The 56,613-nt window shown below is 72.9% G+C and carries 54 protein-coding genes, 1 tRNA gene and 1 pseudogene (1 of these 56 only partly in view); 37 read left to right on the top strand and 19 right to left on the bottom strand.

Translation table 11 applies throughout. From position 1 onward, the window contains the following. Positions 1–301 (top strand): annotated as a pseudogene (locus tag HA073_RS28505) (NDP-hexose 4-ketoreductase); the annotation flags it as partial. Between the two features lie 236 nt (positions 302–537). Here the strand turns inward: HA073_RS28505 and HA073_RS28510 are convergent. Next, on the bottom strand, positions 538–1,437 hold the full coding sequence (locus tag HA073_RS28510; protein WP_166457717.1) for an A/G-specific adenine glycosylase: 900 nt from the start codon (positions 1,435–1,437) through the stop codon (positions 538–540). 96 nt (positions 1,438–1,533) lie between these two features. Between HA073_RS28510 and HA073_RS28515 the strand changes: the two genes are divergently transcribed. From HA073_RS28515 to HA073_RS28525, 3 genes are all read left to right on the top strand, one after another. Beyond that, on the top strand, positions 1,534–2,046 hold the full coding sequence (locus tag HA073_RS28515; protein ID WP_013288949.1) for a glycine cleavage system protein R: 513 nt from the start codon (positions 1,534–1,536) through the stop codon (positions 2,044–2,046). Beyond that, entirely contained in the window at positions 2,043–2,606 is a 564-nt protein-coding gene (locus HA073_RS28520; protein WP_043327917.1) for a peptide deformylase, read from the top strand. The genes HA073_RS28515 and HA073_RS28520 overlap by 4 nt, the downstream gene beginning before the upstream one ends. 105 nt (positions 2,607–2,711) lie before the next feature. Next, the gene (locus tag HA073_RS28525) at positions 2,712–3,476 is read left to right on the top strand and encodes a hypothetical protein (RefSeq protein WP_166457718.1); all 765 of its coding nucleotides are present in this window, start codon (positions 2,712–2,714) and stop codon (positions 3,474–3,476) included. Between the two features lie 8 nt (positions 3,477–3,484). On the opposite strand, the gene disA is transcribed toward HA073_RS28525, so the two are convergent. The 4 genes from disA to HA073_RS28545 form a co-directional block, all read right to left on the bottom strand. Further along, entirely contained in the window at positions 3,485–4,675 is a 1,191-nt protein-coding gene (gene disA, locus HA073_RS28530) for a DNA integrity scanning diadenylate cyclase DisA (protein ID WP_030502855.1), read from the bottom strand. Between the two features lie 129 nt (positions 4,676–4,804). Continuing rightward, positions 4,805–6,250: a DNA repair protein RadA gene (gene radA / locus HA073_RS28535; RefSeq protein ID WP_064446858.1), complete on the bottom strand. Its 1,446-nt coding sequence runs from the start codon at positions 6,248–6,250 to the stop codon at positions 4,805–4,807. 104 nt (positions 6,251–6,354) lie between these two features. Next, positions 6,355–7,104, bottom strand: a complete 750-nt coding sequence (locus tag HA073_RS28540; protein ID WP_043330867.1) for a hypothetical protein — start codon at positions 7,102–7,104, stop codon at positions 6,355–6,357. A 142-nt stretch (positions 7,105–7,246) separates the two neighbouring features. Beyond that, the gene (locus HA073_RS28545; protein ID WP_166457719.1) at positions 7,247–8,077 is read right to left on the bottom strand and encodes a UbiA family prenyltransferase; all 831 of its coding nucleotides are present in this window, start codon (positions 8,075–8,077) and stop codon (positions 7,247–7,249) included. Positions 8,078–8,122: 45 nt separating this feature from the next. Here HA073_RS28545 and HA073_RS28550 point away from each other — a divergent pair, with 45 nt between their 5' ends. From HA073_RS28550 to HA073_RS28565, 4 genes are read left to right on the top strand one after another with little or no spacing between them, the layout of a single operon-like run. Then, positions 8,123–8,878, top strand: a complete 756-nt coding sequence (locus HA073_RS28550) for a methyltransferase domain-containing protein (RefSeq protein ID WP_166457720.1) — start codon at positions 8,123–8,125, stop codon at positions 8,876–8,878. 42 nt (positions 8,879–8,920) lie between these two features. Further along, positions 8,921–10,087, top strand: a complete 1,167-nt coding sequence (locus tag HA073_RS28555; protein ID WP_043327919.1) for an acyl-CoA dehydrogenase family protein — start codon at positions 8,921–8,923, stop codon at positions 10,085–10,087. Between the two features lie 44 nt (positions 10,088–10,131). Continuing rightward, positions 10,132–11,178, top strand: coding sequence for a type III polyketide synthase (locus tag HA073_RS28560; RefSeq protein WP_205798899.1), 1,047 nt, complete (start codon positions 10,132–10,134; stop codon positions 11,176–11,178). 39 nt (positions 11,179–11,217) lie between these two features. Further along, positions 11,218–11,817: a hypothetical protein gene (locus tag HA073_RS28565; protein ID WP_166457721.1), complete on the top strand. Its 600-nt coding sequence runs from the start codon at positions 11,218–11,220 to the stop codon at positions 11,815–11,817. A 7-nt stretch (positions 11,818–11,824) separates the two neighbouring features. On the opposite strand, the gene HA073_RS28570 is transcribed toward HA073_RS28565, so the two are convergent. Continuing rightward, on the bottom strand, positions 11,825–12,520 hold the full coding sequence (locus HA073_RS28570; RefSeq protein WP_043327922.1) for a hypothetical protein: 696 nt from the start codon (positions 12,518–12,520) through the stop codon (positions 11,825–11,827). 328 nt (positions 12,521–12,848) lie between these two features. On the opposite strand from HA073_RS28570, the gene HA073_RS28575 reads away from it, so the two are divergent. Continuing rightward, positions 12,849–13,334: a CarD family transcriptional regulator gene (locus HA073_RS28575; protein ID WP_007073334.1), complete on the top strand. Its 486-nt coding sequence runs from the start codon at positions 12,849–12,851 to the stop codon at positions 13,332–13,334. 53 nt (positions 13,335–13,387) lie between these two features. After that, complete coding sequence (gene ispD / locus HA073_RS28580; protein WP_069089192.1) at positions 13,388–14,083, top strand: 2-C-methyl-D-erythritol 4-phosphate cytidylyltransferase; 696 nt, start codon at positions 13,388–13,390, stop codon at positions 14,081–14,083. A gap of 8 nt (positions 14,084–14,091) precedes the next feature. Here ispD and HA073_RS28585 read toward each other — a convergent pair whose 3' ends face one another. Further along, on the bottom strand, positions 14,092–15,198 hold the full coding sequence (locus HA073_RS28585) for a hypothetical protein (RefSeq protein WP_197494894.1): 1,107 nt from the start codon (positions 15,196–15,198) through the stop codon (positions 14,092–14,094). Between the two features lie 163 nt (positions 15,199–15,361). Between HA073_RS28585 and ispF the strand changes: the two genes are divergently transcribed. Continuing rightward, a complete protein-coding gene (ispF, locus tag HA073_RS28590) occupies positions 15,362–15,844 on the top strand; it encodes a 2-C-methyl-D-erythritol 2,4-cyclodiphosphate synthase (protein WP_043327925.1) in 483 nt (160 codons plus the stop codon). A 37-nt stretch (positions 15,845–15,881) separates the two neighbouring features. Here the strand turns inward: ispF and HA073_RS28595 are convergent, their stop codons facing one another. Then, positions 15,882–16,412 (bottom strand): hypothetical protein, encoded by a 531-nt coding sequence (locus HA073_RS28595; RefSeq protein WP_043327926.1) that lies wholly within the window; start codon positions 16,410–16,412, stop codon positions 15,882–15,884. A gap of 176 nt (positions 16,413–16,588) precedes the next feature. Here HA073_RS28595 and HA073_RS28600 point away from each other — a divergent pair, with 176 nt between their 5' ends. From HA073_RS28600 to HA073_RS28610, 3 genes are read left to right on the top strand one after another with little or no spacing between them, the layout of a single operon-like run. After that, the gene (locus HA073_RS28600; RefSeq protein WP_166457722.1) at positions 16,589–17,941 is read left to right on the top strand and encodes a BTAD domain-containing putative transcriptional regulator; all 1,353 of its coding nucleotides are present in this window, start codon (positions 16,589–16,591) and stop codon (positions 17,939–17,941) included. Positions 17,942–17,991: 50 nt separating this feature from the next. Continuing rightward, a complete protein-coding gene (locus HA073_RS28605; RefSeq protein ID WP_166457723.1) occupies positions 17,992–19,080 on the top strand; it encodes a lipopolysaccharide assembly protein LapB in 1,089 nt (362 codons plus the stop codon). Positions 19,081–19,126: 46 nt separating this feature from the next. Then, positions 19,127–20,167 carry an NAD(P)-dependent alcohol dehydrogenase gene (locus tag HA073_RS28610; RefSeq protein WP_166457724.1) on the top strand — a complete coding sequence of 347 codons (1,041 nt, stop codon included), beginning with the start codon at positions 19,127–19,129 and terminating at the stop codon, positions 20,165–20,167. 55 nt (positions 20,168–20,222) lie between these two features. Here HA073_RS28610 and HA073_RS28615 read toward each other — a convergent pair whose 3' ends face one another. Beyond that, the gene (locus tag HA073_RS28615; protein ID WP_166457725.1) at positions 20,223–21,389 is read right to left on the bottom strand and encodes a homogentisate 1,2-dioxygenase; all 1,167 of its coding nucleotides are present in this window, start codon (positions 21,387–21,389) and stop codon (positions 20,223–20,225) included. 94 nt (positions 21,390–21,483) lie between these two features. Between HA073_RS28615 and HA073_RS28620 the strand changes: the two genes are divergently transcribed. From HA073_RS28620 to HA073_RS28640, 5 genes are all read left to right on the top strand, one after another. Further along, positions 21,484–22,350 (top strand): hypothetical protein, encoded by an 867-nt coding sequence (locus HA073_RS28620; protein ID WP_166457726.1) that lies wholly within the window; start codon positions 21,484–21,486, stop codon positions 22,348–22,350. 88 nt (positions 22,351–22,438) lie between these two features. Further along, positions 22,439–23,638 (top strand): fumarylacetoacetase, encoded by a 1,200-nt coding sequence (gene fahA / locus HA073_RS28625; RefSeq protein WP_166457727.1) that lies wholly within the window; start codon positions 22,439–22,441, stop codon positions 23,636–23,638. Between the two features lie 174 nt (positions 23,639–23,812). Next, positions 23,813–24,022, top strand: coding sequence for a DUF397 domain-containing protein (locus HA073_RS28630; protein WP_043327931.1), 210 nt, complete (start codon positions 23,813–23,815; stop codon positions 24,020–24,022). Between the two features lie 114 nt (positions 24,023–24,136). Further along, complete coding sequence (locus HA073_RS28635) at positions 24,137–24,619, top strand: SRPBCC family protein (protein ID WP_166457728.1); 483 nt, start codon at positions 24,137–24,139, stop codon at positions 24,617–24,619. A 67-nt stretch (positions 24,620–24,686) separates the two neighbouring features. Further along, positions 24,687–25,937: a PQQ-binding-like beta-propeller repeat protein gene (locus HA073_RS28640; RefSeq protein ID WP_166457729.1), complete on the top strand. Its 1,251-nt coding sequence runs from the start codon at positions 24,687–24,689 to the stop codon at positions 25,935–25,937. A 106-nt stretch (positions 25,938–26,043) separates the two neighbouring features. Here HA073_RS28640 and hisC read toward each other — a convergent pair whose 3' ends face one another. The 4 genes from hisC to hppD are packed head-to-tail and all read right to left on the bottom strand — an operon-like array spanning position 26,044 to position 30,139. Next, positions 26,044–27,147: a histidinol-phosphate transaminase gene (hisC, locus tag HA073_RS28645; RefSeq protein ID WP_166457730.1), complete on the bottom strand. Its 1,104-nt coding sequence runs from the start codon at positions 27,145–27,147 to the stop codon at positions 26,044–26,046. Beyond that, positions 27,144–28,163 carry an RDD family protein gene (locus HA073_RS28650; protein WP_064446757.1) on the bottom strand — a complete coding sequence of 340 codons (1,020 nt, stop codon included), beginning with the start codon at positions 28,161–28,163 and terminating at the stop codon, positions 27,144–27,146. Before HA073_RS28650 ends, hisC begins: the two co-directional genes overlap by 4 nt. A 55-nt stretch (positions 28,164–28,218) precedes the next feature. Further along, positions 28,219–28,923: an RDD family protein gene (locus tag HA073_RS28655; protein ID WP_064446756.1), complete on the bottom strand. Its 705-nt coding sequence runs from the start codon at positions 28,921–28,923 to the stop codon at positions 28,219–28,221. A gap of 10 nt (positions 28,924–28,933) precedes the next feature. After that, positions 28,934–30,139, bottom strand: coding sequence for a 4-hydroxyphenylpyruvate dioxygenase (hppD, locus tag HA073_RS28660; RefSeq protein WP_043327937.1), 1,206 nt, complete (start codon positions 30,137–30,139; stop codon positions 28,934–28,936). 140 nt (positions 30,140–30,279) lie between these two features. On the opposite strand from hppD, the gene HA073_RS28665 reads away from it, so the two are divergent. From HA073_RS28665 to HA073_RS28690, 6 genes are all read left to right on the top strand, one after another. After that, entirely contained in the window at positions 30,280–30,768 is a 489-nt protein-coding gene (locus tag HA073_RS28665; protein WP_013288920.1) for an Lrp/AsnC family transcriptional regulator, read from the top strand. 155 nt (positions 30,769–30,923) lie between these two features. Beyond that, positions 30,924–32,324 (top strand): PQQ-binding-like beta-propeller repeat protein, encoded by a 1,401-nt coding sequence (locus HA073_RS28670; RefSeq protein WP_043327938.1) that lies wholly within the window; start codon positions 30,924–30,926, stop codon positions 32,322–32,324. Positions 32,325–32,400: 76 nt separating this feature from the next. Further along, positions 32,401–34,068, top strand: coding sequence for a fumarate hydratase (locus HA073_RS28675; RefSeq protein ID WP_030502831.1), 1,668 nt, complete (start codon positions 32,401–32,403; stop codon positions 34,066–34,068). A gap of 196 nt (positions 34,069–34,264) precedes the next feature. Then, positions 34,265–37,243 carry an AfsR/SARP family transcriptional regulator gene (locus HA073_RS28680; protein WP_166457731.1) on the top strand — a complete coding sequence of 993 codons (2,979 nt, stop codon included), beginning with the start codon at positions 34,265–34,267 and terminating at the stop codon, positions 37,241–37,243. A gap of 44 nt (positions 37,244–37,287) precedes the next feature. Next, positions 37,288–38,697 carry a class II fumarate hydratase gene (locus HA073_RS28685; protein WP_176722885.1) on the top strand — a complete coding sequence of 470 codons (1,410 nt, stop codon included), beginning with the start codon at positions 37,288–37,290 and terminating at the stop codon, positions 38,695–38,697. Positions 38,698–38,752: 55 nt separating this feature from the next. After that, positions 38,753–39,349 (top strand): GNAT family N-acetyltransferase, encoded by a 597-nt coding sequence (locus tag HA073_RS28690; RefSeq protein ID WP_166457732.1) that lies wholly within the window; start codon positions 38,753–38,755, stop codon positions 39,347–39,349. Here the strand turns inward: HA073_RS28690 and HA073_RS28695 are convergent. Then, on the bottom strand, positions 39,316–39,861 hold the full coding sequence (locus HA073_RS28695) for a CGNR zinc finger domain-containing protein (protein ID WP_069089593.1): 546 nt from the start codon (positions 39,859–39,861) through the stop codon (positions 39,316–39,318). The two genes, HA073_RS28690 and HA073_RS28695, sit on opposite strands and share 34 nt — an antisense overlap. A gap of 72 nt (positions 39,862–39,933) precedes the next feature. On the opposite strand from HA073_RS28695, the gene HA073_RS28700 reads away from it, so the two are divergent. From HA073_RS28700 to HA073_RS28710, 3 genes are all read left to right on the top strand, one after another. Beyond that, the gene (locus HA073_RS28700; protein ID WP_166457733.1) at positions 39,934–40,890 is read left to right on the top strand and encodes a DMT family transporter; all 957 of its coding nucleotides are present in this window, start codon (positions 39,934–39,936) and stop codon (positions 40,888–40,890) included. Then, on the top strand, positions 40,887–41,585 hold the full coding sequence (locus HA073_RS28705) for an HAD family hydrolase (protein WP_166457734.1): 699 nt from the start codon (positions 40,887–40,889) through the stop codon (positions 41,583–41,585). Before HA073_RS28700 ends, HA073_RS28705 begins: the two co-directional genes overlap by 4 nt. A gap of 88 nt (positions 41,586–41,673) precedes the next feature. Continuing rightward, positions 41,674–43,362 carry a S8 family serine peptidase gene (locus HA073_RS28710; protein ID WP_166457735.1) on the top strand — a complete coding sequence of 563 codons (1,689 nt, stop codon included), beginning with the start codon at positions 41,674–41,676 and terminating at the stop codon, positions 43,360–43,362. A 68-nt stretch (positions 43,363–43,430) separates the two neighbouring features. Here the strand turns inward: HA073_RS28710 and HA073_RS28715 are convergent, their stop codons facing one another. Beyond that, the gene (locus tag HA073_RS28715; RefSeq protein ID WP_240926012.1) at positions 43,431–44,600 is read right to left on the bottom strand and encodes a hypothetical protein; all 1,170 of its coding nucleotides are present in this window, start codon (positions 44,598–44,600) and stop codon (positions 43,431–43,433) included. A 216-nt stretch (positions 44,601–44,816) separates the two neighbouring features. Next, positions 44,817–45,464, bottom strand: coding sequence for an IclR family transcriptional regulator (locus HA073_RS28720; RefSeq protein WP_166457736.1), 648 nt, complete (start codon positions 45,462–45,464; stop codon positions 44,817–44,819). 63 nt (positions 45,465–45,527) lie between these two features. On the opposite strand from HA073_RS28720, the gene cysS reads away from it, so the two are divergent. Then, on the top strand, positions 45,528–46,943 hold the full coding sequence (gene cysS, locus HA073_RS28725; protein WP_043327948.1) for a cysteine--tRNA ligase: 1,416 nt from the start codon (positions 45,528–45,530) through the stop codon (positions 46,941–46,943). Next, positions 46,943–48,061 carry a 23S rRNA (guanosine(2251)-2'-O)-methyltransferase RlmB gene (gene rlmB, locus HA073_RS28730; RefSeq protein WP_043327949.1) on the top strand — a complete coding sequence of 373 codons (1,119 nt, stop codon included), beginning with the start codon at positions 46,943–46,945 and terminating at the stop codon, positions 48,059–48,061. Before cysS ends, rlmB begins: the two co-directional genes overlap by 1 nt. Before the next feature lie 58 nt (positions 48,062–48,119). Here the strand turns inward: rlmB and HA073_RS28735 are convergent, their stop codons facing one another. Further along, entirely contained in the window at positions 48,120–49,211 is a 1,092-nt protein-coding gene (locus HA073_RS28735; protein ID WP_166457737.1) for an ABC transporter ATP-binding protein, read from the bottom strand. 364 nt (positions 49,212–49,575) lie between these two features. On the opposite strand from HA073_RS28735, the gene HA073_RS28740 reads away from it, so the two are divergent. The 6 genes from HA073_RS28740 (at position 49,576) to HA073_RS28765 (ending at position 53,164) form a co-directional block, all read left to right on the top strand. Further along, positions 49,576–49,652: transfer RNA gene (locus HA073_RS28740), tRNA-Thr, on the top strand. Between the two features lie 97 nt (positions 49,653–49,749). After that, positions 49,750–50,577: a hypothetical protein gene (locus HA073_RS28745; RefSeq protein WP_166457738.1), complete on the top strand. Its 828-nt coding sequence runs from the start codon at positions 49,750–49,752 to the stop codon at positions 50,575–50,577. A gap of 282 nt (positions 50,578–50,859) precedes the next feature. Next, complete coding sequence (locus tag HA073_RS28750; RefSeq protein WP_113973556.1) at positions 50,860–51,531, top strand: HNH endonuclease family protein; 672 nt, start codon at positions 50,860–50,862, stop codon at positions 51,529–51,531. 115 nt (positions 51,532–51,646) lie between these two features. Next, complete coding sequence (locus HA073_RS28755; RefSeq protein ID WP_187693841.1) at positions 51,647–52,048, top strand: helix-turn-helix domain-containing protein; 402 nt, start codon at positions 51,647–51,649, stop codon at positions 52,046–52,048. 35 nt (positions 52,049–52,083) lie between these two features. Continuing rightward, positions 52,084–52,503, top strand: coding sequence for a VOC family protein (locus HA073_RS28760; RefSeq protein ID WP_043327953.1), 420 nt, complete (start codon positions 52,084–52,086; stop codon positions 52,501–52,503). Positions 52,504–52,552: 49 nt separating this feature from the next. Next, a complete protein-coding gene (locus tag HA073_RS28765) occupies positions 52,553–53,164 on the top strand; it encodes a histidine phosphatase family protein (protein ID WP_166457739.1) in 612 nt (203 codons plus the stop codon). A gap of 8 nt (positions 53,165–53,172) precedes the next feature. Here HA073_RS28765 and HA073_RS28770 read toward each other — a convergent pair whose 3' ends face one another. Continuing rightward, positions 53,173–53,829, bottom strand: coding sequence for a type 1 glutamine amidotransferase domain-containing protein (locus tag HA073_RS28770; RefSeq protein ID WP_233514730.1), 657 nt, complete (start codon positions 53,827–53,829; stop codon positions 53,173–53,175). Between the two features lie 80 nt (positions 53,830–53,909). After that, positions 53,910–54,359 (bottom strand): protealysin inhibitor emfourin, encoded by a 450-nt coding sequence (locus HA073_RS28775; RefSeq protein WP_140946391.1) that lies wholly within the window; start codon positions 54,357–54,359, stop codon positions 53,910–53,912. Positions 54,360–54,530: 171 nt separating this feature from the next. On the opposite strand from HA073_RS28775, the gene HA073_RS28780 reads away from it, so the two are divergent. Continuing rightward, on the top strand, positions 54,531–56,613 hold the 5' portion of the coding sequence (locus HA073_RS28780; protein WP_043327955.1) for a M4 family metallopeptidase. It continues 317 nt past the right edge of the window; 2,083 of the gene's 2,400 nt are visible here — the first part of the coding sequence; the start codon lies at positions 54,531–54,533; the stop codon falls past the right edge of the window.

Below are 56,613 nucleotides of genomic sequence, written 5' to 3' on the forward strand. Positions count from 1 at the left end.
TCTGGAGCTGACCGACAACGCGAAGAAGTACCTCGCGAAGAAGGGCTTCGACCCGGTGCTGGGCGCGCGGCCGCTGCGTCGCACGATCCAGCGCGACATCGAGGACAACCTGTCCGAGCGGATCCTGTTCAACGAGCTGACCCCGGGTCAGATCGTGGTCGTGGACTGCGAGGGCGACCCGGAGGACATCGACAAGTCCAAGCTCGTCTTCCGGGGCGCGGACCGGCCGGACGCCGTGCCGGACGCGGTCCCGGCGGACCTCGGCGGCACCGCCGCCACCGGCGCGGACGACGCCGCGTAAGGTTCGCACAGTTCGAGGGCGACGGCCCCGGTAGGCGAAAGCCACCGGGGCCGTCGCCTTTCCGTGCCCACCCACCACGCCCTCCTCGCCCCAGCCCTGCCGTGGTCGATCATGAGGTTGACCGCACTTGGCGCCCGATTTGTCGCTGCTAACTTCATGATCAACGGGGCGAGCCGAGGGCGGGCGGAGGCGGAGGCGGGGTCGGGGTCGGGGTGGGAGGGGTGGGGTGGGGGCGGTCAGGGGAGGGGGACGGCGGGGCCGTCGCCGGCCAGGCGGAACGACTCCTCGCCCACCGGTTCCACCAGGCCGTCCGTGACCAGGCCGGCCAGCGCTCGCGCCCGCTGCACGTCGTCGTGCCAGACCTGGTCCAGCCGCTGATGCGGCACCGGCCCGGTGGACTCCCGCAGCACGGCGAGCAGCAGCCCGCGTACCTGCCGGTCGGTGCCGGCGTAGCGCTGCGGGCGGCGCGTCGGTCCCGTGGGGGCCGCCTGGCCGGACGCCCGCCAGGCGCAGCTCGACTCGACGGGGCAGATCGCGCAGCGCGGGGCGCGGGCGGTGCAGACGACCGCCCCGAGTTCCATGAACGCGGCGCTCGCCAGCGCGGCGGCGGCCGGCTCGATCGGCAGCAGCTCCTCGGTGGCGACCAGGTCGGCCGGGCGGGTCGTCGGACCGGCGTCGGGTTCACCGGCGATCGCCCGGCACACAACCCGCCGGACATTCGTGTCCACCACGGGGTGCCGCTGCCCGTACGCGAAAGCGGCGACCGCGCGAGCCGTGTACGTGCCGACGCCGGGCAGCGCCAGCAGATGATCGAGCCGGTCGGGTACCACGCCGCCGTGCCGCTCCACGACGGCCACCGCGCATTCGCGCAGGCGTACCGCCCGGCGGGGGTAGCCGAGCCGTCCCCACATCCGGATCGCCTCGGCCGGGGTGTCCTCGGCGAGCGCGCACGGATCCGGCCAGCGGGCCAGCCACGCCTCCCAGGCGGGCACCACCCGGACCACCGGCGTCTGCTGGAGCATGACCTCGCTGACCAGGATCGCCCAGGCGCCGATGCCCGGCTTGCGCCAGGGCAGGTCGCGGGCGTTGCGCTCGTACCACCGGCTGACCTGGGTGGCGAATGTGGGCTCGGACATCGCGCCGCCGATCATGTCACGGCTGTCTTTCCCGCAGGTTGGGCGGGGCGGGTGGCCGGGCGCGATCGATCATGGGCGACGGGGCAGAATGTCCGAATGAACGAGCTCGCGATCACCGTCATCGGCCGGGACCGGCCGGGCATCGTGGCCGACGTCGCGGAGGTCCTCGCCCGGCTCGGCGCGAACCTCACCGACTCGACTATGACCCGGCTGCGTGGACACTTCGCGATGACCCTGATCTGCGTGGGCCCGGCCGCCGCCGACGTCGAGGCCGCGCTGGCCCCGCTCGCCGCCGACGGGCATCTGCTGGCCACCGTACGCGCGGTCACGCCGGACGGCGGCAGTGAGCCCACCGGGGAGCCGTACGTGCTGGCGGTGCACGGCGCCGACCGGATGGGCATCGTGGCGGCTATGACCCGGGTGCTCACCGACGCGGGCGGGAACGTGACCGACCTGAGCACGCGGTTGACCGGTTCGCTCTACGTGGTGGTCGCCGAGGTCGAGCTGCCGCCGGGCGTCTCCGACGAGGTGGCCGGCCGGCTCACCCGCGTCGCGGCGGAGCTGGGTGTCGGGGTCAGCCTCCGCCCGGCGGACACGGATCTGCTGTGACCGGGCCGGAGTACGCGGGCCTGGGCGGCTGGACCCCGGAGAAGCTCGGCGTCCCCGGCGAGGTACGTCCGGTGGTCACCGCCCCGGAGCCGGTGCTGAGCCAACCCGGCCCGGAGGTCGACCCGACGTCTGCCGAGGTGGTACGCCTCGCCGCTGACCTGGTGGCCACGATGCGGGTCTCGCCCGGCTGTGTGGGTCTGGCGGCGCCGCAGGTGGGGGTGAGCGCGCAGGTGTTCGCGGTGGACGTCACCGGGCACCCGAAGGCGGTCACCGTGCACGGCACGTTCGTGCTCTGCAACGCGCGGGTGGTGGAGGCGAGCCGGTGGAAGGCCGGCCGGGAGGGCTGCATGTCGGTGCCGGACCTGACCGGCGACGTGAAGCGGGCCAGCCGGCTGGTGGTCGAGGGCGTGCTGCCGGGCACCGGGGAGCCGGTCCGGCTGGTGACCGACGGTTTCGAGGCGCGCGCGCTCCAGCACGAGATCGACCACTGTGCCGGGTTGCTCTTCCTCGACCGGGTGGCCGGCGCGCACGCGATCTACCAGCGCAAGGTCTACCTCTGACGGTGGTGGCGGCTATCCGGTGTGGACGGAGGCGGCCGTACGGCGGCGGGTTCCCGGCGCGTCGGACCGGCGAGCCGTGCGCCGCGCGGCTACGGTAGGCGCATCATGCGTCTGACGGTCGGCCCCCTGCCCCCTGCCGTGTACTGGCGGCGTCGTGCCGTCGTGCTCGGAGCGGGCCTGCTCTTCCTGATTGTCCTGCTCTACTCGTGCACCGGCACGGACCGCAACACCGGCGCGCCGGGCACGGACCCGTCGCCGACCGGTTCCGCCGGGGCTGAGCCGGCCCCGTCCGGCTCGGTGCTGACCCCGCAGTCGGGCAGCCCGTCACCGACGGCCGGTGACGCGGGCGGCGGCAGCACCGGCGGTAACACCGGCGGCGGTACGGGCGACGGCGGCGGCAACACCGGCGGCGGCGCGAACAACGGCGGCGGCACCGGTAACGGCGGCGCGAACGGGCAGCCGGTCTCGGACGACGGCAACTGCACCGACTCGGAGCTGCTGGTGACGCCGGTCGCGGTGCCGGCCACCGCCCAGCGGGGCACTGTGGTCACGCTGCGCCTCAAGGTCAAGAACGTGTCGAACCGGACGTGCAGCCGGGACGTGGGCGCCGATCTGCAGGAGCTGTACATCAAGGCGGGCGCGGAGAAGATCTGGTCCTCGGACACGTGCGGCACCGGCAAGGGCTCGGATCCGCAGTCGTTCACGCCGAACTTCGAGCGCTCCTACGAGCTGGGCTGGAACGGCCGGGTGGACAACCGGTGCGCCAACGGGCTCGCGAACGGTGAGTTCGCGGCGATCGGCGCGTACCAGGTGTTCGCCCGCGTCGGCACCAAGATCAGCGAGCCGGTGAAGCTGACCATCACCAGCTGAGCGGTCGGTCAGACGTACCGTTCGAGGATGGATGCCTCGGCGAGCCGGGACAGGCCCTCGCGGACCCCACGGGCGCGTGCGTCGCCCACGCCCTCGACGGCCTGGAGGTCTTCCACTGTCGCGCCGAGCAGCCGCTGGAGGCTGCCGAAGTGCACCACCAGCCGGTCGACCACGGCGACCGGCAGCCGGGGCACCTTGGCGAGCAGGCGGAACCCGCGCGGGCTGACCGCCGCGTCGAGCGCGTCGGAGGCGGACGGGTAGCCGATCGCCTTGGCGACAGCCACGAGATCGATCAGCTCGGTGGCGCTGAGCAGGTCGAGTTCGACGAGCGCCTCGTCCAGGGTGCGTGACTTGCGGCCGACCGGCAGGTAGTCGCGGATGACCAGGGTGCGGTCGGCGTCCACGCCGGCCATCAGCTCGTCGAGCTGAAGGGCCAGCAGACGGCCGTCGGTGCCCAGCTCCACCACGTAACCGGCGATCTCGTCGGCGATGCGGCGGACCATCTCCAGCCGCTGCACCACAGCCACCGCGTCGCGGACGGTGACCAGATCCTCGATCTCCAGCGCGGAGAGCGTGCCGGAGACCTCGTCCAGCCGCAGCTTGTAGCGCTCCAGCGTGGCCAGCGCCTGGTTGGCGCGGGACAGGATGGCCGCCGAGTCGTCCAGCACGTGCCGCTGGCCGTTGACGTAGAGGCTGATGATCCGCATCGACTGGCTGACCGAGATGACCGGGTAGCCGGTCTGCCGGGCCACCCGCTCGGCGGTGCGGTGCCGGGTGCCGGACTCCTCGGTCGGGATCGACGGGTCGGGCATCAGGTGCACGCCGGCCTGCACGATCCGGGTGCCGTCGCTGGAGAGGACGACAGCGCCGTCCATCTTGCACAGCTCCCGGACCCGGGTGGCGGAGAACTCCACGTCCATCGGGAAGCCGCCGGTGCAGATCTGCTCGACCACCTTGTCGTAGCCGAGCACGATCAGCGCGCCGGTGCGGCCGCGCAGGATCCGCTCCAGGCCGTCCCGCAGGGCGGTGCCGGGAGCCATCAGGGCGAGGTTGGCGCGCAGCGGGTCGCCACCGGCCCCGCCGCCGACGCTTCCGTTGACGCTCACGCTGATGGCACGAGCGGGGTTGCCGCTCACGGCGCCGGTACGGGCGTGCGGCGTCGCCGTTGCGGGCTTGGTGGCATCGCGGTCGATCGGCACGGGCACAGTCTACGGACTGCCGTGCGGTGGGTGCTCTCGTGGTTACTGTGATGTGTCACGATGCCCGGCTCGGGCGGCTCTTCACGGGCTGCGCCGCGTGTCCGGGAACGCCCGGCGGATCCCACCGTGTCACTCCGCCGATGCGCGGGCGGCGGCCTGGAGGGCGGCCCGCACGTCAGTGACCTCGATCACGCGCATGTTCTCCGGCCCGGCGCCGCTGCTCTCCGGCCCGCACCCGGGCGGCACGAGGGCCAGCCGGAAGCCCAGCCGGGCCGCCTCGGACAGCCGGCGGGGCACCGCGCCGACCCGACGGACCTCGCCGGTGAGCCCGACCTCGCCGATGGCCACCAGATGCGGGTTGAGCGCCAGGTTGAGCCCGCCGGAGGCGACCGCGAGCGCCACCGCCAGGTCGGCCGCCGGCTCGACCACCCGGATGCCGCCGACAGTGGCGGCGAAGACCTCCCGGTCGTGCAGCGTGAGCCGCTCGGTCCGGCGCTGGAGCACCGCGAGAACCATGGCGAGCCGGGCGCTGTCGAGGCCGGAGACGGTACGCCGCGGCGACCCGGCGACGGTGGCCCCGATCAGCGCCTGCACCTCCGTCACCAGCGCCCGGCGCCCCTCCATCGCCACCGTCACGCAGGTGCCCGGCACCGGCTCGGAGTAGCGGGTCAGGAACAGGCCGGACGGGTCGGCCAGGCTGCTGATGCCGCCCTCGTGCATCTCGAAGCAGCCCACCTCGTCGGCCGCGCCGAAGCGGTTCTTCACGCCGCGCACCATGCGCAGCGAGGAGTGCTTGTCGCCCTCGAAGTGCAGCACCACGTCGACCAGGTGTTCCAGCACCCGGGGGCCGGCCACCTGGCCGTCCTTGGTGACGTGGCCGACCAGCACGGTGGCGATGCCGCGCTCCTTGGCGACCGCGACCAGGGCGGCGGTGACCGCGCGGACCTGGGTGACGCCGCCGGGCACGCCCTCGGTGCCGGTGGTGGAGATGGTCTGCACCGAGTCGAGCACCAGCAGGCCGGGCTTGACCGCGTCGAGGTGGCCGAGCACCGCCGACAGGTCGCTCTCGGCGGCCAGGTAGAGCTGGTCGTGCAGGGTGCCCATCCGCTCGGCGCGCAGCCGCACCTGGCTGACCGACTCCTCGCCGCTGACCACCAGCGACGGGCTGCCGGCCCCGGCGGCCCACTGCTGGGCCACGTCGAGCAGCAGCGTCGACTTGCCCACGCCCGGCTCACCGGCGAGCAGCACCACCGCGCCGGGAACGAGGCCGCCGCCGAGCACCCGGTCGAGCTCGCTGACGCCGGTGGCCCGGGCGCGGGCGGGCGCGGCGCTGATGGTGGCGATCGGCCGGGCCGGCTCGGCCGGCATCCGCGAGCTGACCACCCGGCCGGAGACCAGCGGGCCGGTGATCGTGGACTCGACCACCGAGCCCCACTCGCCGCACTCGGGGCACCGGCCCACCCACTTCGGGGGCTGGTGACCGCAGGCGTCGCACTCGTAGGCCGGACGGGGCTCACGGGCGGCGCGACCGCGGCCGGCACCGGCACGGGAGGGGGTCGATCGGGGCGTGGTCACCACAGGACGCTAACCGGCCCGTACGACGAAAGCCCACCGGAAACGGCGACACCGCCGGCGTGGCGCTGGCCACGGCGGCGGTGCCGACGGAAGGAGGACGGGGGTCAGTGGCCGCCCTCGACGCCACCGTCCTCGGCCCCGTGCTCACGCGGGTTGACGATCTTGGACGGGGTGGGCTCCGCGGTCAGCGGGATGCCGATCGGCGCCGGGGTCGTGATGACCTTGCCGTCGCCGAAGTCGAAGGTCAGGTTGACCTGCTGGCCGACGAGCAGCTTCTGGTTCAGGCCGACGAGCTGGAGGAACCGCGGGTTGTCGGCGTTGAGCTGGGCGTAGCTGAGCGCCGGGATCTCGATCCGGGCCGGCTGACCGGCGGGCGCGGACCCGGTCTCGCTCGGCGACGGGCTGGCCGACGGCGACTCGGACGTCCCCAGCGACTGGCTCGGCGACGCGCTCGGGTCGCTCGCGGTCGGCGAGGCGGTGCCCGGCTCGGTGGGCGAACCGGTCGGGGTGGCGGCGCCGCTCTCGCCCGCGCCGGAACCGGTGAGCACGATCTCCCGGGCGCTGTCGGTGGTGACCGTCACGGTCACCGGCTTCTCGCTGTCGTTGTAGATCACCACGTTGACCGGCGCGTTCGACCCCGCCTCGTAGCCCTTCGGCCCCGGCGTCCGCACGTAGAGACCGCGCACCTTGTACAGGTTGTCGGAGGTCTGGACGTTGACGCCCTGTACCGACGGGATCTTGTTGGCGGTCTCGGAAATCTGCCCGGTGCCGCACCCGGACAGCAGCAGGCTCGCCGCCGCCGTGCCGGCCAGCAGCAGGGCCGGCCCCCGGGAACCCCTGATCGAGCGCGTCACGTCGGTCCTCCTCGTCACGATCCCCGCCCGGTCGACCACCGGGCACGGGGTGGCCATACCCGCGCAGACCGCGCTCCAGGGTAGTTGGAGCTGATCGAGGCCCGCACGCGGACCCGGCAATGCCACCCGGCGAGGGAGACCGTCAGACCACCCGGCCGCTCGTCACCAGCAGCAGCACATCGATGAGCGCCACCACCAGCACCGCCCGGAAGGCGCTCGCCGAGCGTCCGGCGGCGGCGCGTCCCGCGTACCAGCCGAGGGCCGGCACGGCGACGGCGGCGGCGACGGCCGACAGCCCGGCCCACGACGGCGGTCCCGGCGGGCCGAAGACCAGCGCGACGGTGGCCGCCAGGAGTAGCCCGGCGGCGGCGAGCCGGCTGCCGGCGGGGCCCAGCCGGTGCGGCAGGCCGCGCACCCCGGTCCGGGCGTCGTCGGCCAGGTCGGGCAGCACGTTCGCGAAGTGCGCGCCGGCGCCCAGCAGCGCGGCGGCGGCCACCAGCCAGGCCGGCGGCGCGGGCGAGCCGGGCAGCGCCAGCACCACGAACGCGGGCAGCGCGCCGAACGAGACCGCGTAGGGCAGCACCGACACCGCCGTCGACTTCAGCGGCCGGTTGTAGAGCAGCGCGGAGACCAGGCCCAGCGTGGCGCAGGCCGCCGCGGCCGGGCCGCCGGCCAGCGCCAGCAGCGGGGTGGCGACGACTGCGACCACGACGGCCCGGGCCAGCGCCGGCCGGCTGACCGCGCCGGTGGTCACCGGTTTGTCGGTACGCCCCACCGCGGCGTCCCGCTCGGCGTCGATCAGATCGTTGCTCCAGCCGACAGCGAGCTGGCTGGCCAGCACCGTCAGCGCCACCGCCGCGACGCCGGCCGCGGAGTGCCCGGCGCCGGCGGCGAGCAGCGCGGCGACCACGGTGACCGCCGCAGCGGGTTCCGGATGGCTCGCCTTGACCAGCCCTAACACCCGTGTCGACATAAGGGAAGTCTGGTCGTTACCGGGCAGTCGTGCCACGCTCGACGCATGCCTGACGTGCCCGGGGTGTCCACTCCGCACCGGGTGCTGCCGCCGAACGACCCCCGGCAGTACGACGATCTGGCCGACGAGTGGTGGCGGCCGGACGGCGCGTTCGCGATGCTGCACTGGCTGGCGCGGGCGCGCGCGGCGCTGGTGCCACCGGCGTCCACGCCGGACGATCTGCTCGTCGATCTGGGCTGCGGCGCCGGGCTGCTGGCCCCGCACCTGGCCGGCAAGGGCTACCGCCACGTCGGGGTGGACCTGACCCGCTCCGCGCTGGACCAGGCCGCCGACCACGGGGTGACAGCGGTCCAGGGCGACGCGACGGCGGTGCCGCTGACCGACGCCTGCGCGGCGGTGGTCTCCGCCGGAGAGGTGCTGGAGCACGTGCCGGACTGGCGGCGCGCGGTCGCCGAGGCGTGCCGGCTGCTGCGGCCCGGCGGCCTGCTGGTGCTGGACACGCTGAACGACACGCTGCTGGCCCGGCTGGTCGCGGTGGAGCTGGGCGAACGGCTGCCCACAGTGCCGCGCGGCATCCACGACCCCCGGTTGTTCGTCGACGCCCGCGCGCTCGTCGCCGAGTGCGCCCGGCACGGCGTGTCGCTCGAGGTACGCGGGGTCCGCCCGGAGTTGGGCGGCACGCTTGCCTGGTTGCTGCGCCGTATGCGCGGCGGCGACCGTCCGGCGAGGACCGAGCCGCGCATGGTGCCGACCCGGTCGGCGGCGGTGCTGTACCAGGGCTGGGGGCGCCGGGGCGGGTAGCCGGGGCCGCCCGGGGTAAAGGGACGCCGAGAAGGGGGCGACATGACTGTGCACGCGCTGGAGGCGGCCCGCCGGTTGGCGCCGCGACTGGCCGCCCGCGCGGCCGGGCACGACCGCGACGGCTCGTTCCCCGTGGAAGACTTCGCGGACCTGCGGGCGGCCGGGCTGTTCGGGCTGATGGTGCCGCCCGAGCTGGGTGGCGCGGGCGCGAGCTTCGCCGAGTACGCGGCGGTCGCCACCGAGCTGGCCCGGGGCAACGGCGCGACCGCGCTGGTGTTCAACATGCACGCCTCGGTCACCGGCGCGCTGGGCGCGGTCACCGAGGAACTGGCCGAGGCGCTCGGCGTACCGGATGAGGCGCTTGCGGCGCGGGACCGGCTGCTGCGCGCGGCGGCCGACGGCGCCTGGTACGCGGTGGCGATGAGCGAACGCGGCGCCGGCGCCCGGCTGTCGCAGCTCAGCACCGTCTACGAGCCGGTCGAGGGCGGCTGGCACATCAAGGGCAGCAAGACGTTCTGCTCCGGCGCCGGCCACCCGGACGGCTACCTGGTGGCTGCCCGCAGCGCCGCCGACCAGTCGGTGGTGTCGCAGTTCCTGGTCCCGGCCGGGGACGGGATCACCGTGGAGCCCACCTGGGACTCGCTCGGCATGCGGGCCACCTCGTCGCACGACGTGCACCTGGACGTGACGGTTCCGGCCGACCGGCTGCTCGGCGGCGTCGAGGGGCTGGCTCTGGTGGTCGCGCAGCTCATGCCGCACTGGCTGGTGGCGAGCTACGCGGCGGTCTACGTGGGCGTGGCCCGGGCCGCGATCGACGCGGCCGCCGAGCACCTCAACGCCCGCAACCTCGCCGGGCTGCCCGCGGTGCGGGCCCGCCTGGGCCGGGCGGACGCGGCCACCGCCGCCGCCGAACTGGTGGTCGCCGAGGCGGCCCGCCGGGTCGACGAGGCGCCCGGCGACGCCGAGACGAACCGCTGGGTGTGGCGGGCCAAGCTGCTGGCCGGCACCACCGCCGCCGAGGTCGCGGCCTCGATGCTGGAGGCGGCCGGCACCTCGGCGACCCGGCGCGGGCATCCGCTGGAGCGGCTCTACCGGGACGCCCGCTGCGGTTCGCTGCACCCGGCCACGTCCGACGTGTGCGCCGACTGGCTCGGCATCGCCGCGCTCGGCGGCGACCCGGACCGGGACAGCGCGCTCCCTCGTTGGTGACCAGGGTTGGTGCGAGAGATGAGGGAGGGGTGGGGGACGTGGGCATGCCGGTGATCGCGGGCCTGGGTACGGCGCATCCGCCGGGCGCGGACCAGGACGAGCTGTGGACGGGTTTCTTCGCGGGGCACTTCCAGGGGAACACCCGGGCGCTGGCGCAGCGGATCTTCGCGAACTCGGGCGTCACCCGGCGGCAGGCGGCGGTCAACCCGCTGCTGGAGGACGTCTCGGAGTGGCCGACCGAGCGCCGGATGCGCCGCTACCAGGTCGAGGCGCTGCCGCTGGGCAAGGAGGCGGTCAGCCGGGCGCTCACCGCCGCCGGCCTGGACGCCGCCGACATCGGGATGTTCATCGTCTGCTCCTGCACCGGGTACGCCACCCCGGGCCTGGACATCCTGCTCGCCCGGGACCTCGGCATGTCGCCGAGCACCCAGCGCATGTTCGTCGGGCACATGGGCTGCTACGCGGCCCTGCCCGGGCTGGGCGCGGCGAGCGACTTCGTCACCGCCCGGGGGCGTCCCGCGCTGCTGCTCTGCGCGGAGCTGACCAGCCTGCACATCCAGCCGCCGGGCGCCCGGGTGGACACCCAGCAGATCGTCTCCCACGCGCTGTTCTCGGACGCCGCGGTCGCCGCCGTGGTCGTCCCCGGCGGCCGGGGGTACGCGCTGCGCGAGGTCACCTCGGTCACCGACACCTCCACGGCCGACCACATGACGTGGGACGTCACCGACACCGGCTTCCGGATGGGGCTGTCGCCAAAGGTGCCGCAGGTCCTCTCCCGGCACGTGCGGACCCTGGTCGACGAGCTGCTGGCACGGCACGGGTGCGAACGCTCCGACGTGGACGGCTGGGCGGTGCACCCGGGCGGGCCGCGGATCCTCAACGTGGTGGAGCGTGAGCTGGCGCTGCCGCCGGACGGGCTCGCCGCCTCCCGGGGGACGCTCGCCGAGCACGGCAACTGTTCGTCCCCGACGACGCTGCTGATCCTGGACCGGCTGTGGCGTACGGAGCCGTCGCCGCCGCGCTGGGTGGTGATGCTCGCGTTCGGGCCGGGGCTGACGCTCTACGCGGCGCTGCTGGAACGCGTGGGCTGACGGGTCGCCCCGGTCGCGCCGCGCCGATACGCTGCCCGCATGGCCTCCGAGGAGCGGGACGGGCGGGCGTTGCTGGCCGGCCTGACCGTCCTGGCGCTGTTGCTCGGCTCGGCCTGGTGGCGGTCGGCGGCCCCGCAGCCCGGCCCGGCCACGTCGGCCGCGCCCGCGAGCGTGGATCTGGCCCCGCGCAACTGGCGGGTCGACCCGTCGACGGGCGAAGCGCGTCCGGTGCCACGCGCCGGGCGCGAAGCGGCGTTGGACAACCGCCGCGTGCCGCGTGCCGAGCCGGACCGCTCGGTGGTGATACGGGTGGAGGACGACGGCACGACGCGTCTGCTCCAGGTGTCGCACGTCGTGTGGCGGGAGAGGTCCCGGCTGACGCCGGGCGGGCCGCCTGTCGTCCGGCAGGTACGGCCTACGCGGGGCGACAACTACCGGCTGTCGGTGAGCTGCGCCGGTGACGGGCTGGTCGTCGTACTCGTCTCCGGCCTCGGGGACGACGACTTACGGCGGGCGCTGCGCTGCGGCGGGCAGCTGGACGTACCGGTGATGGGCGGCAGGGACGAACTGGTGCAGATGCGGTTCGTCGCGATCCGGGGCCGGGCCGAGCTGGACGCCCGGCTCGAGGCGCTCTACTGACCGTCGGTCAGCCGGCCAGCCGGGCCAGGTCGGCCCGGTAGTCCGACAGCGGGCCCAGCTCCGGCACCACCCGCACCAGCGCGCCCTGCCGGTCCACCAGCAGCGCCGGGGCGATGCCGGGCTGGGCGGACAGGTGCAGGTAGGAGCGCAGCCCGCCGGCCGGGTCGCCGAGTGGGCGTACCCCCGGGACGCTCGCCGAGCCGGCCCGCCGGCCCGCGGTCACGGTGACCACCGTGACGCCGGGCGGGGCGGCTCCGGCCGCCGCGGTGACCTGCTCGGCGCAGGCGCAGGCGTCGGTCAGGATGATCATGGCGGGCAGCATGCTGCGCAGCGGCACCGGCACGTCGTCTGCGCCGACCAGGTCCAGCGCGGGAAGCGGGCCGACCGGTTGCGGCGCTGCGCCGCCGCCGTGGGGGAGCACTGTCGGTGCGCCGGACCGGGTGGCGCGTGGCCAGGTGACCGCCGCGAGGCCGGCGAGTGTGATCAGCACCGATACGAGCAGGATCAGCGCCGGTAGTCCGAGGCGGAGCGAGCCGGTGCGGCGGCCGGCGGCCGTTCGTGCCCGCCGTAGCTCCCGGCGGACCTGCCGGGCCTCGTCGGCGAGCGCCGAGGCGTCGTCCGGGACGACCACGCGGCCCCACTCCGGGGGCAGGCCCGGGAGCCCGTCCGGCGGCCCCTGGCCGTCAGCGTCAGGCACGCCCATCGGACCCCCAGGAACGTCTCGGTGAGCGGACGTCGCGTCCTCTCCCAGCGTCCCGCACCGGCCGCCGTAACGCCACACCTGGGCGCGGACGGACTTGCGGAGCTACCATGGAAGGAGCGCATTGCCCTAGATCTGGACGCTCCCGTCACCCCTTACCGGGTTGTCACGTGATCCTCACGGAGCGTGTCGAAACCATCGGTTTGGCCGCCTGTCAAGCTGAAGAAATACCTCTCACAGGGCCCCTGAGCTGCGCCAACGGTCAGGACAGCGGTGAGACATCGGTGCCTGAGCGTGTTACCCTAGACACAGCGAAAGGGGTTTCGAACCTATGGTTTTCAGTGTCGGCGAGACCGTTGTTTACCCCCACCACGGGGCCGCACTCATCGAGGCAATCGAGACTCGGGTCATCAAGGGCGAGCCCAAGCAATACCTCGTCCTGAGGGTCGCACAGGGTGACCTGACGGTCCGGGTTCCCGCCGAGAACGCCGAGATCGTGGGTGTGCGCGAGGTGGTTGGCGAAGAGGGCCTGGGCAAGGTCTTCGACGTGCTCCGTGCACCACACACCGAGGAGCCGACCAACTGGTCGCGGCGTTACAAGGCGAATCTGGAGAAGCTGGCCTCCGGTAACCCGCTGAAGGTGGCCGAGGTCGTCCGCGACCTGTGGCGCCGGGAGCGGGAGCGGGGCCTGTCGGCGGGCGAGAAGCGGATGCTCGCCAAGGCTCGTGACATTCTCGTCGGCGAGGTCGCGCTGGCCGAGAAGAGCACCAAGGACGAGGCCGAGACGCTGCTCGACAAGGTGCTGACCGAGGCCTGATCCACACCTCTGCCTCTACCCACCCCGCAGCGAACGAATCCGAGGACCGCGACGTGACCGCGCAGCTCAATCCGCGCGGTGACGTCGCGGTCCTCGTTCCTGCGGCCGGTGCCGGCGTACGCCTCGGACCCGGCGCCCCCAAGGCGCTCCGCCCGCTCGCCGGTGAACCACTGCTCGTGCACGCCGTCCGCCGGGTCGCCGCCGCGCCCTCGGTGCACACGATCGTGGTGGCCGCACCGGCCACCGAGGTCGAGGCGGTACGCGCGATGCTGGCGCCCGTGGCGCCGGTGACAGTGGTGCCCGGTGGCGCCGAGCGCCAGGCGTCGGTGGCGGCGGCTCTCGCAGCGGTGCCCGCCGGTCCGGAGATCGTCCTGGTGCACGACGCCGCCCGTGCGCTCACCCCGCCGGGCCTGGTCGAGTCGGTGGCGGCGGCGGTCCGCGACGGGCACGACGCGGTGATCCCGGTGCTGCCGGTGGTCGACACCGTCAAGGAGGTCGACGCGGCCGAGCGGGTGCTCGGCACCGTCGACCGGTCCGCGTTGCGGGCGGTCCAGACGCCGCAGGGCTTCCGCCGCTCGGTACTGCTCGCGGCCCACCGGTCGGCGGGTGACGCGCTCACCGACGACGCCGGGCTGGTCGAGAAGCAGGGGATCGCGGTCACCTGCGTACCCGGCTCCGAGCTGGCCCTGAAGATCACCCGCCCGTTCGACCTGTCCCTGGCCGAACACCTGCTGTCCACCGGCGCCTGACGTACTCCTCACAGGTCGGCGGTGGATCGAGCCCGGCGCAGGCGGTCTCGGACGACATACCGCTGACCCTGGGTGAAGGCGCTACCTCTGCCTCGGCTGTGATGCGGGATGGGCGTCGGTAGCGTCAGGTGGCCAGCCGAACCTGGCGCGGTGAGGCCGAATACCTGATAGCGCCCTTCGGTCCACCCCTGCTTGCGGCTGACCTCGATGATGTCGGCGAGGAGGGCGTCGCGCCGTTCGCCCGTCGCTCGGAGCCGGTTCACCTCACCGACTGTCCAATCGACGTTGTCGAGCCGAAAGAGAATCTTGGGCACCTCTGGAAGGATCTGGCGCTGAGAGTAGAAGGCCAGATGATCCACAGGTTGAAATGATCTGCCCGCCTGGCAGACGTACGCTCGCGTCGACTGATAGAGCCCCCATGCGTTCCTGGCGGGGACCACCACGGTGTCGTTGCGGGCGGCTGGGCGCAGTCGGTGCACCTCGGTCACCCGCTCGATCCTCCTGAGCCAGCGGGCGGCGTCCGGGTCCGCCCACGCGACGACATCGATCATCTGGCTGAGGCGGAACGGCACGTCGGTGGCGAGAAGCGAATCATGATGAGCCAGCCGATTGCGGAACACCCGGAGGGCATTCATGGCGCTGGCGACATCGTGGCGCTTGCCGGACGAGTAGGGGAAGGCGCGGTGCAGGGCCTCCCGCCAGAGTTGCTCGTGCTCCGAACCCAACATCGAGACCCAGAAGCCGAAGCTCAAGCCCGCGATGATTTGGTCGCGGGTTTCCTTCTGGGAGTGCTCTCGACGCAAGCGCGCGCGGACCTCGGAGACGTTTCGATCGATTCCATCCTGCACCTGGCGCTTACCGCTGACCGTCAGAAGGAACCATGGGATACCGCGGCCCGGCTCGTTGAGGTGCGCCCTCATCTCCCGATCTATCGCGTTGCGGGTGACGACCTCGACGTAGTGAAACGCCTCGAACGACGCGCCCGTCAGGGCGACGCTCCACTCGTAAAGCTCACAGGCCTTGCTCTCGTCGCCACCGGCGGCAGCCAGATAGGGATGGAACCTGCCGAGGGAGATCCAGTGATGCACGGTTCGCGCATGGGGGTGTGGCGTCACGGACTGGATGCTAAGCGTGACGATCGCGGCGGATTGTCCGGCGCGCCGACGGCAAGAAAGAGCCCCAGGCGCATGCGCGAGGCAGAGGCGACACTGGGGCGTACAGAAACCAAGCTAACCACAGCCCGGGCGGCCGTCAAGGCGCAGCGCGTACCCTCTGGTCATGATCGTTCCTCGGGTGGCCGTCGGCACCGACGTGCACGCGTTCGCGGCCGGGCGGCCCTGCTGGGTCGCGGGCCTGCACTGGCCGGACCAGGACGGCCTGGCCGGTCACTCCGACGCCGACGTGGCGGCGCACGCCGCCTGCAACGCGCTGCTCTCCGCCGCCGGCCTCGGTGACCTGGGCGCGAACTTCGGGGTGGACCAGCCGGAGTGGGCCGGTGCCTCCGGGGTGGCGCTGCTGACCGAGAGCGCGCGCCGGGTACGGGCGGCGGGCTTCCGGATCGGCAACGTGTCGGTGCAGGTCGTCGGCAACCGCCCCAAGATCGGGCCGCGCCGGGAGGAAGCGCAGCGGGTGCTCTCCGAGGCGGTCGGCGCGCCGGTGACCGTGTCCGCTGCGACCACCGACGGCCTCGGCTTCACCGGGCGTGGGGAAGGGCTGGCCGGGATCGCGGTGGCCCTGGTCTACGAGGCCCCGGCCGACTGACGCGGTGACCGGGGACGCCGGTCACCGCGTCACCCGATCAGTCGACGTCGGTGCAGACGTTGTGGGTCGTGCCGTGGAGCATCGTGATGGTCTTGTCGTAGGTGGGGGAGAACTCCACCCGGAACTGGCCGTCGACGATCCACAGCCCCTTCGGCAGCGTGCCGGCGTTCTCCCGGAAGCCGAGGAGCACCGGCCCGGTCACGTACCAGGTCATCGAGCCGTCGGTGCGGTAGTCGACGAGCGAGGTGCCGCTCGCGTCAGCGGTGGACGTGGCGCCGGTCTCCAGGTTCGTCACCCGGTTGATCAGGGCGCCGGTGAACAGTTCCCGCTTCGGTGCGCCGTCCGGATACGTGGCGAGCGTCAACTTGCGCACCTCGTCCACGATCGGCTCCACGCGTACCGCGAACTCGCATCGCGCGCCGGCGGGCAACTCGAATGGCGCCTGTGGGGCCGGCTCCCAGGCGCCGACGCCGTGGTGCCGGTCCGGCGCGGCGGTCGCCGAGCCGGGTAGCGCCGCGACAACCACTGCCACAACCGCCGCCACCGCGACGCTCATCCTGAAACGCATGTCCGCTCTCCATCTCGTCGGTGGTCAGGGCGGTCAGGATCGCCGGGCCGGCTCACCACGGGCTGACCGCACTGTGCGGAGCCGTTCCGAGCGGGCGGACCGGACGACCGGACGGCTGACCATGCGATCACCGCCGCACGGCAACCTCCGGCCCGGATCGACCGGTCCTGTTCGGTATGGAGTTCCGCCTGCTCGGGCCGTTCGAGGCCCGCCACGACGGTCGGCCGGTCGAGGTCGGCAGCCGACGCCAGGAGCGATGCCTGCTCGGGATGCTGCTGCTCGACGTGGGGCGCGTGGTGCCGACCGACCGCCTCATCGACCTGCTCTGGAACGGCCGGCCGCCGGCCGCCGCTCGGGGCGTGGTGCAGACGTACGTCGGGCGGCTGCGGGGCTCGCTCCACGCGTACGGAGTGCGGATCAGCACCCGGGGCGAGGGCTACGTGGTCGAGGAGGACGGGCACCGGGTCGACGTCGACGAGTTCGCCGAACTGGTCCGGAGTGCCGGGCGAGCCGCCGATCCCGCCGAGCGGGTGCGGTCGCTCGACCGGGCGCTGGCTCTCTGGCGCGGGCCGTTGCTCGCCGACGCGGCGGACGACGAGCTGCGGCACCGGCTGCACGGCACTGTCGAGGAGCTGCGCCTGGTGGCCGTGGAGCTACGGGCCGAGGCGCAGCTCGCGTTGGGCCAGCACACGCGGGCGATCGCCGAACTGCTGCCGCTGGCCGCCGAGCACCCGACGCGGGAACACCTCGTGGCGGTCCTGATGACCGCCCTGTACCGGGGTGCCCGGCGGGCCGACGCGCTGCGCCTCTACCGCGCCACGCGGGACCTGCTCGTGGCCGACTTCGGTGTCGAGCCGGGGCCCCGGCTCCGCGAGGTGCAGCGGCGGGTGCTCGCGGGCGACGACCGCCTGGACCGGGTCGGCCGGCCGATGCACGAGATCCGGGTGAACGACGAGAGCCTGCCGTGGAGCGTGGGCGGCCACCCGGCCCTGGACTTCTGCAACACCCTCGCCGGTTGGGGGCGCGAGTCCCCGTTGCCCGGCGCCGAGTGGCTGCGCGGCTATCGCACCCTTGCCGTCTGGGCCGGTCATGTCGGGCTGGTGGACGAGGTGTCGATGAACCGTCTGCTTCACCTCGCCCGGCGCGATCCCGGCACGGCGGAGGTGGTGCTCGACGAGGCCCGTACGCTCCGCGCCGCGCTCTACGCCAGCCTGGTCGACCCGGACGACGGCCCGGCCTTCGAAGCGGTCGCCCGGGCCGCCGAGGCCGCCGCCCGTACGCTCGCGTTCCGGCGCGCGGTCGACGGACGCGGTCGCTGGTGGCCGGACCTCGCCGCCGGCCTTCGGGTGCCGGTGCACGCCGCCGCGTTCAGCGGCGCGCAACTGCTCGCCGATCCGGCCCGGTTCACCGTGCGGGCCTGCCCGGACCGGAGCTGCGGGTGGTTGTTCCTGGACGAGAGCGGGCTGCGCCGGTGGTGCAGCCTCGGGACGTGTGGCGGCCGGGCGGGCGTCGCCTGCCGGAGTTCCTGACGACGGGAGCTGTCGGCAGCTGGTGGGCCGGGGCGGATACGCTCGCCGGGATGCCGAGTGACGCCGCACCCGACCAGTCCGCCGCCGACGGCTACCTGCAACGCGCCCATCTCCTCGCCGAGCTGGGCCGCTACGACGAGGGCGTCGGCGAACTCACCGCGCTGCTCGCGGACGAGCCCGGGCACCTGCCCGCGTTGACCATGCTGGCCCGGATGCACCTGGCCGCCGGGCGTCCGGCGGAGGCGCTGGCCGTCGCCGAGACGGCCGTGACCCCAGTTCCGGACGCCGTGACAGCCGACGGCGAAACGTCCGCCGTCGAGCCGCCCACTGCCGCTGAGACGTCCGGGACGCGTGCCGCCGAAGCGGCCGGGGGTGTCCTGCCGGTGCTCGTGGCCCGTGGCTTCGCGCTGCTCGACCTCGAACGCTGGAAGCCCGCAGCGGCCACCGCCGACGAGATCCTGGCGCGCGGTCCGGGCGACGCGTACGCGCAGCGCAGCGCCGCCGCCATTCTCTCCGCGTCGCGCAACGGGCAGGCGGCGCTGGACGCGGCGTGGCGGGGCGTCGAGCTGGCCCCGGAGGAGCCGGAGGCGCACCTGGTGCTGGGCCTTGTCGCGGTCCGGCTGCAACTGTTCGACCTGGCCGAGCGGGCCTACCGGGAGGCGCTGCGGCTGGACCCGGAGCTGGGCGAGGCGGGGCAGGACGTGGGCGTGGCCCGGCTGGAGCGACGCCGCTACGCCGAGACGCTGGAGCACCTGACCGCGCTGGCGGACCTGCCGGTGGCCCGGCCCGACCCGGTCCGGACCGTGGACGACGGCATCCGGCGGCTCCTGCTGTCGGTGGCCGGCTGGTCGCTGCTCGCGAGCCTGCTGGCCGGCGTCCTGGCCCCGGCCTCGTCCGGCGCGTCCCGGCTGTTCGCGGCGCTGTCGGTGGCCGGCGTGGCGGTGCTGCTGCGGCGTCCGGCGACGTGGCGGCCCGGCCTGCGGGAGGCGATGTCGCGCGGCCTGGCCGTGCCGGTCTGGGCGGCCGCCGCCGCGGTGCTGCTGCTTCTCGTGTACGCGCTGGTCGGCAGCCCGTGGCCGCTGGCCGGGGTGGTGACCGCGTCGGTGGTGGCCGGACTCACCGCGTTCGCTCGCCGGTGAGAGGGTAGGAGGACCGGAAACACCGGCTCAAGGAATGCGGGGACCCGTGCTCACCGTCAATGCCTACGCGGCGACGTCCGCTACCAAACCGCTCGCCCCGACCACCATCGAGCGGCGGGACCTCGGACCGGACGACGTTCTCATCGACATCAAGTTCTCCGGCATCTGCCACTCCGACATCCACACCGCCCGCAGCGAGTGGGGCCCGACCCGCTACCCGATCGTGGTCGGCCACGAGATCGCCGGCGTGGTGCGGGAGGTCGGCTCCGCGGTGACGAAGTTCGCCGTCGGCGACCGGGTGGGGGTCGGCTGCCTGGTCGACTCCTGCCGGGAGTGCGACAACTGCCGTAAGGGGCTGGAGCAGTACTGCCTCAAGGGCAGCACCGGCACGTACGGCGGGGTGGGCCGGGACGGTGAGCCGACCCAGGGCGGCTACTCGCAGGCCATCGTGGTCACCGAGGACTTCGTGCTGCGCATCCCGGACGGCATCGAGCTGGACGCCGCCGCGCCGCTGCTCTGCGCCGGCATCACCACGTACTCGCCGCTGCGGCACTGGAACGCCGGGCCGGGCAGCCGGGTCGCGGTGATCGGCATGGGCGGCCTCGGCCACATGGCCGTGAAGCTGGCCCACGCCATGGGCGCCGAGGTGACTGTGCTGTCGCAGTCGCTGAAAAAGCGGGAGGACGGGCTGCGGCTCGGCGCCGACCACTACTACGCCACCTCCGACGAGGAGACGTTCCGTGAGCTGGCCGGCTCGTTCGACCTGATCATCAACACGGTCAGCGCGACCCTCGACATGGACGCGTACCTGCGGCTGCTGGCTGTGGACGGGACGCTCGTCAACGTGGGCGCGCCCGAGGATTCGCTGTCGGTGCACGCGTTCTCGCTGATCCCGGCCCGCCGTTCGTTCGCCGGGTCGAACATCGGCGGCATCGCGGAGACCCAGGAGATGCTCGACTTCTGCGCCGAGCACGGGCTGGGCGCCGAGATCGAGGTCATTCCGGCCGAGAAGATCAACGAGGCCTACGAGCGGGTGCTCGCGTCCGACGTGCGCTACCGCTTCGTCATCGACGCGTCCACGTTCTGACGACCGCGTGCGAAGGGGCCGCGTCCGTGCCGGGCGCGGCCCCTTTTCGCGTACGTCAGGGCTTGCGCGCCCAGGTCCAGGCGTAGCCGTCGTCCTCGCAGGCGGCGGCCGCGTCGCACAGGTCCAGCGGGCGGAACGTGTCGACCATGACCGCCAGCTCGTCGAAGAACTCCGCCCCGATCGACCGTTCGGCCGCGCCCGGCTGGGGGCCGTGGGTGAAGCCGGACGGGTGCAGCGAGATCGAGCCCTGCTCGATGCCGGAGCCGCGCCGGGCCTCGTAGTTGCCGCCGGTGTAGAACAGCATCTCGTCGGAGTCGACGTTGTGGTGGTTGTACGGCACCGGGATGGCGGCCGGGTGGTAGTCCACCTTGCGCGGCACGAACGAGCAGATCACGAAGTTCGGGCCCTGGAACGTCTGGTGCACGGGCGGCGGCTGGTGGATCCGCCCGGTGATCGGCTCGAAGTCGTGGATGGAGAACGCCCACGGGTACATGTGCCCGTCCCAGCCGACCACGTCGAACGGGTGGTTGGCGTAGACGTACCTCGTCCACCCGCGGCGGTGCTTGACCAGCACCTCGACCTCTTCGCCGTCGACCAGCAGCGGCGTGTCCGGTCCCCGGACGTCGCGCTCGCAGTAGGGCGCGTGCTCCAGGAACTGTCCGCGTACGGAGAGGTAGCGCTTGGGCGGGCCGATGTGGCCGGACGCCTCCACGGCGAGCAGCCGGGTCGGTTCGTCGCCGGTGGGCACGAGGCGGTGGATGGTCGAGGTGGGGATGACGACGTAGTCGCCGGCGACCGCGTCGAGCACGCCGAACGGCGACTCCACCCGCATCGACCCGGCCTCCAGGTAGAGGCAGTGGTCGCCGGTGGCGTCGCGGAACAGCGGTGACGGGCGGTCGGCGAGCACGTACGCGATGCGTACGTCGTCGTTGGCGAGCAGGTACTGCCGGCCGAGCACCGGGTCCGCGCCGGTGCCGTCGAGCTTGTGGGTGCGCAGGTGACGCGGCTTGAGCGGCAGGTTCGGCACGCGGGTGACGGTGGGCGGGGCGTACTCCTCGGCGGCGAGGATCGCGGTCGGCGCGTGGCGGTGGTAGAGCAGCGACGAGTCGGAGGAGAAGCCCTCCTGGCCGACCAGTTCCTCCGCGTAGAGCGTGCCGTCGGGCTGGCGGAACTGGGTGTGGCGCTTGCGCGGCACGTCGCCGACGCTGCGGTAGTACGGCATTTCGCCTCCCGATATGTCCCGTTCTCCGGCCGGTGGCGTCCGATAATCGGACGCTGTTGTCCGTTCCTCGTAGCGTCCCGTACATTCTTGTCTCGTGTCAACGCAGGTGCCCCGCCTCCTCTCCGGCCTGGTGGACGACGCCGCGGTCTTTCCGCCCGGAAACGCCGCGCTGCCCGACGCGGTGACCGCGCACCGCACCCACCGCGCCGCCTGGTACACCGACATGGTCGGCCCGCTGCTGCTGCCCGCCTCGGAGATCCAGCGCGGGTCGCTGCGCGGCCTGGTGGACCCGGCCGAAGGGCTGGTCATCGGGCTGATCGGCGACACCGGCCTGGACCAGCTCCCGCAGGCGCTGGACGCGCTCGCGCCCGACGGGGTGACCGCCCGGCAGATCGAGGCGCCGGTGGCCAAACGCGGTGAGGACCCGCAACCCGGGCTGTCCGAACTGGTCGCGCTCGCCGACCGGCTCGACGGCACCGCCGTCTACGCGGAGATCCCGCTGACCTTCGGGCTGATGGGCGCGCTCGACACGCTCGCCGAGGCGCGCGCGGGCGGGCTGCCGGTGGCCGCCAAGTTCCGTACCGGCGGGCTCGCCGCCGAGCTGTTCCCCACCCCGGTCGAGCTGGCCGCGGTGATCTGCGCCTGCCGGGACCGTAAGCTGCCGTTCAAGCTCACCGCCGGGCTGCACCACGCGATCCGGCACCGCGACCCGGAGACCGGCTTCAACCACCACGGTTTCGTCAACGTGCTGGGCGCCACGCTCGCCGCGGTCGGGGGCGCCGAGGTGGACGGCGTGGCCGAGCTGCTCGCCGCCACCGACCCGGTCCGTGTGGTCGAGCCGGCGCGGGCGCACCGCGACGCCGAGCGCCCGCTCTGGGTCGGGTACGGCTCGTGCAGCATCTCCGAACCACTTACCGATCTGATCCGGCTGGGGCTGGTGAACGGAGGCTTCGAGGCATGACCGAACGCACCGAGCGGAGCGAGGGCCGTGAGGGCGTGCCCAGTCTGCACGGCATGAGCGAACGCACCGAGCGAAGCGGAGTGCTGGCATGACCTGGGTACCAGGGGCGGCGGGGTCGGCGTACGGGGTGACGAACCTGCCGTACGGCGTGTTCCGACACGGCGAGGGCGAGCCGCGTATCGGCGTCCGCATCGGTGACTTCGCGCTGGACCTGGCCGGCGCGGAGGCCGCCGGTCTGGTGCTGGCCGGCGGGGCGCTGGGCCGGCCGACGCTCAACGCCTTCATGGCGCTCGGCCGCCCGCAGTGGACGGCGGTCCGGCAGCGGGTCGTCGAGCTGCTCACCGAACCGGAGCACCGGGCGGCGGTCGAGCCGCTGCTGGTGCCGCTGCGCGAGGTCGAGATGGCGCTGCCGTTCGAGGTGGCCGACTACGTCGACTTCTACTCCTCGGAGCACCACGCCTCGAACGTCGGGCAGATCTTCCGGCCCGGCCAGCCGCCGCTGCTGCCGAACTGGAAGCACGTGCCGATCGGCTACCACGGCCGGGCCGGCACCGTGGTCGTCTCCGGCACCCCGGTGATCCGCCCGACCGGGCAGCGGGCGAGCGCGCAGGGCCCGACCACCGGCGCGTCGGTACGGCTGGACATCGAGGCCGAGGTGGGCTTCGTGGTGGGCGTACCGAGCCGGCTGGGCGAGCGGGTGCCGGTGGCCGACTTCGCCGACCACGTCTTCGGCGTGGTGCTCGTCAACGACTGGTCGGCCCGGGACATCCAGGCGTGGGAGTACCAGCCGCTCGGGCCGTTCCTCGGCAAGTCGTTCGCCACGTCCGTCTCGGCCTGGGTGACGCCGCTGGAGGCGCTCGCCGACGCGTTCGTACCCGCGCCGGACCAGGACCCGCCGGTGCAGGACTATCTGCGCGACACGCCGCACCTCGGGCTGGACCTGACGTTGTCGGTGCAGTGGAACGGCGAGCGGGTCGCCGAGCCGCCGTTCGCCGGCATGTACTGGACCCCGGCGCAGCAGCTCGCCCACCTCACCGTCAACGGCGCGTCGCTGCGTACCGGTGATCTCTACGCCTCCGGCACCGTCTCCGGTCCGGAGCGCGGCCAGGTCGGGTCGTTCCTGGAGCTGACCTGGGGCGGGTCCGAGCCGGTCAAGTTCGCCGACGGCAGCGAGCGGACGTTCCTGGAGGACGGCGACACGGTGACGATCACCGCCACCGCGCCCGGCCCGGACGGCACCACTGTCGCGTTGGGCGAGGTCACCGGGACGATCCTCCCGGCCCACTGAGTTCTGCCTTCCCGAACGGCCCCGGTCGCACCCGATGTGCGACCGGGGCCGTTTCCTTCCGCGTTTATCGCTCCGGATCACGTACGCCCCGGACGGCGGCTCCCGGCCGGAACGGAGCCGCCGATGGTGCCGGGTCGGGGGGCGTACCCGGGTAGCCGAACAGGAAGGACGAGCATGACCGAGTTGACCGGCGCCGTCTGGCGCACCAGCAGCCGCTCGAACGATCAGGGCCTCTGCGTCGAGGTGGCGACGAACGTGGTCGCCGCGCACGGCGTGGTGGGCGTACGCGACTCCAAGGACCCGGACGGCCCGGCGCTCGCGGTGAGCCCCCCGGGCTGGGCCGCGTTCGTCACCGCGCTGCGGGGCGGTTCGTTCCGCGGCTGACCGTCAGTGCCACACCCCGGTGCCCCGACGATCGGGGCACCGGCGGTGGAAATGTCACAGCGAGGCTCCCCGTTTCCGGTCACGGCCCGTACCGTGTACGACACGGGAGGTGCCATGTCGACGGTCACGGTGTCCGCATTCATCGAAGCGCAGGCCGCCGACCTGTGGCGCCTGCTGACCGACCTCCCGGCCCGCGCCGACTGGCTCTCGGCGGTGAGCGCGGTCGAGGTCCTCGGCGCCGGCGGGTTCGGGCCCGGCTCGACCTGGCGGGAGACCCGCGTCCGGCCGGACGGCGGCGCCGAACCGGAGGAGTTCGCGGTGATCGAGGCGGTCGCCCCGAGCCGGCTGGTGCTCGGCTCGCGCGGCGCCGGCGCGGACTACCGCATCACCTGGACGCTGCGCACCGTCGAGCGGCGACGCCGCGGCTGCACCGAGGTCACGGTCGAGCAGGAGGCGGCGCCGACCCGCCCGTACGGCCGGGTGCTGGCCCTGATCCTCGGCGGCCTGGCCGCCCGCGCGGTGGAGGGCGCGCTCCGACGCGACCTGGCCGACCTGGCGCTGGCCGCCGGACCGGCCCGGTCCTCCGAGGCCGCCTGAGCCGACCTGGCCGCTCGCCGCGCCCGGCCCGGACCTGGCCGGTAGGGTGCCGGGTCGGAGGTGACGGATGGCGAAGGCCGCGAGGCGGCGGGCCGTGGTGGCGCTGGTGGCGGTACTCGCCGTCGCGGCGACGGTCGCCGTGGTGGTCCGGGTGCTGGCGCCGGCCGAGGTCGAGACCGTCGCCCGGGAGCCGTACCCGGGGGCGCCCGCGCCGACCGCCGGGGTGATCGGACGGCTGCCGGTGGCGCCGCTCGTCGTCGACGGCCGGCTGCGCGTCTACGCGGGCGCCCGTCAGGTGTACGCGGACCAGCCGGTCAGCGGGCGGCACCGGGTCACCCCGTTCTGGTCGTACCGTCGCTGGCCGGCCACGTTGACCGCGGTGCTCGCCCAGGACACCACTGTGGTCAGCCGCTGGTCCGACGGGAAGCTGGTGGCGCTGGACGCGCGTACCGGACGGGTCGCCTGGCGGGCCGACGGCCCGGAGCCGGGGCCGGTGCCGGAGCCGAGGCGGACCTACGCCGGCACGGTCTGGGACCCGGCCGGGCTGCACGTCGCTCGTGCCGCCGGCCGATCCGTGCTGGTGTCGGCGGGTCCCGGCGGGGTCGGCGGGTACGACCTCGCCGACGGGCGCCGGCTCTGGCGCGCCGACCTGCCCCGCGACTGCCGGGCCGACGTGGGTACGACAGCCAGCGGCGAAGTGGTCGGGGTGGACAGCTGCGAGGGGCCGGCCGTGGTCGAGCTGCGGGACGCGGCGACCGGTGCGGTACGGACCCGCTGGCGGCCGCCGGACGCGCCGGAGCAACTCGTCGTCACGCCTGTGGGCTGCCCGCACGGGCACTCCGGTTGCCGCGGGCTGCGTACCGCCGGGCCGGACGGCGCGGGCAGCCGGGGCTGGCTGGTGACCGACCCGGGCGAGCCGGCCGCCGCGCCGGGCCTGGACCACCCGGACACGGTGCTGGACGGCGAGCGGGCGGTGGACACGTCCGGCCCGGTGGTGGTCGGGCGCTCGGCGCGTACCGGCGAGGAGTTGTGGCGCCGGGCGGACATCCATCCGGCCCGGGTGCTCGCGACCGAGCCGGGGCGGGTGCACCTGCTGACCGACCGGCGGGAACTGGTCACCGTCGACCCACTCACCGGCGCGACCCGGTCCAGTTTCGTGCTCGACGTCGGGCGGGACGGGATCGGCTGGCGGCCGGGCCGGGCGTACGCGGTGGACGGCTACGTCGCCGTGGAACGGCTGCGGGAGAGCGCCACGCCGGAGGACGACGACCAGGGCTACTTCCTGATGGCCGAGCCGGTGCTGCTCGCCGCCACCTGACCGGCGGTTCGACCTGCAAAACGGACAAAAGCCACTATTGTTGTCGGATGAGACGCCCAGGGCCGGTCTGTAGGGGGTTGACGGACCGGCCCCGGGCGCGCCCCGGTCAGGCCAGGGCGGACTCGGCCACCGCCAGGAACGCGTCGTTCTCGGCCGGGGTGCCGATGGTGACCCGGACGCCGTCGCCCGGGAACGGGCGGACGATCACGCCGCGCGCCTCGCACGCCCGGCCGAACTCCACCGCCCGCTCGCCGAGCGGCAGCCAGACGAAGTTGGCCTGGCTCTCCGGCACGTCCGGGACGAACTTGCGCAGCGCCTCGGTGACCCGGTCCCGCTCGGCCACTACCAGCGCGCAGCGCCGCTCCACCTCGTCGGCCTGCGCCAGCGCGGCCAGCGCGCCGGCCTGGGCGGCCATGCTGGTGGAGAACGGCGTGACCACCTTGCGCACGGCGGCGGCCACCTCCGGCGCCGCGACCAGCCAGCCGATCCGCAGGCCGGCCAGGCCCCACGCCTTGGACAGCGTGCGCAGCACCGCCACGTTCGGCCGGTCCAGGTAGGTCAGGCCGTCCGGCACCTCCGGGTCGGTGACGAACTCCCGGTACGCCTCGTCGATCACCACGAGCACGTCGTCCGGCACCGCGTCGAGGAAGCGGTCCAGCTCCGCCCGGCGCACCGCCGTACCGGTCGGGTTGTTCGGGTTGCAGACCAGGATCATCCGGGTCCGGTCGGTCACCGCCGCCGCCATCGCGGAGAGGTCGTGACCGTGGCCGGCGTCGTTCGGCACCCGCACGCTGGTCGCGCCGCTGGTCGCCGCGATGATCGGGTACGCCTCGAAGGAGCGCCACGAGTAGAGCAGCTCGTCACCGGGCAGGCAGGTGGCGCGGACCAGGTGCTCGGCCAGCGCCACCGAGCCGCAGCCGGTGGCGATCCGGTCGGCGTCCACGCCGTACCGCTCGGCGAGCGCCTGACGCAGCGCCACCACGCCCATGTCCGGGTAGCGGTGCGAACCCGCCACCGCCTCGGCGACCGCCTCCACCACGCCGGGCAGCGGGCCGTAGGGCACCTCGTTGCTGGCCAGCTTGATCGCCTCGGGCAAACCCAGCTCCCGCGCCAGGTCGGCCGGGCTGCGGCCGGGCACGTAGTTGGGCAACGCGTCCAGGTCGGCGCGGGTGAGCCGCAGCGGAGGCTGGTGGCGTCCGGTCTCGGTCATGGGGTGTCTCCCGGGGTGTCGGCGCGGTCGCGCGGGGTGGTACGGGGGTCGGGCCGCTTACGGGGAAGCTGGACCACCACCGTCTGCGCCCGCTTGTCGTGCAGGGCCTGGCGCAGCGGCTGGTCGAACAGGGGCGAGACCGCGTCGATGAGCTGCAGCAGCAGACCGAGCCCGCAGCAGTACCAGAGCAGCGTGGGCAGGCCGAGCGTGCTCCAGCGCCGGGTGGCCCGGCCGAAGCCGAGCGGCTGGTCCGCCTCGACCGGCAGCGCGCGTACGCCCATCAGCCGCTTGCCGAACGTCTGCCCGCGCGCCGCCATCGACGGCACCTCGTAGGCGTACCAGAGCGCGGTGGCGATCACCAGGATGGCGATCTGGAGGCCACCGGCCTGGTCGTCGATCTGGGGCAGCCCCTCGGTGGAGGTGTCACCGTTCATCGCGCGGCGCACCGACTCACGCAGGTACGGCGCGACGGCCTCGAAGTAGCGCCAGACGAACCAGCCGTTCACCACCGCGTTGAGCAGGAACACCACGCCGAAGTCGATCAGGCGGGCGACCAGCCGCGCGCCGTACGAGGCGAGCGGCAGCCCGTGCGGGCGCGGAATGGGCTGTGCGCCCGGCCAGTGCGGGTACGGCCAGCCCGGCGGCGGTCCCTGCGGCGCCGGCCCGGCCTGACCGGGCTGCCGCGGCCACGGGCCGCCCGGCCCCGGCTGCCCGGGCTGCCCGGGCTGTCCCGGCCAGGGACCGGGCTGTCCGGGCCAGGGGCCGGCCTGACCCGGCTGGCCCGGCCACGGTCCGCCCGGCTGGGCGGGCGCGCCGGACGACGGGGCGACCTCGGACCCGCTACCCGTCCCGGCACCGGGCGTCGCGGCGGCGGCCGGCTCGGGTTCGGCGGGCGGTGGACCGTCGGGCGGGGTGACGTCGACCGGGATCGGCGCGCCGATCCAGCCCTCGCCGTCCCACCAGCGGCGGGTCTCCGGGTCGGCGGGGTCGACGTACCATCCAGGTTCCAAGCTCACAGCGCCGTCCTTGTTCCCGACTGCGGGGCTCGCAGGCCCGGCTCACTCCTCGCGCTCACGGGCCAACCTTAACGACGACCGTTCCGGCGAACTTGTCGTGGAGGCACTGCTGCCAGGGCTTGTCCCACAGTTGCCAGAAACCGTCGAGGTAGTTGAGGAACGGCACGAACATCCCGCCGGCGAACTCGACGGCCCAGCGCTTGCCGAGCATGCCCCGGCTCAGCGCGGCGTCCGGCTGCACCGGCACGATCCGCAGCTTCATCACCTTCTTGCCCAGCGTCTGGCCGGTCCGGCGGGCGTACTCGACGTGGTAGACCCAGTAGAAGACGAGCATCAGCAGCAGGACCCCGAGCTCGGCGGCGAGCAGCGGCAGGAACACGCCGGTCCAGAGTTCGGCCGGCTCGGGACCGTTGGGGCCCGCCTGCTCGATCTCGTCGATCATCCGGACGAAGACGAGGGCGAAGACCGGCAGGAACAGCACCATCGTCACCGCCATCGCGACGGCGGTGTCGATCAGGTAGGCGATCAGCCGGTCACCGAAGCTCGCCAGCGGCTGCCCGTTCGGCGCCAGCGGGGGCGGGACGGGCCTCGGGGCGTACCCCGGTGGGGGGTAACCGGGCGGCGGGTAGCCGGGCGGGCCGGCGTACCCCGGAGGAACGTGCTGCGCGGGCACCGCGGGCCCGGTGGGCGGCGCGAAGCCGCCGCCCGCGGGTGCAGGCCCGGCAGGCGGCGGCGTCGGGTTCGGGGGAGGCTGGGTCACGCCGACAGTGTTACAGGTTGCCGCGCTTCTCCTGCTCCCGCTCGATCGCCTCGAACAGGGCCTTGAAGTTGCCCTTGCCGAAGCCGAGGGAGCCGTGCCGCTCGATCAGCTCGAAGAAGACGGTGGGACGGTCCTGCACCGGCTTGGTGAAGATCTGGAGCAGGTAGCCGTCCTCGTCCCGGTCGACCAGGATCTTGCGGGACTGCAGCTCCTCGATCGGCACCCGGACGTTGCCGATGCGGGCGCGCAGCTCCGGGTCCTCGTAGTAGGAGTCCGGGGTGTCCAGGAACTCGACGCCCGCCGCGCGCATGGCGTCCACGCTGGCCAGGATGTCGTTGGTGGCCACCGCGATGTGCTGGGCGCCGGGGCCCTGGTAGAACTCCAGGTACTCGTCGATCTGCGACTTCTTGCGGGCCACGGCCGGCTCGTTGAGCGGGAACTTCACCTTGCGGGTGCCGTTGGCGACGACCTTGCTCATCAGCGCCGAGTAGTCGGTGGCGATGTCGTCGCCGATGAACTCGGCCATGTTCGAGAAGCCCATGACGCGCTTGTAGAACTCGACCCACTCGTCCATCCGGCCCAGCTCCACGTTGCCGACCACGTGGTCGACGGCCTGGAAGAACCGCTTCGGCTGGAGGCCGGCGTCGATCATCGGCTGCCGGTCCACGATCGGGCCGCGGGCGACGAATCCGGGCAGGAACGGGCCGGTGTAGCGGGACCTGTCGATCAGGCTGTGCCGGGTGTCGCCGTACGCGGCGATGGACGCCATCCGCACGGTGCCGTGCTCGTCGCTGACGTCGTGCGGCTCGACCAGGCCGGTGGCGCCCTGCGCGACGGCGTGCGCGTACGCGGCGTCCACGTCCGGCACCTCCAGCGCGATGTCGGAGACGCCGTCGCTGTGCTTCGCCACGTGCTCGGCGCCGTCGGCGTCCGGGCGGACCGCGCCGGTCAGCACGAAGCGGGCCGAACCGCTGGTCAGGACGTACTGCGCGTGGTCGCGGTAGCCCTGCTCCGGCCCCCGGTACGCCACGCAGGTCATGCCGAACGCGGTCGAGTAGTAGTGCGCGGCCTGCTTGGCGTTGCCGACCAGGAAGTGGACGTGGTCCATGCCCTTGACCGGGAACGGGTCGCGGCTGATGTCGTGGTCGACGGCGCCGACGAGAGCGTCGACGTCGACCTCCTCGGTCGACTGGGGTCGGTCGATCGCCTGGGTCATGGTGGCCTCCCTCGCGTACCGGCCGGCCTCGTGGGCCGCCGTGGATGTGCTCTTCCGGGGAGGATCTACGGCGCACGGTGAGTTGGGCAACAGTTGGCGTTATTCCTGGTCAGGTTGTGCATTCGGTACCGTCGGACACCATGAACACTGGTCAGGATGTACAGCTGGACGAGCTGGACGCGCGCTTGATCGAACTGCTGGCGGAGGAACCGCGGATCGGGGTGCTGGAGTGCTCCCGGCGGCTCGGCGTGGCCCGCGGCACGGTCCAGGCCCGGCTGGACAAGCTGGTCGGCCGCGGCGTGGTGACCGGGTTCGGGCCGGACATCACGCCCGCCGCGATCGGCTTCGGGGTGACCAGCTTCGTCACGCTGGAGATCAGCCAGCGGCACGGCCACGACCAGGTCACCGCGCACCTGGCCGCCATCCCCGAGGTGCTGGAGGCGCACACCATCACCGGCTCCAGCGACCTGCTCTGCCGCATCGTCGCCCGGTCGAACACCGACCTCCAGCGGGTCATCGACCAGATCGTCGCCTCCGAGGGCATCCGGCGCGCGTCCACCATCATCGCGCTGGCCGAGCAGATCCCGTACCGCACGCTGCCGCTGGTCCGCTCCGCCGCCCGGGGGTAAGGAAGGGCCCCCTGTTAACGCCTGCGGAGGTGGAAGGGCCCCTTATTAACACCTGCCCGGGCAAGAAGCGCTGCGACACGCCCCGCGCGCGACCCGGGGGACCGGTGATCGTCGCTACCGTGTGCGGTGTGAAGGGCCTAGGGGTACGCGGCTGGTTGCTGCTCGGGCTCGTCACCGTGGTCGTACTCGCGGCGACAGGCGTCTGGAACCCGTTCCCGGCGCTGTGGGACTGGGTCGACCGCAGCAAGCCGATCTCCGAGCCGGACGTGGTCTGGCAGCAGCGCGTCGGCGGCACCCCGCGCAGCGTCACCATCGCCGGCGACACGGTGATCGTCGAGCAGCGCACCCGCGTCGAGGCGCGCAGCCTCGCCGACGGCCGCCAGCTCTGGGAGCGCAAGGCCGACTGGTCGGCGGTCGCGGGCGGCGACCGGGACCCGGTCGTCGCCGTGGGCAAGCTGCTGGACAAGGGGTACGAGGTGCTCGACCCGGTCAGCGGCGTGACCCGGCGTCGCGACGATCGGGCGATCGCCGTCTGGACGTACCGGAACCTGCTGCTGGACGCCTACTGCGTGCGGGCCACGGACTGCACGTTGCGGGCCTGGGAGCCGCGCGGCACCGCTCCGCTGTGGAGCGCGTTCCTGCCCGGCGTGCACAGCGGCGTGCTCGCCGACAACCCGGAGCTGCTCGGTACGCGGCGGCTGGGCGCCACCCGGATCGACGGCGGGGTGGCCGGGCCGGAGGCGGTACCGCCGCTGCTCGGCTTCCCGGTCGACGGCCGGGTGCACGTGGTGGACACCGCGACCGGCCGGGTGCTGCAGAACGTCGAGCCGGGCCGGGAGGAGCGGCTGGCGGTGGTCGGCGGCCGGCTGCTCCGGATCGCGGCCACCTCCCGCGACGGGAGCTGCTACTACACCGTCACGGCAGTCGACCCGGCGACGGGTCAGCAGGTGTGGCGGCGGACCGGGATCAACCTGCGTACGGCCGACTACGCCGGCTGCGTACAGCGGGAGGACCCGCAGGGCGCGCGCAACGTCCTGATCGGTGTCGCCCCGGACGGGCGCGAGGCGGTGCTCGACGGGTACGACGGCCGTCTGCTCCAGGTGGGCGCGGACGGTGAGAAGCTGCTCGCCGTGGACGACCGCTACGCCGTGGTGCGCAGCGCCGACAAGGAGTCGCTGCTGGGGCGGGAGCTGTCGGCGGACCGGACCCGGTGGACCCGGCCGGCGGGCGGTAAGAGCGGCGCCGCGCTCACCCCGTACGCGGCGCTGATCAGCGAGGAGAAGCCGTCTCGGCTGATCGCGGTCGAACCGCGCGAGGGCCGCGTCCTGGTCGAGCTGCGGACCGCGGCGAACGCGCTGGCGGTCGGCCCCAACGGCATGATCATCGGGGAGGGCCGGGAGATCGGGTACGTCCGCTGGGGCGCCGGCACGACCGGCGCGCCCGGGCCGGGGCAGGGCGACGCGCCGGTGGCGCCGAACCCCGGGGGCAGCTGGCAGCCGCCCGGCGACCAGGGCAGTTGCGGCCCGAAGCGGGAACTCTGCGTCGACGGCAAGTGACAGCGGGTGAGAGGTCGGGTCACGACCCCACCTGCGGGTGTCACCGATCGACGGCTCTGCCCTAGGCTTTTCGGTCATGAGCAGTGCCGCCGCCTTCTCGTACGCACCCCTGCTGCCGACCGGCCCCGACCTGACGGAATACCGCCTGGTCACCGATGAGGGCGTGGACGTCGTCAACGGCCCGGGTGGCCGCCGGTTCCTGACCGTCGATCCGGGCGCGCTCACCGCGCTGACGGCCGAGGCGATGCACGACATCGCCCACTTCCTGCGCCCGGCCCACCTGGCCCAGCTCCGCTCGATCATCGACGACCCGGCGGCCTCGCCGAACGACCGGTTCGTCGCGCTCGACCTGCTGCGCAACGCCAACATCGCGGCCGGCGGTGTGCTGCCGATGTGTCAGGACACCGGCACCGCGATCGTGATGGGCAAGCGCGGGCGGCACGTGCTCACCGACGGCACCGACGCGGAGGCGATCTCGCGCGGCGTCTACCAGGCGTACACCCGGCTGAACCTGCGCTACTCGCAGCTCGCCCCGCTGACCATGTGGGACGAGCGGAACACCGGCAGCAACCTGCCCGCCCAGGTGGAGCTGTACGCCGAGGACCCGGACGGCCACGCCGACGCGTACAAGTTCCTCTTCATGGCCAAGGGCGGCGGCTCGGCCAACAAGTCCTACCTCTACCAGGAGACCAAGGCCCTGCTGAACCCGACGCGGATGATGCAGTTCCTGGAGGAGAAGCTCCGGCTCATCGGCACCGCGGCCTGCCCGCCGTACCACCTGGCCATCGTCATCGGCGGCACCTCGGCCGAGTACGCGCTGAAGACCGCCAAGTACGCCTCCGCGAAGTACCTCGACGCGCTGCCTACCGAGGGCTCGATGAGCGCGCACGGCTTCCGCGACCTGGAGCTGGAGGCCGAGGTGCTGGAGCTGACCCGCAACTTCGGCATCGGCGCGCAGTTCGGTGGCCGCTACTTCTGCCACGACGTACGGGTGGTCCGGCTGCCCCGGCACGGCGCCTCCTGCCCGGTGGCGATCGCGGTGTCCTGCTCCGCGGACCGGCAGGCGGTGGCGAAGATCACCCCGTCCGGCGTCTGGCTGGAGCGCCTGGAGACCGACCCGGCGCGCTACCTGCCCGACGTGACCGACGAGACGCTGGAGACCGAGGAGGTCGTCCGCGTCGACCTGAACCGGCCGATGGACGAGATCCGGGCCGAGCTGTCGAAGTACCCGGTGAAGACCCGGCTGTCGCTCACCGGGCCGCTGGTCGTCGCGCGGGACATCGCACACGCGAAGATCGCCGAGCGGCTGGACGCGGGCGAGCCGATGCCGCAGTACCTGCGCGACCACGCGGTCTACTACGCCGGCCCGGCGAAGACCCCCGAGGGCTACGCCTCCGGCTCGTTCGGTCCCACCACGGCCGGCCGGATGGACGCGTACGTGGAGAAGTTCCAGGCGGCCGGCGGCTCGATGGTGATGCTCGCGAAGGGCAACCGGTCCGCTCAGGTGACCCGCTCCTGCCAGGCCCACGGCGGGTTCTACCTCGGCTCGATCGGTGGCCCGGCCGCCCGCCTCGCCCAGGACTGCATCAAGCACGTCGAAGTGCTCGAATACGCCGAGCTGGGCATGGAGGCGGTCTGGAAGATCGAGGTGGAGGACTTCCCCGCCTTCATCGTCGTCGACGACAAGGGCAACGACTTCTTCGCCGAGGTCACCAAGCCGGTGCTCACCGTCGGCCGCCGCTGAGTTCAGACGCACAGACATCGGTGCGCCTGCCCGGTCGGACCACCGGACAGGCGCACCGCCCCCGTCGGATGCCGTCATCGGCAACCCGCACCGAGTCTGTGCGCCGCCGCTATCGGATCGCTATCGCCTCGGCGCGGCGCTCGGTGACCGCCGGGCTACGCTGCTGCAGGGTTGATACGGCGGTCGGGGGAGCGCGGTGCGGTTCGGAATCTTGGGGCCCCTGCGGGTCGGCGGCGGTGAAGCCACCGTCACCGCGGGTCGAGATCGAATCGTCCTCGCCATGTTTCTGCTGCGTCCGGGCCTGGTGGTGCCGACCGAGGACCTGATCGACGCCGTGTGGGAGGACCGTCCCCCGGCGACCGCGCGGACCCAGCTCCAGATCTGCGTGTCTCGACTGCGGCAGCGGTTCGCGGCGCTCGGCCTGCCCACCGTGACCATCGTCACCGACCCGGCCGGATACGGCATCCGGATCGAGCCGGGCGACCTCGACGCAGAGGTGTTCGCCAACGGTGTGGAGGCGGCCCGCCGGAACGCCGAAGCGGGCCGGCTGATCGAGGCGCGTCAGAACTACCGGGACGCGCTGGCGTTGTGGCGTGGGCCGGTGCTGGCCGGCATCCCCGCCCGTAGCGTGCGGCGGCGGGCGCAGGCGCTCGACGAACAGCGGCTCGCCGCGCTGGAGGACTGCGTCGACATCGAGTTGCGGCTGCGCCGGGCGCCCGAGCTGGTCGACGAGCTCACCGAGGCGGTCGAGCGCGAGCCGCTGCGGGAACGGTTGCGGGGGCAGTTGATGCTGGCCCTGTCGGCGGTCGGCCGCCACGCGGACGCGCTGGCTGTCTACCGGGAAGGGCGGCGGATCTACGCCGAGGAGCTGGGCATCGAGCCGGGCGCCGCGTTGCAGGAGCTGCACCAGCGGATACTCGCCGGCGACCTGGCGCTGAGCGGCCCGGAGAGCCGTGTTGCCGCGCCGGTGCGGGCGCTGCCGCGCGCGATCAGCGACTTCACCGGGCGGCAGCAGACAGTGGCCCGGCTGGTGCGGGAGGTCGAGGAGGGTAGCCGGGTCCAGCTCGTCGACGGCATGGCGGGCAGCGGCAAGACCACGCTGGCCGTGCAGGTGGCGACCGCTGTGGCCGGCCGGTTCCCCGACGCGCAGCTCTTCATCGACCTGCACGGGCACAGCGACCGCAGCCCGCTCAGTACGACAGTGGCCGCCGCCACCCTGCTCCGGCAGCTCGGCGTGCCGGCTGAACGGGTGCCGGCCGACCCGACGGACCGGCTGGCGATGTGGCGTTCCGAGCTGGCCGGGCGTCGGGCCGTGGTGGTGCTCGACAACGCGGCCGACGCCGGCCAGGTCGCACCGCTGCTGCCCAACGGTCCGGACTGCCTGATACTGATCACCAGCCGTCGTCGCCTGATCGGCCTGGACTCGGGCCGCCCGTCCTCGCTGCCGGTACTCGACGCCGACGAGGCGGTCGAGCTGCTGGCCCGCGTGGCCGGCGCGGAGAGGGTGGCCGCCGAGCCCGAGGCGGCGATGGAGGTGGCCCGCCGCTGCGGACACCTTCCGCTGGCCCTGCGGCTGGCCGGGGCCCGGCTCGCGCACCGGCCGCGGTGGCGGGTGGCCGACCTGGCGGAGCGGCTGGCCGGCGCGTCCGACCCGCTGGCCGAGCTGGTCGCGGGAGAGCGGTCGGTGGCCGGCGCCTTCGCGTTGTCGTACGAGCAGGTGTCGCCGCTCGCGCAGCGGGTCTTCCGCCTGTTGGGCCTGCACCCGGGTCAGTGTGTCGACAACCGGGTGCCGGCCGCGCTCGCCGACCTGCTGCTGCCGCAGGCGCAGGACGCGCTCGACGAACTTGTCGACGCGCACCTCGTCGAGGAGGTGGAACCGGGCCGCTACCAGCTGCACGACCTGATCCGCGAGTACGCGCGCACGCTCGGCGCCGGACGCGAGACCGCCGACGAGCGGCGGGCGGCGGTGGGCCGTCTCATCGACTTCCATCTTCAGGTCACCGCGTCCATCGGGCGGTCGCTGGAGACGGGCGCCGAGCCGTCCCTGTTCGACCTGCCGGAGCCGGCGCGGCCCGACCTGGTGGCAGCCACTGTCGGCCTCGGCCGAGCATGGTTGGAGGAGAACCGCTCGACCCTGACGGCGCTCGTCCGGCTGGCGGAGAACGAGGGTTTTCTCCGGCAGAGCTGGCAGTTCGCCCGGGTCGCCTGGGTCAGCAACTTCTACGGCGGTCGCCTGGACGACCTGATCGAGACGCATCAGATCGGTCTGCGGGCCGCCGAGCGCCTGGGCGACGAGGAGGCCGTTGCGACGATGCTCAACTATCTCGCCTCGGCGGACTACCGCCGGGCGCGGTTCGCCGAGGCCATCCGGCGGCTGGAGGCGGTGGTCGGTATCTACCGCAGGCTCGACCGGCCGGGCGAGCTGCGCAAGGTGCTGGGCAACCTCGGCACCGCGTACGCGGTCGACGGGCAGCACCAGCGGGGTATCGAACTCCTGACCGAGTCCGCGGCGATCGCCCGCCGGTCGGGCGAGTCGTCGTGGTTGTCCAACCTGCTGAACAACCTCTCGTTCACCCTGATCTCGCACGGCCGGTACGACGAGGCTGTGCGGATGTGCCGCAACCAGATGGCTGTCGCACGGCAGGCCGGCGACCTGCGGCAGCTCGGCAACTCGATCGGGCACCTCAGCATGGCGCGGCACCGGCGCGGCGAGCACGGGCCCGCACGCCGGCTCCTGCGCGCCGGCCTGAGGCTCAAGCGCCGGGTGGGCAACCGGTACGGCGAGGGCGAGCTGCTCAACGAGCTGGGCATGATGGAGCGCGAGGAGGGCCGGCCGGAGCTGGCCGCCTCGCTGCACCGGGACGCCCTCGTGGCCATGATCGACGCCGGGGATCTGGTCGGGCAGTGCGCCTCCCGGAACCTGCTGGCCCGGGCGATCTTCGACCAGGGTGACGTGGCCAGCGCGCTGGACCTGCACCGCCGGGTGCTAGCCGACGCCGAGCGGCTGGGCCTGCGCTACGAGCAGGCCCGCGCCCTGGACGGCCTCGCGCGATGCCTGCGCCACGACGACCCCGACCAGGCCCGCCGGTACGCCGGGCGTGCGCTGGCGCTGTTCCGTCAGGTCGAGACGCCGGACCAGCGGGACACCGAGAAGCTGCTGGTCGAGCTGGGCTGAGGGGGCCGCCACTTTCCCTGCACTCCGACCGGCGGCGCGGCAGGATGGTAGGCGTGACGACTCCAGAGGCGACCGGCTACCGGATCGAACGCGACTCGATGGGCGAGGTGGAGGTGCCCGCCGAGGCACTGTGGCGGGCGCAGACCCAGCGCGCGGTGCAGAACTTCCCGATCTCGGGGCGCGGGCTGGAACCGGCCCAGATCAAGGCCCTGGCGCAGATCAAGGGGGCGGCGGCACTGGTGAACGGTGAGCTGGGGGTGATCGACGCGGACGTGGCGCAGGCGATCGCCACCGCCGCCGCGCACGTCGCCGAGGGCGGCTACGACGACCAGTTCCCGGTGGACGTGTTCCAGACCGGCTCCGGTACGTCGTCCAACATGAACACCAACGAGGTGATCGCCACCCTCGCGAGCCGCGAGCTGGGCCGCGACGTGCACCCGAACGACCACGTCAACGCGTCGCAGTCCAGCAACGACGTGTTCCCCACCTCGATCCACCTGGCCGCCACGCAGTTCGTGGTGGAGGATCTGATCCCGTCGTTGAAGCAGCTCGCGGGCGCGCTGGAGGAGAAGGCGGCCGAGTTCGAGACGGTGGTCAAGGCCGGGCGTACCCACCTGATGGACGCCACGCCGGTCACGCTCGGGCAGGAGTTCGGCGGCTACGCGGCGCAGGTCCGCTACGGCGTCGAGCGGCTGGAGTCGGCGTTGCCCCGGCTGGCCGAGCTGCCGCTGGGCGGCACCGCCGTGGGCACCGGCATCAACACGCCGCTGGGGTTCGCCGAGCGGGTGATCGGCAAGCTGCGGGAGTCGACCGGGCTGCCGTTGACCGAGGCGCGCAACCACTTCGAGGCGCAGGGCGCCCGGGACGCGCTGGTGGAGACCTCGGGCCAGCTCCGTACCGTCGCGGTCGGTCTCTACAAGATCGCCAACGACGTGCGCTGGATGGGTTCCGGCCCGCGCGCCGGCCTGCGTGAGCTGCGCATCCCCGACCTCCAGCCCGGCTCGTCGATCATGCCCGGCAAGGTGAACCCGGTGGTGGCCGAGGCGATGCGGCAGGTCTGCGCCCAGGTGGTCGGCAACGACGCGGCGGTGGCGTTCGCCGGGTCGCAGGGCGACTTCGAGCTGAACGTGATGCTCCCGGTGATGGGCCGCAACCTGCTGGAGTCGATCAAGCTGATCGCCGCGTCCAGCCGGCTGTTCGCCGAGCGGCTGGTGGCCGGCCTGGTCGCGGACGCCGAGGTCTGCCTGGCGTACGCGGAGGGCTCGCCGTCGATCGTCACCCCGCTCAACCGCCACCTCGGGTACGACGAGGCCGCCTCGATCGCGAAGGAGGCGCTGGCCAAGCAGGTGTCCATCCGCGAGGTGGTGATCTCCCGGGGTCACGTCGACTCGGGCAAGCTCACCGAGACCCAGCTGGACGAGGCGCTGGACCTGCTCCGGATGACCCACCCCTGAGACCGGCGCCGGTAATTGCCTCGACCCGTCACCGTGGGCGCGGCATGATCCGACGGTGCGTGACGACGGCGGGGTGCTGCTGGAGACCGCGCGGCTGACGCTGCGCCGGTTCACGATGGACGACGTGGACCGGTTGGTGGCGCTGGACGCCGACCCGGAGGTCATGCGCTTCCTGACCGGCGGCGTGCCGACCCCGGCCGCGACATTCCGGGACGACGTGCTGCCCCGGGTGCTCGCGCAGTACACCCGGCACCCCGGGCTCGGCCGCTGGGCGACGCTCGACCGGTTCACCGGCGAGTTCCTCGGCTGGCACTCGCTCGACCCGTCCGACGACGGCGCCGAGGCGGAGCTGGGCTACCGGCTGCGCCGCGCGGCGTGGGGGCACGGGCTGGCCACCGAGGGCGCGCGGGCGCTGGTGCGGCACGCGTTCGACACGGTCGGCGTCCGCCGCGTGTGGGCGCAGACGATGGCGGTGAACGACCGCTCCCGGGCGGTCATGGCCCGCGCCGGGTTGCGCTACGTCCGCACGTTCCACCTCGCGTTCGACGAACCGATCCCGGGTACGGAGCACGGCGAGGTGGAGTACGAGCTGTCCCGGGAGGACTGGCCCGCGACCCGTCAGGACTGGGACGCCGCCCTGCGGGCCCGGTAGGCGCTCACCGCGGCCCGGTTGCCGCAGCCGGCGTCGCAGAACCGGCGGGAGCGGTTCCGGGACAGGTCGACAAGCACGTTGTCGCAGTCGGGGTGGTCGCAGTGCCGCAGCCGGCTCAGCTCGCCCATGCGTACCAGGTCGGCCATCGCCATCGCGGCCTCGACCGCCATCCGGGTCGCCAGCGGCGCGTCCCGCGGCACCGCGTGCAGGTGATACGGCTCGTCGTCGTGCCGGACGAGTTGCGGCAGCGCGTGCGACTCGCGCAGCAGCCGGTTGACGATCGCCACCACCTCGTCGGTGTCGGCGTACCAGATGCGGCGCAGCCGGGGCCGCAGCGCGCGGACCTGGCGTAGTTCGGTCTCGGTGTGCTCGTGCCGGCCGCTCCACCCGTGGGTGGTGAAGAAGGCGTCCAGGGCGGCCACGTCGGGCAGCCCTTCCCGGTCGCCGTCGGCGGTGTTCACCAGTGCGGCGGCACCGACCAGCGCGCATTCGGTGTCATGAGCGAAAAGCAACTTGACTCCTGTCAGGGGCTCCGCCTAGCGTCATCAGCATAACCGTCCTTCACTCATGACCTGGAGCTGTCGATGCGTGAACGATCCGGCGTCGGGCTCGGTCTGGCACTGCTCTCCGCGATCACGTTCGCGACCTCGGGCACCTTCGCCCGCCCGCTGATCACCGGCGAGTGGTCGGCGGTCGCGGTGGTGGTCGCCCGGGTCGGCATCGCCGCGCTGGTGCTCGCCGTGCCCGCCCTGCTGGCCCTGCGCGGCAAGTGGTCGGTGCTGCGGCGCAACGGCGTCACGGTGCTGCTGTTCGGGCTGCTCGGCGTCGCCACCGCGCAGGCGTGCTTCTTCAACGCGGTCCGCTACCTCCCGGTCGGTGTGGCGCTGCTGCTGGAATACCTCGGCATCGTGCTGGTGGTCGGATGGATGTGGCTGGTCCACGGGCAGCGCCCGCGAGCGCTGACGGTGGCCGGCTCGGTCACCGCCCTGTGCGGGCTGGCGCTCGTCCTCGACCTCACCGGCGCCGGCCGCCTGGACCCGGTGGGCGTGCTGTGGGGTCTCGGCGCGGGCGTCGGGCTGGCCGGATACTTCGTCATCGCCGGCCGGATCGACGCCGAACTGCCGTCGGTGGTGATGGCCAGCGGCGGCATGGCTGTCGGCGCGCTGGTGCTGCTCCTGCTCGGCGGCATCGGCGCGCTGCCGCTCGCCGCCGGCACCGCCGACGTCACCTTCGCCGGGCACCAGGTGAGCTGGCTGGTGCCGATCGCCGGGCTGTCGCTGATCGCCGCCGTGGTCGCGTACCTGGCCGGGGTCGCCGGCACCCGGCTGCTCGGGGCCCGGCTGTCCTCCTTCGTGGGGCTGACCGAGGTGATGTTCGCGGTGCTGATCGCCTGGCTGGTGCTCGACGAACTGCCCAGCCTGATCCAGCTGGCCGGCGGGGTGCTCATCCTCGGCGGCGTCGCCCTGGTCCGGGCGGACGAACTGCGCGGCACACCTTCGGCGGCCACGTCCGCCGAGCCGGTGCTGGCAGGCGACCGGTGAGCGGGCCGCGCAGCGCTGTCGTCTTCGACGCCGACGAGACACTCGTCGACCTGCGCCCGGCGATCACCGGCGCGCTCGTCGCCGTACTGGAGGAGATGCGGCGGCGGACCCCGGCGGCGGCCGCGGTGTCGCTCGCGGACCTGGAGGAGGACTGGGGTGCGGTCTTCGGCGCGCTCAGCGCCGCCCCGGTGCAGGAGATCCGGCGGGCCGCGCTGGCCCGCTCGCTGGCCCGGGCCGGGCTGGAGACGGAGCTGGACGAGTTGGCGGAGTTGTTCTTCGCCCGCCGGTACGCGCTGAGCCGGCCCTTCCCCGACGCGCTGCCCGCGTTGGCGGCACTGCGCCCGCACCACGTGCTGGGCTTCGCCACGAACGGGAACAGCCGCGCCGAACGCTGCGGCCTCGCCGGGCAGTTCGCCTTCGAGCTGTACGCCCACGAGGGCGGCCTGCCGAAGAAGCCGGCCGGGGAGTTCTTCGCGGCCGTGGTGGCGGCCGCCGGGCTGCCCGCCGCGCGGATCGTGCACGTGGGCGACTCGCCGGAGCACGACGTGGTCGCCGCCCAGCGGGCCGGACTGCGTGCCGTCTGGCTCAACCGGGGCGGGCTTCCCCGGCCTCGGGGCCTCGAACCGGACGCCGAAGTGTCCACGCTCGCCGGACTGTCCACGGTGCTCAACACCTTGACAAGCGCGAATGCCTAGTTGCGGCCGATAACGGACGTCGATCTGGCGGAACCCGCTCCCGTGATGTGGGATGACACCACGTCCCTCAACGAGAGGATCTGATGTGGTGAGCAAGCGCTTCACCGTCGGCGCGGTCGCGGCTGCGGCCTCGCTGGCACTCACGGTGACCGGCCTGGGGATCCCGGCGAACGCCGCGCCGTCGGACACCCGGACCTTCACCGTGCTGGCCGAGAGCGGTGTGTCCACCGACGCCGCGATCGCCGCGATCACCGCCGCCGGCGGCACTGTCGTCGCCCGTACCGAGGATGTCGGCCTCTTCCAGGTCACGAGCGACCGGGCGGACTTCGCCAGCCGGGCCACCGCCGCCGGCGCCCTGGTCGGCGCGGCCGAGGAGAAGGCGATCGGCCGCAAGCCGAAGCTGGACCGGGTCGAGCAGGAGCACCTGCTGGCCGCCGCGGCGACCAAGGGCAAGGCCGCCAAGAACAACGGCAAGAAGATGGACCCGCTCGACGACAAGCTCTGGGGTCTGGACATGATCCGGGCCGACAAGGCCCGCAAGATCGAGCCGGGTGACCGCCGGGTGACCGTCGGCATCCTGGACACCGGCGTCGACGCCAGCCAGCCCGACCTGGCACCGAACTTCAACTGGGCACTGTCGCGCAACTTCGCCCCGGACATCCCCGAGGTCGACGGCCCGTGCGAGGTGGCCAGCTGCCTCGACCCGGTCGGCACCGACGACGGCGGGCACGGCACCCACGTGGCCGGCACCATCGGCGCCGCCGCCAACGGCTTCGGCCTGTCCGGCGTGGCCCCGAACGTCTCCCTGGTCGAGCTGAAGGGTGGCCAGGACAGCGGCTACTTCTTCCTCAACCCGGTGGTCAACGCCCTGGTGCACGCGGGCCGCTCCGGCCTGGACGTGGTCAACATGTCCTTCTACGTCGACCCGTGGCTCTACAACTGCACCGCCAACCCGGCCGACTCGCCGGAGGCGCAGGCCGAGCAGCGCACCGTCATCGAGGCCATGAAGCGGGCGCTCAACTTCGCGCACCGCAAGGGCGTCACGCTCGTCGGCTCGCTCGGCAACAACCACGAGGACCTGGGCGCGCCGCGCACCGACGTGAGCAGCCCGGACTACGGCGCCGACCCGTACCCGCGCCCGATCGACAACGCGACCTGCTGGGACCTGCCGGTCGAGGGCCCGCACGTGATCGGCGTGTCGGCGGTCGGGCCGTCCGGCAAGAAGTCCGACTACTCGAACTACGGCACCGAGCAGATCTCGGTGGCGGCGCCGGGTGGCTGGTTCCGGGACGGCTTCGGCACCGACACGTACCGCACCGACGCCAACATGATTCTCTCCACGTACCCGAAGAAGGTGCTCCAGGAGGAGGGGTCGGTCGACGAGAACGGCAACATCGTCGCCGGCTTCGAGAACTCGGTGTTCAAGCAGTGCACCGCGAAGGGTGAGTGTGGCTACTACACCTACCTGCAGGGCACCTCGATGGCGTCCCCGCACGTCTCGGGCGTGGCGGCGCTGATCGTCAGCAAGCACGGCAAGAAGGAGGGCCGCAACGGCTACGGCATGGCGCCGAACCTGGTCGAGCAGCACCTCTACCGGACGGCGGCCGAGCACGCCTGCCCGGAGCCGCGGCTGCAGAGCTACACCAACGAGGGCCGGAGCGCCGAGTTCGACGCGTACTGCGCGGGCTCGCTGAACTTCAACGGCTTCTACGGCTACGGCATCGTCGACGCCTACGCCGCGGTGAAGACGCCGGTCAAGCCGAACGTGCGACCGTAACGACCGTTTCCCCGAGGTGGCGGTGTCCGGATCACCCGGACGCCGCCACCTCGGCGTTCCGGCGGGTGTCACGGGCGCCACCCCCGGGCCACCAGTGCGGCGCGGATCTCCCGCACCAGGTCGGGGAACTCCTTGCGCAGGCGGCGGCCGGTCACGTGCAGCACCAGCCAGCCGGCCGCGACGAGCTGGTTGAGCCGCCGCCGGTCGAGGTGCATCCGGTCCGCGTCGGAGTGCCGCTGACCGTCGTACTCGACCGCGACCCGGAACTCCGGCCAGGCCAGGTCGGGGTGCAGGATCAGGCCGGTCGACACCCGCACCGGATACTGGGCCACCGCGCGGGGCAGGCCGGCGAGGGCGAGACGGACCCGCAGGTGGGACTCGGGCGGGGACTGGGCCAGCCCGTCGGTCAGGCCGAACACCCACGCCGCCCGCCGCCCACCGGGTCGGCAGGCGTTCCGGGCCGCCTCGCTCGCCAGCGCCGACCGGTTCACCGAACCGGTACGCAGCAGCCCGTCGATGATGCCGACCGCCTTCACCGGATCGGCCCAGACCGCTGTCTCCCAGGCACAGGCGGCCGGCTCGGTGCGTGGCGGCGGCCCGGCCAGGGTCAACGCCGCACCGGGGGACGACTCTGCGAACGGGCTCGATGCGGCTGAGTTCTGCGGGTCGGCCGGGCCGGGCGGTCCGGGGTGGTTGTGGGGGTGGGCCGGATCCGGCGATCTGGTCCGGCCCGGTGTGCCCGGGAGGCGGTCCGCCGCAGGCGGTGCTGCTACGAGCGACCTGGTGCCGGTGGCAGGGCGTGTGCCTGCGGATGGGCTCGTGCCGGTGGGTGGGCTTGTGCGCGCGGGTGCGGCGGCGCCGACGGGGACCAGGAGGCCGCTGCGGGTGCTCGACATCGGGGCGTGGTGCACCCGGACACCCGGCTGGGAGTCGGCCCGGACCGTGGCCGGCAGCAGGACGTGCACGTCGTCGGTGAAGCCTGCGGCGTGCTCGACCCCGTGCAGGTAGGCCGCCGAAGGGCCGGCGATCGCCGCGCCGGGTGGCAGGCGCAGCAGTGCCGCGCGGCAGGCCAGCGCGTGGTCGCGGTCGAGCCGCGCGTCGGCGTAGACGTCCTGCCGGAGCCGGACCCAGGACGCGCCGCGCAGATGGTGCCGGGACAGCAGCCCGTGCCGGATCGCTTCCGAGCCCCGGAAGACCTGCCAGGCCAGCTCCGGTGGGCGATGAGGATGAGGTGGCATGTGACGAGCGTGGCGGCGCACGGGTCGAGATCGATACCCCTGTGGACAGCCGCAGCCGTGCCGCCCTTCGCGCCCTGTGGACAACCCCCGCGCGGCCTGTCCGCGTGCTATGACCCTTGGCCTGTGGATGATCCACTCCACCTCGGGGAGGTGGTGGTATCCGGGCCGCTTGATGCAGCCACCTCGCGCCGAGCTGGCGTAAAGGGCGCGCGCGGGTCAGGAGAGCGCGGTGGCGACCGCCTCGGCGGCGGCCGTGACCTGGGCGCCGATGTCCGCCACGTCGAGCGGGGTCAGCGACACCACGCCGACGCTGCCCTCCAGGCCGGGCACACCCAGCACCGGCGCCGCCACCCCGTACGCGCCTGATTGAAGCTCGCCGCTGGTGCTCACCGGCCCCGGATCGCCGGCCCGCCCGGCCAGCACGGCCCGGCCGGCGGCGCCCCGCTCCAGGGGGTGCCGGGTGCCGGTCCGGTACGCCACGTGGAAGGACGTCCAGCTCGGCTCGACCACCGCGAGCGCCACCCCCTCGCCGCCCTCGACCACGGTCAGGTGGGCCGTCGCCCCGGTGCCCTCGGCGAGGCGGCGCAGCGCCGGCAGCGCGCCCTCGGCGAGCAGCGGCTGGGCGCGGCGGGCCAGGTGCAGCAAGCCCACGCCGATGCGAAGCCGACCCTCGCCGTCGCGGCGGAGCATGCCGTGGCCGGTCAGCGCGCCGACCAGCCGGTAGACCGCGGCGCGGCCGATGCCCAGCCGGTGCGCCGCCTCGGTGACGGTGAGCCCGCCCGGCGCGTCCGCGACGAGGTGCAGCAGGCGCAGACCCCGGTCCAGGGTCTGTGCGGTCTCTCCGGGGCGCGCCGCCGTGTCCACAGCACGCAGCGTACGACCCGGCTCCGGCCAACCTCGAAATGTGCGGACGGCTACCCTTGTGAGGTGACGCTACGCCTGTATGACACCGCCACCCGATCGGTGCGGGACTTCGTCCCGCGGGAAGCCGGCAAGGTGGGGGTCTACCTGTGTGGTCTCACGCTCCAGGCCCCGCCACACATCGGCCACCTTCGCTCCGGCGTCAACTACGACGTGCTGCGCCGCTGGCTGCTCGACAAGGGCTTCGAGGTCACGTTCATCCGCAACCTGACCGACATCGACGACAAGGTCCTGGCCAAGGCGATGGAGCAGGACCGGCCGTTCTGGTCGATCGCGTACACCAACGAGCAGATCCTCGCCGCCTCCTACCGGGCGCTCAACGTGCTCCCGCCGACGTACGAGCCGCGGGCCACCGGGCACGTCCCGGAGATGCACGAGCTGATCGCCCGGCTGATCGAGACCGGTCACGCCTACCCGGCCACCGACGGCTCCGGCGACGTCTACTTCGACGTGGCCTCCTGGCCGGCGTACGGCTCGCTGTCCGGCCAGTCCCCGGCGGACATGCAGCCGGCCGGTGACGCCCCCGACCGGGGCAAGCGGGACCCGCGCGACTTCGCGCTGTGGAAGGGCGTCAAGCCGGACGAGCCGGCCGACGCCTCGTGGCCGTCGCCGTGGGGTCGCGGCCGGCCCGGCTGGCACATCGAGTGCTCGGCCATGTGCTGGCGTTACCTCGGCCCCGAGTTCGACATCCACGGCGGCGGGCTCGACCTGACGTTCCCGCACCACGAGAACGAGATCGCCCAGTCGCAGGCCGCCGACCTGCCGTTCGCGCGCTACTGGGTGCACCACGGCCTGCTCGGCATCGGCGGCACCAAGATGGGCAAGTCGCTGGGCAACACGCTCGACCTCGACTACGTGGCCTCGCTCGGGGTGCGCCCGGTGGAGCTGCGCTACTACTACGTCGCCGCGCACTACCGGTCCCGCATCGACTACTCCGAGGACGCGCTGCGCGAGGCCGCCGTGGCGTACCGGCGGGTCGAGGGCTTCGTGCAGCGGGCGGCCGAGCGGGTCGGCGGCGGCCGGCCCGGCGACCTGCCGGCCGCTTTCGTCGCCGCGATGGACGACGACCTCAACACCTCGGCGGCGCTCGCGGCGCTGCACGAGGTGGTCCGCGACGGCAACACCGCGCTGACCGCCGGTGACGATGTGACCGTCCGCACGACGCTCGCCTCCACCCGGGCGATGCTGGATATCCTCGGCGTCGACCCCCTGGACCCGGCCTGGACCGGCGGCGGCCGCACGGACGACCTGCGCGGCGTGGTGGACTCCCTGATCGCGCTGGCCCTGGAGCAGCGCGCGCAGGCCCGCGGCCGCAAGGACTGGGCCGCCGCCGACGCCGTACGCGACCAGCTCAAGCAGGCCGGCGTGGTCGTCGAGGACACCCCCCAGGGCCCGCGTTGGACTATTGGAGAGCAGGACTGATGGCCGGCAACTCACAGCGCCGAGGCCGGCGACTGGCACCGAAGGCGGGCGCCCCCAAGGGCACCGGCGGCAAGAACAAGGACTCCCTCGCCGGGCGTGGGCGCACGCTGCCCGCCGACGAGCGGCCGTGGCACAAGGCGTACTCGGGCACCGAGAAGTTGCCCCAGCGCACCGCCTGGAAGCAGGAGAAGGAGCGCCGCGCCGCCGCCGAGGAGGGCCGCGCCCCCAAGATCGGCCAGCCCGGCACCAAGGACACCACCTGGGGCAAGGGCGGTGGCCGGGGCACGCCCACGACGAAGGGGCGGGGCGGAAAGCCGGCCGGCCGGGGCGGCCCCCGGGTCGCGCCGGGCCGCAAGGCCAACCCGGCGAAGGACAGCCCTGAGCTGCTGGTCGGGCGCAACCCGGTGCTGGAATCGCTGCGCACCCAGGTGCCGGCGACCGCCCTCTACACCGCGCAGGGCATCGACGTCGACGACCGGGTCAAGGAGATCGTCCGTACCGCCGCCGACCGGGGCATCGCGATCCTGGAGGTCAGCCGCGCCGAGCTGGACCGGATGACCGGCGGGGTGCTGCACCAGGGCGTCGGCCTCCAGGTGCCGCCGTTCGCCTACGAGCCGTTCGACGACCTGGTGGCCGCCGCGCTGGAACAGGCCGCCCCGCTGCTCGTCGCGCTGGACGGCGTCACCGACCCGCGCAACCTCGGCGCGGTCATCCGGTCGGCCGCCGCGTTCGGCGCGCAGGGTGTGTTCGTACCCGAAAGGCGTGCCGCCGGGATCACCGCGACCGCCTGGCGGACCAGCGCCGGCGCGGCCGCGCGCGTGCCCGTCGCCCAGGTCACCAACCTGACCCGGTCGCTCAAGGCGTGCAAGGACGCCGGCTTCGTCGTGGTCGGCCTGGACGCCGACGGGCAGACCGACCTGTACGACCTGGAAGCGGCCGTCGGCCCGCTCGTCGTGGTGGTCGGCTCGGAGGGGCGCGGCCTGTCCCGCCTGGTCGGCGAGACCTGCGACCTGACCGTCAGCATCCCGATGGTCTCCGACGTGGAGTCGCTCAACGCGAGCGTCGCCGCCGCCGTCACGCTGGCCGAGGTCGCGCGCCGCCGGTCCGTCGAGGTCTGATCGAGAGTACGAAAAAGGGGCGGTCCGCCGTGGCGGGCCGCCCCTTTTCTCGGGTACGTCAGATCCGCTGGCCGGTGGCGGCGTGGAAGACGTGGCTGCGGCCGGTACGCGGCTTGACGAACACGGTGTCACCCATGTTCGGCATGCTGCGCCGGTCGGTACGGACCACGAACCGCTCGTTGTGGCCCTCCAGCGCGGCGTGGCCGTAGACGTTGGCGTCGGAGCCCAGGTCCTCGACCAGCTCGACCACTACCGGCATGCCGCCCTCGGACGGGCTGACCAGGTCGCAGTCCTCCGGCCGGAAGCCGACGGTGACCTTGCCGTCGCCGCCCTCGGCGCTGGCCGCCTGGACCTGCTCGCGGGTCAGCGGCACGATCATCTCGGCGAACGCGCCGCCCTGCTCGGTCAGCTTCACCGTCTTGATGTTCATGGCCGGGGAGCCCATGAAGCCGGCGACGAAGACGTTGGCCGGGGTGTCGTAGAGCGCCCGCGGGGTGTCCACCTGCTGGAGCACGCCGTCGAGCATGACCGCCACCCGGTGACCCATGGTCATGGCCTCGACCTGGTCGTGGGTGACGTACACGGTGGTGACGCCCAGCTTCGCCTGCAGCGAGGCGATCTGGGTACGGGTCTGGACACGCAGCTTGGCGTCGAGGTTCGACAGCGGCTCGTCCATGAGGAAGACCTGCGGCTCGCGGACGATCGCGCGGCCCATGGCGACACGCTGGCGCTGACCACCGGAGAGCGCCTTCGGCTTGCGGCTGAGGAACTCCTCCAGCTGGAGCAGCCCGGCCGCCTCCTTGACCCGCCGGTCGATCTCCGACTTCGAGGTCTTGCGCAGCTTGAGCGCGAACGCCATGTTCTCGTACACCGTCATGTGCGGGTAGAGGGCGTAGTTCTGGAAGACCATCGCGATGTCGCGGGCCTTCGGGGGGAGGTGCGTGACGTCGCGGTCGTCGATGTAGATCGCGCCGTCGTCGACGTCCTCCAGGCCGGCGAGCATCCGGAGGCTGGTGGACTTGCCGCAGCCGGACGGACCGACCAGGACGAGGAACTCCCCGTCACCGATCTGGAGGTCGAGCTGGTTGACGGCGGGGCGCTCGGTGCCCGGGTAGATCCGGGACGCCTTCGCGTAGGTGACCGTAGCCATGATGGAGCGCTTCCTTTCACCGGCAGGAACGTGCCGGACGATCCGAGTGAAGGAGCGACCGGCGCCCAAGGCACCGGCCAACGGGGTCGTCGCTCAGGCAGCCGAGGCCGGCCGGAGTGTCGTCCGTGTCACTGCACGGTAAACGGCTTTCGCGATCGTGCCAAGACGTGGTTCTCCGGATGGGATGGACGGCATACGCATAACGGTCAGCAGGGCACTGCGAGGCATCAATCTCCCCGCTGGGAGCGCGCCCGGGCGATGATCCATCGGCCGCACTGGTCGGGATGCCGACGTTTTCCGTGCTCGGGAGCCCTGCGAGGCGGGATTTCCGGGGCTCAGTCGCTATGCTGAGCCCGACGCACGCGCCCCTGTAGCTCAGCTGGCCAGAGCACTCGCCTTGTAAGCGAGATGTCGCCGGTTCGATCCCGGCCGGGGGCTCCAATTACACAAGGCATTTCGCGGCGGCAGCCGCTGCGATCCGGCCGGATGACAGCAACGAGGGTCACGACCGCCCGTCACAGGCCCTAGCCTGACGGCCATGACTCTTGATCTCATCCTGCTACCCGAGCCCGTCGGACAGCCCTCGCTGAAGGCGTCGGACGGCGAACGGAAGGGTGCGGGTGAGCCGTCCGACTCGCAGGCATGGGACGCCATCGTTTCCGGCGTACGGGACGTCGTCGGCGAGGTGGTTCTGGGCGAGGACGGCCCGAGCCGCACGCTGACGCACCAGCCCAGCGGCATTACGGTGCGCTACCGGTCCGGTGAGACGGCCATCAATCTGCCGTTCTGGCACAGTGGCAGTGACGTGGATGCTGAAGGGCTCGTCCGGACCATGTACCGGATCGGGCACGTGGTAGCGGACGCGACGGGCCTGGTCGCCCATGTTTCGCAACTGGGTGTGCCGCTGACCGAAGCTGAGTCCAGGATCGACGCTGCGGTCGATCTGCTGTTGGACGATCCCGTTTCGTCTCACCTCTGGCCGCGCGATGGGTTCCGGGTCTACTTCACCGGGTCCGTCACCCTTGCCGACGCCGTGCAGCGCCTGAAGTCGATGGTGGTGGCCGAGGAGAGCGACCGATTCACCGTCCAATGGTCCGATGGTCCCCAGCTGGAGGTGACCTTCGACGCGGGGCCACGGATTGTCGCTGAGGCCGCTGAGGTCGCCGAGGACTATGGCATCCCCGAGATGGCCGCCTACGACCGCCGGTTCCAGGTCACGTTCGACGATCTCGACGAGGTGCTCCAGGAAATCAACACCCTGATCGAGGTCAACCGGCAGCTCCAAGATCTCACCGGCGGTTACGTGAAACGTTCCTGGAACGACGAGGTGTCGCCGCCGTACGACGACCCGGTGGACGGCAGCTAACGGACCTGTACCTCGCACTCCGGACAAGATGCCGACAACACCGCAGGTCAGCTGACCTGCCCTGGTCCGTGAGGAACATGCCGGTCACGCCCACCGCGGTCAGGGCCACGGCGACCGTCACGCCGCCGCTGCCCTGAGTGACGCCGGCGGAGTCGGCGCGTCGGCGGTGCGGGGCGGCTCGATGCTCGACAACCGGACAGCTGTTCTTTACAGGGACGCCGATCGATGGACATGATCGTCAGGGAAGGTTGCTGTCACTTTCCTCGACGAAGGGTCGCCGTCATGCCGATCACGTCCGTCACCCTCACCCCGCGTGCCTGGCGCCGTGCCGCCGCGATCACCGCCGCCGCCCTCGCGGGCGCTGTTCTCGCCGCCGTGAACGGCCAGCCGGCCTCGGCCACCCCGCCCGGCATCCCCTCCCAGGCGACGGCGCAGTCGCAGCTCAACGCGCTGACAGTGGCCGCACAGGGCTCAATGTCCGGCTACTCGCGGGACCTGTTCCCCCACTGGATCACCATCACCGGAACCTGCAACACCCGCGAGCAGGTCCTCAAGCGGGACGGCACGTCCGTCGTGGTCAGCAGCTCCTGCGCCGCCACCTCAGGCCGCTGGTACAGCCCCTATGACGGTGCGACCTGGTACGCCGCCTCCGACGTCGACATCGACCACGTCGTGCCCCTGGCGGAGGCGTGGCGGTCAGGAGCCAACTCCTGGACGACGAGCCGCCGGCAGAGCTTCGCCAACGATCTGACCCGCCCGCAACTGATCGCGGTCACCGACAACGTCAACCAGGCCAAGGGCGATCAGGACCCCTCGACGTGGCAGCCGCCGCTGACGTCGTACCGCTGCACCTACAGCAAGATGTGGATCACCGTGAAGTACAACTGGGGCCTGACGCTCCAATCATCCGAGAAGTCCGCACTGCAGAGCATGCTCAACACCTGCGCCTCGTGATCGCAGGAGCCGTCGCGCGGGCCGGATGACAGCGGCGTACACAGTTCTCCGACCGGAGTGTCGGCGGGCGCGCCGCCGATCGGCGTCTCGGTAGGCTGGCCGGCGGGGGGACGGCGTGAGCAGAGCGGTCGAGGAGTCCAATCGGGCGATGCTGCGGGCCCGCGACGCGATGGACCGGGCGTACGCGCAGCCGCTGGACATCGCCGCGCTGGCCCGGATCGCCCACGTGTCCGAGGCGCACTTCATCCGTACCTTCCGGGCCACCTTCGGCGAGACCCCGCACCGCTACCTGCAACGCCGCCGGGTCGAGCGGGCCATGGCCCTGCTGCTGGAGACCGACCGCGACGTCACCGACATCTGCCTCGCCGTCGGCTTCAACAGCCTCGGCACGTTCAGCCGGACGTTCCACGGCATCGTCGGTGCGTCGCCCTCGGCCTTCCGGCGTCGCCGGGCCGCGCCGCCGGACGTGCCGAGCTGCTTCGCCAAGTCCTGGACCAGACCGAGCAGTTTTGGATAAGCAGCAGGTCAGGCCGCTGCTCTAGCGTCGTCGGCATGACGATGACTTCGACTTCCCGCTCGCAGATCTACGTGCTCGACCAGGACGAGGCGCTCGACTTCTACGTCGGGAAGCTGGGCCTGGAGGTCAGCACCGACCAGGATCTCGGCTTCATGCGCTGGCTCACCGTGAACGTGCCGGGGGACCCGGGCCGGGAGATCCTGCTGGAGAAGCCGGGCCCGCCGGCCCTGGACCCGAAGACCGCCGAGCAGGTCCGGGAGCTGCTGACCAAGGGCGCCGCGGGCGGGTTCCTCTTCTTCACCACCGACGACGCGCACAAGACGTACGCGGATCTGGTCGCGAAGGGTGTGGAGGTGACCGACGAGCCGACCGACCGGCCGTACGGGATCGACTTCGGCATCCGCGACCCGTTCGGCAACCGGATCCGGATCGGGCAGATGCGCCAGGGGCAGTGAACGGCGCGGCGGCGGGCTAGTCTCGCGGTCCCCGACCGTGGAGGCGCCGATGCCCAGCCGCCTGCTCTACCTGGTCCGCCACGGCGAGCAGGACCGCGCGGAGGAGGAGGCCGACACCGGCCTGTCCGAGCGCGGCCGGCGGCAGGCGACGCTGCTGGGTGAACGGCTGCGCGGCACGCGCTTCGCCGCCGTACACCATGGGCCGGCCCGCCGGGCCGCGGAGACCGCCGCGCTGGTCGCGGCGTCGCTGCCGGGTGTTCCGGTACGCGAGGACGACCGCGCCGGCGACCACGTGCCGCACGACACCGACCCGGCCGACCTGCCCGAGCGGTACGCGGAGTTCCTGGCCGGGTTCACCGAGCGGGAGCGGCGCGACGGGCCGCGTGTGACCGCGGAGGCGGTGGCGCGGTTCGCCGCCGCCCCCGCGGAGGGTGACGTACGCGAGTTGGTCGTCACCCACAACTTCCTGGTCGCCTGGCTGGTGCTGCACGCGCTGGAGGCGCCGCCGCACCGCTGGATCGGGCTCAACCACCAGAACTGCGGGCTCACCGTGATCCGTTACAGCTCGGGCGGCCCGCCGACGCTCGTCGCGCTCAACGACGTCGCCCACCTGCCGCCCGAGCTGCGTGCCACCGGCCTGCCCGACGACTACCGGTTCTGACCTGGTGCTCAGGCGATCAGCTTCACCACGGCGTCGGCGACGGCGCGGGCGGACTGCGGGTTCTGGCCGGTCACCAGGCGCTCGTCGACCACCACGTGCTCGGTGAAGTCCGGCGCCGGCACGTGCTGCGCGCCGGCCTCGGTGAGCTTGTCGGCGAGCAGGAACGGCACCTCGTCGGTGAGGCCGACGGCCGCCTCCTCGCTGTTGGTGAAGCCGGCGACACGCTTGCCGGCGACGAGCCGTGAGCCGTCGGTGAGGGTCAGGTTCACCAGCGCCGACGGGCCGTGGCAGACGGCGGCCACCACGCCGCCGCGCTCGTAGACCGAGCGGGCGATCCGGGCCAGGTCGGGGTCGTCGGGGAAGTCCCACATGGTGCCGTGACCGCCGGCGAAGAGGATCACGTCGTACCCGGCCGGGTCGACGTCTGCGGCCTTCGGGGTGTCGGTGACGCCGGCGGTGGCGAGGAAGTCGTTCTGGGTGCTGTCGTTCTCGTCCCGCCCGTCGACCGGCGGCTCGCCGCCGGCCACTGAGACCAGGTCGACGTCGTAGCCGGCGGCCCGGAACACCTCCCACGGCTCGGCGGCCTCGCCGACGTAGTAGCCGGTCGAGCGGCCGGTGCGGCCCAGCTCGGAGTGACTGGTCAGGGCGATGAGTGCGCGAGTCATGCCTTCCATGCTGGCCCCGCCGCGGGCCGGCCGGCCATAGGCCGATGTCACAGCCGGAACGGGTTTGAAGTCGGCGCCGGTCAGCCGGTGGCGCCGTTGAGCAGGTCCACCACCTGCGCGGTGACGGCGGGCGGCGTGGCCTGCGGCGGGCAGTCCACGTAGCTGACCTGGTTGGGCCCGACGGTGAGCCGGTAGCTGAACGCGTCGGCGCACATGGTCGCCGGTGCGGTGACGGCGGCTTCGGCGGCCAGCCGGGGGTCGGCCGCGAGTTGCCGCAGCCGGGTGAGCTTCTCCGCGGCGAGCTGCCCCTCTCGGGAGGCGCCGGCGCGGTCGGTGCGGGTCCAGTGGCCGTCCGGCCCGACCCGGACGGTGTCGGTCAGCCCGGCGATGCCGCCCGACTTCACGAGCACGACCTCGGTGGCCAGCGGCGAGGGCCCGTCCGTGACGACGGGTGGCGCGTCGGTGCGGGCGCAGCCGGCGAGCGGGACGAGAAGGGCGGCGACGGCCGCCACGGCGGGGGCAGCTCTCATACCGGTTCGGACGCGCGACGGGACCACCCGGTTCCGGTCCACCGGTCCTCCTCATCCGTTCGGTCAGTGTCTCCGGCGGGTTCCCGCCAGCCTCTTTCACGTTCGTCGATGTATCGCTATATCTACATCAGTGACTACCCCCGTCACAACATTCGCCTTCCAGGAGGGCCCGTGAAAAGATCCGTCGCCGCCGTCAGCGCAGCGCTGCTCACCAGCAGCGTGCTGGCCTGCGTCACCACCTCGGCGCAAGCGGCAGCGCCAACCGCCCCCAGCCCCGAGACCTCGGCCGCGGCCAAGGCCGCGAGCCTGCTGCGCGCCAATCCCGGCGTCGTCAAGGGCGCCGGCGGTGAGGCCTATCAGGCCGTCCGCACCAAGGTCGACCCCTCCGGGGCGGCGCACACCCGGTACAGCCGGACCTATCAGGGTCTCCGGGTGTACGGCGGTGACTTCGTCATCCACACCGCCCCCAACGGCACCATGACCAGCGCGTCGGTCAGCCTCGACGCCCCGCTGACCCTGAGCACCACCGCGAAGGTCGGCGCGGACGCGGCCAAGGCCAGCGCCCGCAAGACGTTCTCCGGCTCGCTCACCTCGGTCGGCACGCCGGAGTTGTTCGTCGACGCCAGCAGCGGCAAGGGCCGCCTCGCCTGGGAGACCGTCGCGACGGGCTGGAAGGCGGACAAGCAGACCCCGTCGAAGCTGCACGTCGTCACCGACGCCACCACCGGCAAGGTGATCGGCTCGTACGACGAGATCGAGACGGTGGCCGGCACCGGCCAGGGCATCTACACCGGCTCGGTCACCATCGACACCACGCTCTCCGGCAGCACGTACCAGATGATCGACCCGGTACGCGGCAACGGCCGCACCTGCGACATGAACAACGGGACCTCCACCTGCACCACGTTCACCGACGCGGACAACGCGTGGGGCAACGGCGCCACCTCGAACCGGCAGTCGGCCGCCGTGGACGCCCACTTCGGCGCCGCCAAGACGTTCGACTACTTCAAGAACGTGCACGGCCGCAACGGCATCTTCGGCAACGGCCAGGGCGTGCCGAGCCGGGTGCACTACGGCAACAACTACGTCAACGCCTTCTGGGACGGGGCCCAGATGACCTACGGCGACGGCTCGGGCAACTCCCGCCCGCTGGTCTCGCTGGACGTCGCCGGCCACGAGATGAGCCACGGCGTCACCGAAGCGCTGGCCGGGCTGGTCTACTCCGGTGAGTCCGGTGGCCTGAACGAGTCCACCAGCGACATCTTCGGCAACATGGTGGAGTTCTACGCCGCCGCGCCGAGCGACCCGGGCGACTACCAGGTCGGCGAGAAGATCAACATCAACGGCAACGGTACGCCGCTGCGCTACATGTACAACCCGTCGCTGGACGGCTCGTCCGACTCCTGCTGGTCCACCAGCACGAAGAACAAGGACGTGCACTACTCCTCCGGCGTCGGCAACCACTTCTTCTTCAACCTCGCCGAGGGCACCGGCGCCACCGCGTACGGCACCTCGCCGGTCTGCGGCTCGGCCCCGGCGGTCACCGGCATCGGCCGCACCAAGGCGGAGAAGATCTGGTACCGGGCGCTCGACGTGTACTTCACCTCGAACACCTCGTACGTCAACACCAGCAACCCGGCCAACACCGCCCGCGCGTACACCCTGCGGGCCGCCACCGACCTGTACGGCAACTGCTCCACCGAGTACAAGACCGTCCAGGCCGCCTGGACCGCGGTGAACGTCGCCGGTAACGACGCGCCGTGCAGCTCCACCGGCAACGACTTCTCCGTCTCGCTCTCGCCGACCGCCGGTTCGGTCACCGCGGGCGGTTCGGTCACCGCCACCGTCGCCACGGCCACCACCAACGGCAGCGCGCAGACCGTGACGTTCTCCGCGTCCGGCCTGCCGACCGGCGCCACCGCGTCGTTCAGCCCCTCCTCGGTGACCTCGGGCGGCTCGTCCACGCTCACCATCTCCACCAGCTCCAGCACGCCGACCGGCACCTACTCGGTGACCGTCACCGGCAGCGCGGCGTCCGGCACGAAGACCGCCACGTTCTCGCTGACGGTGAACGGCACCGGCGGCGGCTGCACCGGCGCGGGCCAGAAGCTCGGCAACCCGGGCTTCGAGTCCGGCAACACGGTCTGGACCTCCACCTCCGGCGTGATCGGCCAGTACGGCTCGCAGGGCCAGCCGACCCGCACCGGTACGTGGAACGCCTGGCTCAACGGCTACGGCACCACCCGCACCGACT

The organism is Micromonospora sp. CMU55-4 (assembly GCF_011602315.1).
Taxonomy (GTDB): domain Bacteria; phylum Actinomycetota; class Actinomycetes; order Mycobacteriales; family Micromonosporaceae; genus Micromonospora; species Micromonospora chalcea.

Coding starts and splice junctions, on each gene's coding strand:
- HA073_RS28550 (WP_166457720.1), top strand. CDS start 8,123: ATGCCTGACGTGCCCGGGGTGTCCACTCCGCACCGGGTGCTGCCGCCG.
- HA073_RS28515 (WP_013288949.1), top strand. CDS start 1,534: ATGAACGAGCTCGCGATCACCGTCATCGGCCGGGACCGGCCGGGCATC.
- HA073_RS28700 (WP_166457733.1), top strand. CDS start 39,934: ATGCGTGAACGATCCGGCGTCGGGCTCGGTCTGGCACTGCTCTCCGCG.
- HA073_RS28770 (WP_233514730.1), bottom strand. CDS start 53,829: ATGACTCGCGCACTCATCGCCCTGACCAGTCACTCCGAGCTGGGCCGC.
- HA073_RS28600 (WP_166457722.1), top strand. CDS start 16,589: ATGGAGTTCCGCCTGCTCGGGCCGTTCGAGGCCCGCCACGACGGTCGG.
- HA073_RS28665 (WP_013288920.1), top strand. CDS start 30,280: ATGAACACTGGTCAGGATGTACAGCTGGACGAGCTGGACGCGCGCTTG.
- HA073_RS28525 (WP_166457718.1), top strand. CDS start 2,712: ATGCGTCTGACGGTCGGCCCCCTGCCCCCTGCCGTGTACTGGCGGCGT.
- HA073_RS28630 (WP_043327931.1), top strand. CDS start 23,813: ATGACCGAGTTGACCGGCGCCGTCTGGCGCACCAGCAGCCGCTCGAAC.
- HA073_RS28675 (WP_030502831.1), top strand. CDS start 32,401: ATGAGCAGTGCCGCCGCCTTCTCGTACGCACCCCTGCTGCCGACCGGC.
- HA073_RS28575 (WP_007073334.1), top strand. CDS start 12,849: ATGGTTTTCAGTGTCGGCGAGACCGTTGTTTACCCCCACCACGGGGCC.
- HA073_RS28640 (WP_166457729.1), top strand. CDS start 24,687: ATGGCGAAGGCCGCGAGGCGGCGGGCCGTGGTGGCGCTGGTGGCGGTA.
- hppD (WP_043327937.1), bottom strand. CDS start 30,139: ATGACCCAGGCGATCGACCGACCCCAGTCGACCGAGGAGGTCGACGTC.
- HA073_RS28605 (WP_166457723.1), top strand. CDS start 17,992: ATGCCGAGTGACGCCGCACCCGACCAGTCCGCCGCCGACGGCTACCTG.
- HA073_RS28765 (WP_166457739.1), top strand. CDS start 52,553: ATGCCCAGCCGCCTGCTCTACCTGGTCCGCCACGGCGAGCAGGACCGC.
- HA073_RS28745 (WP_166457738.1), top strand. CDS start 49,750: ATGACTCTTGATCTCATCCTGCTACCCGAGCCCGTCGGACAGCCCTCG.
- HA073_RS28510 (WP_166457717.1), bottom strand. CDS start 1,437: ATGTCCGAGCCCACATTCGCCACCCAGGTCAGCCGGTGGTACGAGCGC.
- HA073_RS28565 (WP_166457721.1), top strand. CDS start 11,218: ATGGCCTCCGAGGAGCGGGACGGGCGGGCGTTGCTGGCCGGCCTGACC.
- rlmB (WP_043327949.1), top strand. CDS start 46,943: ATGGCCGGCAACTCACAGCGCCGAGGCCGGCGACTGGCACCGAAGGCG.
- HA073_RS28760 (WP_043327953.1), top strand. CDS start 52,084: ATGACGATGACTTCGACTTCCCGCTCGCAGATCTACGTGCTCGACCAG.
- HA073_RS28635 (WP_166457728.1), top strand. CDS start 24,137: ATGTCGACGGTCACGGTGTCCGCATTCATCGAAGCGCAGGCCGCCGAC.
- HA073_RS28560 (WP_205798899.1), top strand. CDS start 10,132: ATGCCGGTGATCGCGGGCCTGGGTACGGCGCATCCGCCGGGCGCGGAC.
- HA073_RS28615 (WP_166457725.1), bottom strand. CDS start 21,389: ATGCCGTACTACCGCAGCGTCGGCGACGTGCCGCGCAAGCGCCACACC.
- HA073_RS28570 (WP_043327922.1), bottom strand. CDS start 12,520: ATGGGCGTGCCTGACGCTGACGGCCAGGGGCCGCCGGACGGGCTCCCG.
- HA073_RS28545 (WP_166457719.1), bottom strand. CDS start 8,077: ATGTCGACACGGGTGTTAGGGCTGGTCAAGGCGAGCCATCCGGAACCC.
- HA073_RS28555 (WP_043327919.1), top strand. CDS start 8,921: ATGACTGTGCACGCGCTGGAGGCGGCCCGCCGGTTGGCGCCGCGACTG.
- HA073_RS28715 (WP_240926012.1), bottom strand. CDS start 44,600: ATGCCACCTCATCCTCATCGCCCACCGGAGCTGGCCTGGCAGGTCTTC.
- fahA (WP_166457727.1), top strand. CDS start 22,439: ATGACCTGGGTACCAGGGGCGGCGGGGTCGGCGTACGGGGTGACGAAC.
- HA073_RS28595 (WP_043327926.1), bottom strand. CDS start 16,412: ATGCGTTTCAGGATGAGCGTCGCGGTGGCGGCGGTTGTGGCAGTGGTT.
- hisC (WP_166457730.1), bottom strand. CDS start 27,147: ATGACCGAGACCGGACGCCACCAGCCTCCGCTGCGGCTCACCCGCGCC.
- HA073_RS28750 (WP_113973556.1), top strand. CDS start 50,860: ATGCCGATCACGTCCGTCACCCTCACCCCGCGTGCCTGGCGCCGTGCC.
- ispF (WP_043327925.1), top strand. CDS start 15,362: ATGATCGTTCCTCGGGTGGCCGTCGGCACCGACGTGCACGCGTTCGCG.
- HA073_RS28685 (WP_176722885.1), top strand. CDS start 37,288: ATGGTAGGCGTGACGACTCCAGAGGCGACCGGCTACCGGATCGAACGC.
- HA073_RS28775 (WP_140946391.1), bottom strand. CDS start 54,359: ATGAGAGCTGCCCCCGCCGTGGCGGCCGTCGCCGCCCTTCTCGTCCCG.
- HA073_RS28735 (WP_166457737.1), bottom strand. CDS start 49,211: ATGGCTACGGTCACCTACGCGAAGGCGTCCCGGATCTACCCGGGCACC.